General features: G+C 45.5%; 48 protein-coding genes and 8 tRNA genes. 15 read left to right on the plus strand and 41 right to left on the minus strand.

Annotation, left to right across the window (positions count from 1 at the left end; all coding sequences use genetic code 11):
* Positions 1-617: 617 nt before the first annotated feature.
* The 10 genes from ELS82_RS07765 to ELS82_RS07810 form a co-directional block, all read right to left on the minus strand.
* The gene (locus ELS82_RS07765) at positions 618-1,874 is read right to left on the minus strand and encodes a cyclic di-GMP phosphodiesterase (protein WP_134834996.1); all 1,257 of its coding nucleotides are present in this window, start codon (positions 1,872-1,874) and stop codon (positions 618-620) included.
* Positions 1,875-1,976: 102 nt separating this feature from the next.
* Positions 1,977-2,384: a VOC family protein gene (locus tag ELS82_RS07770; RefSeq protein ID WP_134834997.1), complete on the minus strand. Its 408-nt coding sequence runs from the start codon at positions 2,382-2,384 to the stop codon at positions 1,977-1,979.
* Positions 2,385-2,452: 68 nt separating this feature from the next.
* Positions 2,453-3,451, minus strand: a complete 999-nt coding sequence (locus ELS82_RS07775) for a LacI family DNA-binding transcriptional regulator (RefSeq protein ID WP_134834998.1) — start codon at positions 3,449-3,451, stop codon at positions 2,453-2,455.
* Positions 3,452-3,547: 96 nt separating this feature from the next.
* Positions 3,548-4,279, minus strand: coding sequence for a chitin disaccharide deacetylase (chbG, locus tag ELS82_RS07780; RefSeq protein ID WP_134834999.1), 732 nt, complete (start codon positions 4,277-4,279; stop codon positions 3,548-3,550).
* A gap of 15 nt (positions 4,280-4,294) precedes the next feature.
* Positions 4,295-5,617, minus strand: coding sequence for a 6-phospho-beta-glucosidase (locus ELS82_RS07785; protein ID WP_134835000.1), 1,323 nt, complete (start codon positions 5,615-5,617; stop codon positions 4,295-4,297).
* A 2-nt stretch (positions 5,618-5,619) separates the two neighbouring features.
* Positions 5,620-5,934, minus strand: coding sequence for a PTS lactose/cellobiose transporter subunit IIA (locus ELS82_RS07790; RefSeq protein ID WP_134835001.1), 315 nt, complete (start codon positions 5,932-5,934; stop codon positions 5,620-5,622).
* A 49-nt stretch (positions 5,935-5,983) separates the two neighbouring features.
* Positions 5,984-7,318: a PTS sugar transporter subunit IIC gene (locus tag ELS82_RS07795; RefSeq protein WP_167489261.1), complete on the minus strand. Its 1,335-nt coding sequence runs from the start codon at positions 7,316-7,318 to the stop codon at positions 5,984-5,986.
* Between the two features lie 91 nt (positions 7,319-7,409).
* Complete coding sequence (locus tag ELS82_RS07800) at positions 7,410-7,712, minus strand: PTS sugar transporter subunit IIB (RefSeq protein WP_134835003.1); 303 nt, start codon at positions 7,710-7,712, stop codon at positions 7,410-7,412.
* A 245-nt stretch (positions 7,713-7,957) separates the two neighbouring features.
* Positions 7,958-8,653: a VC0807 family protein gene (locus tag ELS82_RS07805; RefSeq protein WP_053441870.1), complete on the minus strand. Its 696-nt coding sequence runs from the start codon at positions 8,651-8,653 to the stop codon at positions 7,958-7,960.
* A gap of 414 nt (positions 8,654-9,067) precedes the next feature.
* A tRNA-Leu gene (locus tag ELS82_RS07810) sits at positions 9,068-9,152 on the minus strand.
* Between the two features lie 195 nt (positions 9,153-9,347).
* Between ELS82_RS07810 and ELS82_RS07815 the strand changes: the two genes are divergently transcribed.
* The gene (locus tag ELS82_RS07815; RefSeq protein ID WP_134835004.1) at positions 9,348-9,824 is read left to right on the plus strand and encodes an RDD family protein; all 477 of its coding nucleotides are present in this window, start codon (positions 9,348-9,350) and stop codon (positions 9,822-9,824) included.
* A 73-nt stretch (positions 9,825-9,897) separates the two neighbouring features.
* On the opposite strand, the gene luxS is transcribed toward ELS82_RS07815, so the two are convergent.
* The 22 genes from luxS to pncC form a co-directional block, all read right to left on the minus strand.
* Positions 9,898-10,416: an S-ribosylhomocysteine lyase gene (gene luxS / locus ELS82_RS07820; protein ID WP_134835005.1), complete on the minus strand. Its 519-nt coding sequence runs from the start codon at positions 10,414-10,416 to the stop codon at positions 9,898-9,900.
* 24 nt (positions 10,417-10,440) lie between these two features.
* Positions 10,441-11,040 carry a transglycosylase SLT domain-containing protein gene (locus ELS82_RS07825; protein WP_134835006.1) on the minus strand — a complete coding sequence of 200 codons (600 nt, stop codon included), beginning with the start codon at positions 11,038-11,040 and terminating at the stop codon, positions 10,441-10,443.
* Between the two features lie 7 nt (positions 11,041-11,047).
* The gene (gene gshA / locus ELS82_RS07830; protein WP_134835007.1) at positions 11,048-12,616 is read right to left on the minus strand and encodes a glutamate--cysteine ligase; all 1,569 of its coding nucleotides are present in this window, start codon (positions 12,614-12,616) and stop codon (positions 11,048-11,050) included.
* Between the two features lie 110 nt (positions 12,617-12,726).
* Positions 12,727-15,585, minus strand: a complete 2,859-nt coding sequence (locus ELS82_RS07835) for a M16 family metallopeptidase (RefSeq protein WP_134835008.1) — start codon at positions 15,583-15,585, stop codon at positions 12,727-12,729.
* Positions 15,586-15,594: 9 nt separating this feature from the next.
* Complete coding sequence (locus tag ELS82_RS07840) at positions 15,595-16,056, minus strand: YqaA family protein (RefSeq protein ID WP_134835009.1); 462 nt, start codon at positions 16,054-16,056, stop codon at positions 15,595-15,597.
* Positions 16,050-17,000 (minus strand): NADP-dependent oxidoreductase, encoded by a 951-nt coding sequence (locus tag ELS82_RS07845; RefSeq protein WP_134835010.1) that lies wholly within the window; start codon positions 16,998-17,000, stop codon positions 16,050-16,052. Before ELS82_RS07845 ends, ELS82_RS07840 begins: the two co-directional genes overlap by 7 nt.
* A gap of 122 nt (positions 17,001-17,122) precedes the next feature.
* Entirely contained in the window at positions 17,123-18,253 is a 1,131-nt protein-coding gene (locus ELS82_RS07850) for a sodium ion-translocating decarboxylase subunit beta (RefSeq protein ID WP_134835011.1), read from the minus strand.
* A gap of 9 nt (positions 18,254-18,262) precedes the next feature.
* Positions 18,263-20,047, minus strand: a complete 1,785-nt coding sequence (oadA, locus tag ELS82_RS07855; protein ID WP_134835012.1) for a sodium-extruding oxaloacetate decarboxylase subunit alpha — start codon at positions 20,045-20,047, stop codon at positions 18,263-18,265.
* Between the two features lie 31 nt (positions 20,048-20,078).
* Positions 20,079-20,336, minus strand: coding sequence for an oxaloacetate decarboxylase subunit gamma (locus ELS82_RS07860; protein WP_134835013.1), 258 nt, complete (start codon positions 20,334-20,336; stop codon positions 20,079-20,081).
* 443 nt (positions 20,337-20,779) lie between these two features.
* A tRNA-Arg gene (locus tag ELS82_RS07865) sits at positions 20,780-20,856 on the minus strand.
* A 66-nt stretch (positions 20,857-20,922) separates the two neighbouring features.
* Positions 20,923-20,999: transfer RNA gene (locus tag ELS82_RS07870), tRNA-Arg, on the minus strand.
* A gap of 66 nt (positions 21,000-21,065) precedes the next feature.
* Positions 21,066-21,142 (minus strand) — tRNA-Arg (locus tag ELS82_RS07875).
* Positions 21,143-21,207: 65 nt separating this feature from the next.
* A tRNA-Arg gene (locus ELS82_RS07880) sits at positions 21,208-21,284 on the minus strand.
* A gap of 102 nt (positions 21,285-21,386) precedes the next feature.
* Positions 21,387-21,479: transfer RNA gene (locus ELS82_RS07885), tRNA-Ser, on the minus strand.
* 25 nt (positions 21,480-21,504) lie between these two features.
* A tRNA-Arg gene (locus ELS82_RS07890) sits at positions 21,505-21,581 on the minus strand.
* Between the two features lie 60 nt (positions 21,582-21,641).
* Positions 21,642-21,734, minus strand: a tRNA-Ser gene (locus tag ELS82_RS07895).
* Positions 21,735-21,917: 183 nt separating this feature from the next.
* The gene (gene csrA, locus ELS82_RS07900) at positions 21,918-22,115 is read right to left on the minus strand and encodes a carbon storage regulator CsrA (RefSeq protein ID WP_004415691.1); all 198 of its coding nucleotides are present in this window, start codon (positions 22,113-22,115) and stop codon (positions 21,918-21,920) included.
* A 92-nt stretch (positions 22,116-22,207) separates the two neighbouring features.
* Positions 22,208-23,395 (minus strand): aspartate kinase, encoded by a 1,188-nt coding sequence (locus ELS82_RS07905; protein ID WP_134835014.1) that lies wholly within the window; start codon positions 23,393-23,395, stop codon positions 22,208-22,210.
* Positions 23,396-23,591: 196 nt separating this feature from the next.
* Complete coding sequence (alaS, locus tag ELS82_RS07910) at positions 23,592-26,174, minus strand: alanine--tRNA ligase (RefSeq protein ID WP_134835015.1); 2,583 nt, start codon at positions 26,172-26,174, stop codon at positions 23,592-23,594.
* 142 nt (positions 26,175-26,316) lie between these two features.
* Positions 26,317-26,781 carry a recombination regulator RecX gene (recX, locus tag ELS82_RS07915; RefSeq protein ID WP_134835016.1) on the minus strand — a complete coding sequence of 155 codons (465 nt, stop codon included), beginning with the start codon at positions 26,779-26,781 and terminating at the stop codon, positions 26,317-26,319.
* Between the two features lie 73 nt (positions 26,782-26,854).
* Positions 26,855-27,901 carry a recombinase RecA gene (gene recA / locus ELS82_RS07920; protein WP_134835017.1) on the minus strand — a complete coding sequence of 349 codons (1,047 nt, stop codon included), beginning with the start codon at positions 27,899-27,901 and terminating at the stop codon, positions 26,855-26,857.
* Positions 27,902-28,093: 192 nt separating this feature from the next.
* Complete coding sequence (pncC, locus tag ELS82_RS07925) at positions 28,094-28,585, minus strand: nicotinamide-nucleotide amidase (RefSeq protein WP_134835018.1); 492 nt, start codon at positions 28,583-28,585, stop codon at positions 28,094-28,096.
* Between the two features lie 126 nt (positions 28,586-28,711).
* Between pncC and mutS the strand changes: the two genes are divergently transcribed.
* Positions 28,712-31,249 (plus strand): DNA mismatch repair protein MutS, encoded by a 2,538-nt coding sequence (gene mutS, locus ELS82_RS07930; protein ID WP_134835097.1) that lies wholly within the window; start codon positions 28,712-28,714, stop codon positions 31,247-31,249.
* Between the two features lie 70 nt (positions 31,250-31,319).
* On the opposite strand, the gene lptG is transcribed toward mutS, so the two are convergent.
* Positions 31,320-32,390 (minus strand): LPS export ABC transporter permease LptG, encoded by a 1,071-nt coding sequence (gene lptG, locus ELS82_RS07935; protein WP_134835019.1) that lies wholly within the window; start codon positions 32,388-32,390, stop codon positions 31,320-31,322.
* Between the two features lie 3 nt (positions 32,391-32,393).
* A complete protein-coding gene (gene lptF / locus ELS82_RS07940; protein WP_134835020.1) occupies positions 32,394-33,500 on the minus strand; it encodes an LPS export ABC transporter permease LptF in 1,107 nt (368 codons plus the stop codon).
* A gap of 191 nt (positions 33,501-33,691) precedes the next feature.
* Between lptF and pepA the strand changes: the two genes are divergently transcribed.
* The 3 genes from pepA to ELS82_RS07955 all read left to right on the plus strand — a co-directional run bounded on the left by pepA (position 33,692) and on the right by ELS82_RS07955 (position 38,831).
* A complete protein-coding gene (gene pepA / locus ELS82_RS07945; RefSeq protein WP_134835021.1) occupies positions 33,692-35,200 on the plus strand; it encodes a leucyl aminopeptidase in 1,509 nt (502 codons plus the stop codon).
* Positions 35,201-35,269: 69 nt separating this feature from the next.
* Complete coding sequence (locus tag ELS82_RS07950) at positions 35,270-35,719, plus strand: DNA polymerase III subunit chi (RefSeq protein ID WP_134835022.1); 450 nt, start codon at positions 35,270-35,272, stop codon at positions 35,717-35,719.
* Positions 35,720-35,957: 238 nt separating this feature from the next.
* The gene (locus tag ELS82_RS07955) at positions 35,958-38,831 is read left to right on the plus strand and encodes a valine--tRNA ligase (RefSeq protein WP_134835023.1); all 2,874 of its coding nucleotides are present in this window, start codon (positions 35,958-35,960) and stop codon (positions 38,829-38,831) included.
* 83 nt (positions 38,832-38,914) lie between these two features.
* On the opposite strand, the gene ELS82_RS07960 is transcribed toward ELS82_RS07955, so the two are convergent.
* The 3 genes from ELS82_RS07960 to rapA form a co-directional block, all read right to left on the minus strand.
* Complete coding sequence (locus ELS82_RS07960; RefSeq protein WP_134835024.1) at positions 38,915-39,877, minus strand: D-2-hydroxyacid dehydrogenase; 963 nt, start codon at positions 39,875-39,877, stop codon at positions 38,915-38,917.
* Positions 39,878-39,914: 37 nt separating this feature from the next.
* Positions 39,915-40,652, minus strand: coding sequence for a bifunctional tRNA pseudouridine(32) synthase/23S rRNA pseudouridine(746) synthase RluA (gene rluA / locus ELS82_RS07965; RefSeq protein WP_134835098.1), 738 nt, complete (start codon positions 40,650-40,652; stop codon positions 39,915-39,917).
* Between the two features lie 232 nt (positions 40,653-40,884).
* Positions 40,885-43,794, minus strand: coding sequence for an RNA polymerase-associated protein RapA (gene rapA / locus ELS82_RS07970; RefSeq protein WP_134835025.1), 2,910 nt, complete (start codon positions 43,792-43,794; stop codon positions 40,885-40,887).
* Between the two features lie 472 nt (positions 43,795-44,266).
* Here rapA and ELS82_RS07975 point away from each other — a divergent pair, with 472 nt between their 5' ends.
* From ELS82_RS07975 to ELS82_RS07995, 5 genes are all read left to right on the plus strand, one after another.
* Positions 44,267-45,643, plus strand: a complete 1,377-nt coding sequence (locus tag ELS82_RS07975; protein WP_134835026.1) for a PhoH family protein — start codon at positions 44,267-44,269, stop codon at positions 45,641-45,643.
* Between the two features lie 118 nt (positions 45,644-45,761).
* Positions 45,762-46,766 carry an ornithine carbamoyltransferase gene (locus tag ELS82_RS07980; protein WP_134835027.1) on the plus strand — a complete coding sequence of 335 codons (1,005 nt, stop codon included), beginning with the start codon at positions 45,762-45,764 and terminating at the stop codon, positions 46,764-46,766.
* Positions 46,767-47,021: 255 nt separating this feature from the next.
* Entirely contained in the window at positions 47,022-47,951 is a 930-nt protein-coding gene (gene pyrB, locus ELS82_RS07985) for an aspartate carbamoyltransferase (RefSeq protein ID WP_134835028.1), read from the plus strand.
* Between the two features lie 17 nt (positions 47,952-47,968).
* Entirely contained in the window at positions 47,969-48,430 is a 462-nt protein-coding gene (pyrI, locus tag ELS82_RS07990) for an aspartate carbamoyltransferase regulatory subunit (protein WP_134835029.1), read from the plus strand.
* A gap of 136 nt (positions 48,431-48,566) precedes the next feature.
* Complete coding sequence (locus ELS82_RS07995; RefSeq protein WP_134835030.1) at positions 48,567-48,956, plus strand: RidA family protein; 390 nt, start codon at positions 48,567-48,569, stop codon at positions 48,954-48,956.
* A gap of 75 nt (positions 48,957-49,031) precedes the next feature.
* Here ELS82_RS07995 and ELS82_RS08000 read toward each other — a convergent pair whose 3' ends face one another.
* Both ELS82_RS08000 and mdh read right to left on the minus strand, forming a co-directional pair.
* Entirely contained in the window at positions 49,032-49,223 is a 192-nt protein-coding gene (locus tag ELS82_RS08000) for a hypothetical protein (RefSeq protein ID WP_134835031.1), read from the minus strand.
* A gap of 97 nt (positions 49,224-49,320) precedes the next feature.
* Complete coding sequence (mdh, locus tag ELS82_RS08005; protein ID WP_004415726.1) at positions 49,321-50,256, minus strand: malate dehydrogenase; 936 nt, start codon at positions 50,254-50,256, stop codon at positions 49,321-49,323.
* A 331-nt stretch (positions 50,257-50,587) separates the two neighbouring features.
* Between mdh and argR the strand changes: the two genes are divergently transcribed.
* The 5 genes from argR (at position 50,588) to ELS82_RS08030 (ending at position 56,264) form a co-directional block, all read left to right on the plus strand.
* Positions 50,588-51,058, plus strand: coding sequence for a transcriptional regulator ArgR (gene argR, locus ELS82_RS08010; RefSeq protein WP_004415727.1), 471 nt, complete (start codon positions 50,588-50,590; stop codon positions 51,056-51,058).
* A gap of 332 nt (positions 51,059-51,390) precedes the next feature.
* Positions 51,391-52,359: a TAXI family TRAP transporter solute-binding subunit gene (locus tag ELS82_RS08015; RefSeq protein ID WP_134835032.1), complete on the plus strand. Its 969-nt coding sequence runs from the start codon at positions 51,391-51,393 to the stop codon at positions 52,357-52,359.
* A 227-nt stretch (positions 52,360-52,586) separates the two neighbouring features.
* The gene (locus ELS82_RS08020) at positions 52,587-55,166 is read left to right on the plus strand and encodes a TRAP transporter permease (RefSeq protein WP_134835033.1); all 2,580 of its coding nucleotides are present in this window, start codon (positions 52,587-52,589) and stop codon (positions 55,164-55,166) included.
* A gap of 100 nt (positions 55,167-55,266) precedes the next feature.
* Positions 55,267-55,704, plus strand: a complete 438-nt coding sequence (locus ELS82_RS08025) for a universal stress protein (RefSeq protein ID WP_053437936.1) — start codon at positions 55,267-55,269, stop codon at positions 55,702-55,704.
* Positions 55,705-55,871: 167 nt separating this feature from the next.
* Positions 55,872-56,264 carry a DUF2061 domain-containing protein gene (locus ELS82_RS08030; RefSeq protein WP_134835034.1) on the plus strand — a complete coding sequence of 131 codons (393 nt, stop codon included), beginning with the start codon at positions 55,872-55,874 and terminating at the stop codon, positions 56,262-56,264.
* Here the strand turns inward: ELS82_RS08030 and ELS82_RS08035 are convergent.
* Both ELS82_RS08035 and rraB read right to left on the minus strand, forming a co-directional pair.
* Entirely contained in the window at positions 56,261-57,061 is an 801-nt protein-coding gene (locus tag ELS82_RS08035) for a glycosyl hydrolase 2 galactose-binding domain-containing protein (RefSeq protein ID WP_134835035.1), read from the minus strand. The genes ELS82_RS08030 and ELS82_RS08035 overlap by 4 nt on opposite strands.
* A 130-nt stretch (positions 57,062-57,191) precedes the next feature.
* Positions 57,192-57,605: a ribonuclease E inhibitor RraB gene (rraB, locus tag ELS82_RS08040; protein ID WP_134835036.1), complete on the minus strand. Its 414-nt coding sequence runs from the start codon at positions 57,603-57,605 to the stop codon at positions 57,192-57,194.
* Positions 57,606-57,671 lie beyond the last annotated feature (66 nt).

The raw sequence follows: 57,671 nt of genomic DNA on the forward strand, positions 1-57,671 counted from the left end.
AGGCCTGCCGCCAGCGTTCAATCTGAGCCATGATCAAACTCTTCAATTTAAGATTTTGTTCGGCTCAATGAATACTGACTTCAAAACTACTGTGTAATTTTAAAGCTATTATCGTTCCAACAGAACGATAATGAATTGACTGTGCCAAGACTAAGTTTTCTTTTACAAAGAAAGCTAATCTCGTTTGGTCACTTCGTTTCATTGAAACCTAATTTGATACCGCTCTTTATTAAGAGAAATATCTAATTGGATTATCATCAACGAGTGCCCACACAGATTGATAGGTTTATATTGTTAAAGAGCGTTCTTCTTTGTGACTCACATCACTTCGGAAGAGGCAGCCATTCTAGCGTTTCATTCTCAAGTGTCAAACACTTTTTTGAATTTTTTATTTCAAACTTTTCAATTCGAAATTTAACTAGTTGGCTTTACTGATTCACCGCTGAAGCCTTGTGGCGTCTGCCGTGTCAGTGGAAGCGCATTATAGGGAGTTCCTTTTCGAAGGCAAGAGAAAAAATGCATTTTTTCAATAAAAAAGGCTTAAGTGAGCAAATGTCACTCAAAGCCTTATTTACACCCAACTTACCCCAACGTTACACACAATTATCTGTGGATAACTAGTCGTCAGAATCGAAGAAGTAAGAGATTCTTGAGCGGGGGTTTAGATATTCGCGCACTTTATCTGGCAATTTGTTAGGTAAGACTGCATTAACTATCTTTATTTCTCTCTCAGCCAAATCAATGATTGGAGCTTGAGTTCTTGGAACGGACGGATCATAGATAAGCACATTAGGGAAAAGAATGTTCTTGGCATTAACAGAGATAACTAAGCCAACCATATCATTCGACAGTTGAACTACGGTTCCCGGTGGGTAGATGCCCATGAACTTAATCAGCAGACTGAGGTTCTCATTATTATAAAGGTGTTTGCAGTTCTTATATAAATGAGAAAGTGCCACATAAGGGATCTTTTGTTCCGCTGGAATATTGCTATGGCAGAGGTTGTCATAGGCATTCGCTACCGCAACAATTTGAGTTAACGGTTCGATGGCGTCTTCTTTTAGCCCTTCCGGGTAACCCGAACCATCATTCAACTCATGGTGCTGAGCAATGACATTTCGCGCACTCTCTGGAAAGCTTTCCATATTAGCCGCAATCTCTAAACCATATTTAGTGTGCAGCTTTAGGTAGTTCTTCTCTGGTTCTGTCAGTACCGTCTGTTTACGTAATATCGCCGTCGGCACTTTGACTTTGCCCATATCATGAAATAATGAAGCAAATGCCACTTCTTTTATCTCTTGAGCATTAAGCTTTTTCGCCTTCGCGATCATCATCGCGACAACAGACACATTAAGTGAATGAAAGTAGATATCTTCAAATTCACTTTTACCATTCATCAAATGAAGGGTGACATTATCGTCACTCAATAACTTATCGACGATATCGTTAACTAATTGGCTCGCCTCATCAACAGCCTGCTCTGGGCGATTGCGAATCTTGTTCATGACCGCACGCATACGCGATAGTGAACGTTCAAACTCTTTTTCACAGTTAATAACTCTGCGACGGTAGGCGCTCAGCTTTTCAATTCGGTCTTGCTTCTCTTTCCAAAGCTTCTTTGCTTCTAACTCAGTGGCGTCTGGCTTCTCACTAACAGGTTCATCACTTTGAGATGAAGGAGGCAGTGGCTCTGTGTCGCTTTGATTTGGATTAATAAAGACATGCTTGATACCAAGGTGGCGGATCAAGCGGATAGTCTCTTCATCTTTAACTTTGAAACTATTAAATAAGAACGGGTGCTCATTCCACTTAACAGGTAGGCGAATGTGCAACCCTGGCTGTAATCTGTCTACGGTAATTTTTATACTTGCCACGATATATACAACTTATCAATCTTCAATCAATTTATAATTTTAGAGTAATGAGAATGCGAATTCACTCCCCATCTACTGTAATGAGAGATCAATAACGTAACACTATTTGACTAAATCACAGTGAAGCATCCAACGAATACCAAACTGATCCTCTACCTTACCAAAGCGCGCTCCCCAAAATGTATCTTCAAGAGGCATCATGATATGACCTCCTTCAAGGAGTTTGTCATATAACCTAGCTTGCTCATCGAGATCGTCCAATACAATGGATAGCGCTACGTTATTACCCGTCAATTCTTTCGCGACCATACCATCGGACAACATCAGCTTCATTCCAAACGCTTCAAACTCCGCATGCATAATCCATTGAGGGTCAGCACCTTCGATCACTTGCGGTGCATCTTTAAAGTATTGCTTAGTCACCACAACGCCACCAAAGCACTTATGGTAGAACTCTAGCGCCTCTTCACATCGACCAGCAAAAAATAGGTATGGGGTTAATTTATACATTATTTATCTCCTTGCTCTATATAAGAAGATAGACAACTTTTTGAAAAGGCGAGAGAAAACAGGAAAATTTATCTAATAACTTTGAGAGATTGGCGAATTTTGAGCTGTGGTTCAAATTGCGCATTTATCTCAATGTCAGATTTTGCAATCAAATGACTCAGCTTCAAAGCAGCAGTACGCGCCATATCGCTAATTGGAAAATGGACCGAGGTTACCGTCGGATAAAGATCAGCACAACGGTCAATACTGTCGAAACTGACGATTGAGATTTGGTTAGGCACTTCAACACCCGCTTCATGAAGGTATTGTAGCGCCCCTACCGTCATTTCCTCACTACAAGAAAAAATAGCAGTAACCTCAGGGGCGGCTTCTAAGATGCGTTGCGCCGCGATATAGCCACTCTGTCGCCCGTAATCTCCTTCTGCGCACCAAGCCTCTTTAACTACAATGTCAGCGTTATGCATCTCATCAAGATAGCCTTGCTTACGCCGTAAACTATTCTCACGATGAGAGGGGCCTGAAATACAAGCGATCTTGTTATGCCCGTTTTCTAATAGGTGTTTAACCGCAAGGCGGGCTGCTTTCGTGTGATCATAAGTTATGCTTCTTGATTCGAGGCCTGGGACATATCTATCAAGTAATACAAAGGGGGTCGGTGCTTGAGATAAAGTCATTAGCTCTTGATCAGAAAGATAACGACTATGAAGTACATAACCATCACAACATAAATCATTAAAACGCTGTATCGCTTCTTTTTCTCCATCCGCTGAGTGATGGCCTTGCGCTGTGATCAAAAACTTTTTATGTTGATCTAACTCGCTTTGAACTTGGTCCATCATAGCGCCAAAGAAACCACCAGTGTAGTAAGTCACAAGTAGACCAACCATATTAGTCGATGATGTTGCCAAAGAGCGAGCAATGGCACTCGGCCGATAGTCCAGTGCTTTCATCGCTTCTTCAACTTTAAGGCGCGTTTCTTCTTTGAACTTGCCTTCTCCGTTAATGATACGTGAGACAGTAGAGCGGTTAACTCCCGCAAGTTCAGCGACATCTTTTATTCTTGCCATAACATCCTGTACTTAGTGACGTAATAAAGAGACTGCCAGAATATAAGGATATGACTAAGGGGGTATTCTGGCAGTCGTAAAACATCATACACTCGGCTAATCAGAGCTAATAGTCAGAGCAGAGTAATCCGTGACTTTGATTGAATGTCTCGCTAGTAATACCGCTAGTTTGTCATCAGTCAGTATGTCGAGTTCTCGTTCTCTTTGCTTCGCGTAACCACTTCCGTTCATCAAAGCAGAATCCACAATTGCGGGGTGACACATCACTTCCACCACATCGTACTCAGATTTTAGTTCAGCTAAATGGTCAACTAACTTATCTAGCTTCACCCCTTGATCATAAAACTCGTCACTAAACTTATACCTTAGCCCTTGCTGGACTTGCCCTCTCAAAGGTATCTGGTATTTTGCAGCCACTTCGGTGACGACAGGTAAAAAGCTCGGATGGGTGTGAACATGATGGTGGCTATCTAAATGACTGAGGCTAAGCCCCGACTTAAGAAACGCTTCAACTTGAGCAATACACTCTTCATAGATGGCTTGCTCAGAATAAGATGTTTGCTTCCAAAACTGCTCATAACTAAAAAACTCACCTTGTTGATTACAAAATGATGAGTGGCCTGTGATGGGACGGCCTAACGTAAACCTTAAATGCAGACCGACTTTCAAAGACGGTACTTCTTTAGCTAGAGCGATGGCATCCTTTTCTGCGGCCATACCCACCAGCATCGTGGTCGACTTCACTACCCCGTTAAGATGGGATTGCACAATACCTTGGTTGACTCCCGGAGTTAGACCAAAGTCATCAGCATTAAAAATTACTTTCATCGCTCTAGCCGTTCCTTATGACAAATCCAGTTTAAACTGAGGTAAATACGGAGCGTTGTGCTCCAGTATTTCGTCCAATATCGATTTAGCGCGGCCAATATCTGGAACCAAAGGGTTATTCGATAGCGCCATTAGCGCATCGTCATAACTGCCATGAACCGCTGCTTCAATCGCCAATTGTTCATACGCTTTCACTTGCTGCAGCAAACCCGAGATTTTAGACGACAAGCGACCAACCGCTAAAGGTTTAGCCCCCCAACTTCCAATGACAGCGGTACATTCAATCACGGCATCGTCTGCTAAATGATGAATGGCGCCGTTGTTTGTTACATTCACCACATGCAGTGAGTTGCGATTATTATAAATCGCATCGACTAAATTTAATGAAGCATCAGAGTAATAAGCTCCCCCTCGCTCTTCCAGCTGTTGAGGTTTATGATCTAACTGCGGCTGTTGATAAAGCTTGAACAGTTCCGCTTCCGTTTGCATCACTTGTTCAGCACGAGTGCCTTGTTGCTCTGCACTCTGCTTTTCTTCCGCTAGCATTGCATCGGTTTGGTAAAAGTAGCGGTGGTATGGACAAGGAATCGCGCCCAGTGCATTGAGGAACGTAGGGTCCCACGGTTCCTCCCAGATATTTTTCATGCTGAAGTTAGCTCCATCACCAACTTTAGTCAGTACTTGCTGTGTAATATCTTGCCCCTTTAGCCAAGCTCTATGAACCCAAACTAAATGATTTAAACCTGCAAATTCAAGTTGCAACTCTTTCGGTTGGCACTCCATCATCTCAGCAATCATCATTTGCATTGAGACTGGAACATTACATAAGCCGATGCTCTTAACCTTGGTGTATTTATTGACAGCCTCAGTGACCAAACCTGCTGGGTTGGTGAAGTTAAGCATCCAAGCATCCGGTGAGAGCTCTTCAATATCCCTACAAATATCCAAAATTACCGGAATAGTCCTCAACGCTTTCGCAAAACCACCTGGCCCAGTGGTCTCTTGACCAATCACATCGTATTTCAGCGGAATTTTTTCATCACTGGCCCTCGCGGCTAATCCCCCGACTCGAAACTGAGTCATAACAAAATCGGCACCTTCGATTGCCGCACGTCGATCAAAATCAGCGATGACTTCAATATCCGCCTCAGCCTTGTTAATCATTCTTTTTGCAAGAGCAGCAATGATCTCCAACTTGTCAAAACCAGCCTCTATATCAACAAAGTGAATCTGTTTAACAGGTAATACATCTAACCTGTTCAAGACCCCTTCGACCAGTTCTGGAGTATAACTGCTACCACCACCAATAATGGCGAGTTTAATTGCATCCCTTGCCATAATTATCCCTGCCCTGAAAGTTGTTTATGTAACAAAACCATCTCTGTTGCCATTTCTTGCGCAAGAATGGTAGTCATCAGATGATCTTGGGCATGCACCATTACTAGCGTCATCGCTACTTTGCCTTCACCCTGATCTTGTTCAATTAACTGTGTCTGGATCAGGTGCGCTTTATTGAGGCACTCCTTCGCTTGTGACAATCGCTCTTCTGCGGCCTTAAAGTTCTTTTCTCTGGAAAGTCGCAGTGCTTCGTAACTTAGACTGCGCGCTTCACCTGCATTGCAGATAATTTCCATTACTACTAGTTCTTGGTCCATTTCCGTATCCTCTAGTTCGGGCTGTAGCAACACAGCCCGTTACTGCTATTTATGCTGCTACGCCTTCACCTGACACTGGTTGAGCTTTTTCATTCGCTTTCTCAGTTGGTTGCTCTTGTTCCATCACCTGCTTTTCAAACATCTTGAAGAATGGCAGGTAGATAAACAGGTCAAGAATGAGTAGTGCGATAACCAATAGCACCGGAGAGAGTGTCCAACCGCTACCCCATGAAGCACCGATAATCGCAGGCGTAGTCCAAGGCGTTGTCGCAACGCCCATTCCAACGAAACCTAGATGAACGGCAAAATACGCAATCGTCGCGTTCAAGATAGGCGCAAAGACAAACGGAATGAACAAGATAGGATTCATCACAATTGGGCTGCCAAAAATGACAGGTTCATTAATTTGGAAGAAGCCAGGCACAGCACTCATTCGGCCAATACTCTTCAAGTGGGCTGAGCGGCTAAATGACATCAGCATAACCAATGCTAGCGTTGCGCCTGAGCCACCAATAAAGATGTAGAAATCCCAGAACGGTTGCGTGAAAACATTCGGAATTGGCTGCCCAGCCACAAAGGCATCGATATTTGCGCCAATGTTGGTTAGGAAAATTGGCGAGAGCAGGCCTACGACAATCGCCGCACCATGAATACCAGCAAACCAAAGTAACTGACAAACCAGTAGTGCACCGATGATAGCTGGCAATGTGTTGGAAGCACTGATCAACGGTTTGAACATCGCCATTACCGCATCAGGGATGAGCATGTCATATTGGGTTTGGACAAATAAGCTAAGCGGATAAAGCGTTACGAAAATGGCCAAAACAGGCAGTAGCACTTCAAACGATCGCGCGATCGCAGGTGGCACTTGCTCAGGCATACGAATAGTGATGTTGTGCTTTTTCATAAAACGATACAGCTCAACAGAGAAGAATGCGCACATGACCGCGGTAAAGATCCCTGTTCCTCCCATATGAGCCATCGAGAGAGCCCCCTCTTTTGCCGGAGATGCCACCAGCAAAAAGCTCATCAATGACAATACCGCACTAGTGATGCCATCCATTTTGTACGCTTTCGCTAAACTGTAAGCAACGCCGAGCGAGACAAAAATCGTCATGATGCCCATCGACATATTGAAAGGCATCATAATGGTATCGAAGTTGGCGGTTGCAAAATCCAACCATGCTCGACCAAATACGTTCGTTGTCTCTTCTGCAAATGGAGGGAAAGCAAAGATCAAAATAAAACTACCAACAATGATAAACGGCATTGCAACAATAAAGCCGTCTCTCATTGCTCTTACATGAGGTTGATTACCCACTTTTGCTGCAAGTGGTGCGATATGCTTTTCGACGATTCCTATAATCGCATCATAAAGCTTCATAGATTCCATCCTTATTTTTTAGACAAAGGAGCCCCTACACCCAATTTCTTGGATGCATACTCTTTTATTTAAAATTGAATTGTTTAGTGAGTTAGATTAATTCGAGCGCTTGTTGAAGCACTTCTTCACCTTTCATCATTCCGTAGGCTTGCGGAGAAATCGCCGCGATATTCTTACCATGCTCACTGGCTGTCTTTTGTAACTCTTCCAATTGAAAACGCACTTGAGGGCCAAGCAAACAAACGTCGTACTCTTTAATCGCTTCATCAAACGCATTTACCGACATTGCATCGATTTTACATTCGAGCCCTTGTTGCTCAGCGGCTTGCTCCATCTTCTTCACTAACATGCTGGTAGACATCCCTGCACTACAACACAAAAGTATTTTCTTCATAACCTTGCTCCATGTGTTCAAATTTCAACCTACAAAAACTGTATCAAAATTAACCAACACAAAAAAGCGCAACCGGTTGCGTTGTGCGTGAACAAAATCTCATTTTATAAAGAAAACTAACTACATTTCATTTGTTGATAATTCTAATAAATACTTATAAGGGAGAAGAGTGCTGAGAACTCAGCAAAAAAAGACAAAGCCCAGCGCAAAATCGCTGGGCTTTGGAAATGAGACTTCACTTGGGGTTATTTGATATTGAATATCTGCTCTGTTTCAAGTGAAGTCATAGTGCGAACCTGACGCCATACGTAGTAGAAGATCCCCATCATCATCAACATGCTTGGAATCGCAATCGCTGGGTAACTATAAAGTGTCAGCTTACCTAGCTCTTCATTAAATGCAGCGGTACCGGCTGGGCTAGTCACAATCCATGTTGCAAGGAAGTAGTTCATCGCCGAAGAGAAAGCAAACGTACATGCGAACAAGTAATTCGACTTCATTAAGCAGCGCTCAAACGCCGCAGGGTTACCTGATTGCTCCAATCGTTCTTCGATCAATGACATATTGAGCAGTGTTGGCGTGAAGATCACCTTCTGCATAAATGGGTAACGAGTAAACGTAGATCCTAAAACCGCTAAGCCAATCAAACCAGGGATGAGCGCCTCTTTAACGGCTAACCACTGAGTGTCTAACTCAAGTAAGCCAATACCACCCGTTAATAACACGCTGACAAAACCCAGCGCGGCAATGAAGTTGAATCTCTTGTTGCGAATAAGCTCCATACCGCCGTAAGCCACAGGGAAGGCTAAAGCAACGATAAGAGCTAATGCGGTACCTAAGTGCTCTTCGCCACTGAACTTCATCAAAATGAAAGACGGTAGAAATACGTTGAAGAGGATCTCGAACAAGGGGTTCGACTTTTTGTTGGCCATATTACTCATAATTTCTCAGTTGAAAGCGTATCTATTAATTATACTCGGAGAGATTGTTCCTTGCTCAGCCTCAGATGTAAAGCCCTACGGTTTCACGCACTGTAAACTTATGTGACACAGCTTTGTTGCTCTGCGCTTAAATCACTCATTTTCACAACCCCTAAAACGACGAAAGGCCGCTAAAAATAGCGACCTTTCTATATGCGGTAGCGATAAGGCAAAACTGCCTATCCCCCAGAAACTACAAAGCCCATACCTCAGATACAACAAAGCCCCGACTTTCGTCGAGGCTTTATCGTTTAAATATGGTACCGGTAGGCGGGCTGATTGGACAGGCATTCCTGCCGTCACCGCGAAGGCAACGCTGCCTACCCCCCAGATACAACAAAGCCCCAACATTCGTTGAGGCTCTGTCTTTAAATATGGTACCGGTAGGCGGACTTGAACCGCCACGCCCGAAGGCAACGGATTTTGAATCCGTCGTGTATACCAATTTCACCATACCGGCATTATCTTGAGGCATTAGCCTGTCGATGTTTGGCATTATACGTATGCCGATGATTCGTGCAAGTGCAAAAGACTGAATTGCTTGCCGTTTGCCGATAAAATCGCCATAAATTGATAAGCTGTGCGCAAGCTCTCTTTTCAGATCTAAACTGAAGCTTTATTCTTTCGCCTTATTTTATTTTGGTAAGTGGGTTTTATGTCAACAACTGACACTTTGCCACCAGCAGGGCTATTTCGCCGTCTGGGAGCACTCTTTTATGATGGGCTAATTATCATCGCAGTCGAGATGATGGCGGCAGGTATCATTATTGCTATTCTGCATGCATTAATGGCAATGGGAATTTTTGATGTTGGCAGCTACGCTGATGTCAGCGACTTTCTAACTAACCACCCAATTTGGAGCCCGGTATACACGGCTTACTTAGCGTTTGTCTGGATCTACTTCTTTGTGTTCTTCTGGACTCGTGCGGGGCAAACACTCGGTATGCGTGCTTGGAAACTGCACCTACGCAGCAATGATGGAACGGCGGTTTCTGTTACTCAAGCACTGATTCGTATCGGCACTTCAGGCTTTGGTTTAGCAAACTTTACTGTACCGCTTGATCCTCACAAGCGTGGCTTCCACGATATTTGGGCTAAGACTCAAGTAGTGGTATTACCTAAAGCAAACTAGATACGTTCTAAAGTGATACAAAAAAGGAAGGCCAGTGCCTTCCTTTTTTTATTTCTATCAAGCTAATGTTCAATTAGTCGACTTTAAGCTCTTTTAGCATTGATTCAGGTAGGGCTAGATCATCGTTTTTATTAACCGAAATACCAGAATCAAGAATCGCTTTAGCAATTTGCTTCGCCTCATCAAGAGAGTGCATTGCCGCTGTACCACATTGGTACTCATTCAGCTCAGGGATCTTGTTTTGGCTTTCAACTTTCAATACGTCTTGCATTGCTGCTAACCAAGCATCGGCTACTTGCTGTTCTTGTGGGGTACCAATCAGGCTCATGTAGAAACCAGTACGACAGCCCATTGGCGAGATATCGATGATCTCAACACTCTCACCATTTAGGTGGTTACGCATAAAGCCAGCGTATAGGTGCTCTAGCGTATGGATGCCTTTCTCAGACAGAATGTCTTTATTTGGTGCAGTAAAACGCAGGTCAAATACCGTAATCGTATCGCCTTTCGGGGTGGTCATTGTTTTCGCTACACGTACAGCAGGTGCATTCATACGTGTGTGATCTACGGTAAAACTATCTAATAACGGCATTGTCCTTCTCCATGTTAACTGCTCTTAAAAGAACCAGCTTCGATTGTCTTCTAATTCTTGTCGGCACTGCTTAAGTTGCCAACCATAATCTTTTGCTTGCTGTTCAACGCGACGTGCGACTTTAATCAACGACGGTTTAGCTTGGTAACTTTTTCTTTTAAAACCACCACGTCCTTCGTGGTAAGCCAAATATTGATTGTAAGAATCCCACTTGGAAACACCGAGTTGCCTTTGCGTCTCATGGGTATACCAACCAATAAACATTAAGGCATCGGCGAAATCAGTTCGTGAGCCGCCATGTCCTGTCGCATCCTGAAAGTCATCCCATGCCGGGTCTTGCGCTTGCGCATATCCATAAGCGCTGCTGACACGCCCCCAAGGAATAAAGCCTAATAGGTAATCCTTGGGCGGCCTGGCATCGTGGCGATAGCTACTTTCCTGTTTGACAAAAGCCATCGCGACTTGAACGGGCGTGCCCCACTCCTCTTGCATATCAAGCGCATCGTCGTACCACCCCGGTTTCTCACGAAAGATTTCACATAGGTTGGACTGATTTTTCGGTGGAGCTGTCGCACAGCCACTCAAAACGATAGCACCAACGATAGGGAGCAAAAGCTTTTTCACGCTAAACCTACGCTTTCAAATATGCAAAGTAGTCAGTAAGAAACTCATCAAAGTTTAACTGGTCAGCATCTTCCACCTGCTGTTGAGCAATACGAGAACGTTCTACTTCCTGTTCCATTTCTTGCTCACTGTAGACTCGATACTGATGGTCTAAATGCTGGTTGCGATACTGCTTACCAAATACGCAACCCACTTTACCTAGACCACCATGCTGTTTGGTATCTGCCAATAGCTGGCCTGAAATAGTCAGCTCTGGATTATCAATCCACGACAGCAATTTAAAACATACTGCTTGGTATTCATCACTGCCATTTGCCGCATCCATTAGCTCTGCAATCTGCACCAGTTCGACGAAGACACGCTTAGCCCAGTCTTGTAGTGATAGCACTTCACCGCGGCAGCCAATTTGTAGCTCTAAACCAGGCTTGCGGCCTTCTGCAATGACTTTATTCCAGTTCTCACGCCAACATGCCTGTTCACAATAATCCATAGGTTCTGAATCAGTCAGTGCAGCCCAAGCTAAAAATAGGTCTAAGAAACGTACTTGGTCTTCATCAATACCAACCGAGCTGTATGGGTTGACGTCAAGTGAGCGAACTTCGATGTACTCCACACCACCGCGTGCTAACGCTTCTGATGGTTTTTCACCTGATTTAGCCACACGTTTAGGGCGAATAGGCGCGTACAATTCATTTTCAATCTGCAGTACATTGCTGTTTAGCTGACGATACTCACCATCAACTTTTACGCCGATCTCGGCAAATTCTTCAGATGGCGTACGGATAGCTGTGTTTAGGCCATCTAGATACTCATCTAAACTATTGAAACCAATCTTCAATGAGCTTTGTGCGCTGTTGGTATAGCCTAAATCACTCATACGTAATGAGGTCGCATTTGGTAAGAATAGAGTCCCACCAATTTTTTCAAACGGTAGCGTTGTCTCTCGCCCTTGAATGAACGACGAACACAGCGCAGGTGATGCACCAAAGAAGTACGGGATTAACCAGCCAAAACGGTAATAGTTTCGGATCAAGCCAAAGTAAGCTTCTGACTTACTGTCCTGACGCTGTTGTTCTGATTGCTCACCAAACAATTGGTCCCAAAACGTTTCTGGGAATGAGAAATTAAAATGAACGCCAGAAATAATCTGCATCAAACTACCGTAACGTCTTTTTAGACCTTCGCGGTATAGGGTTTTCATCTTGCCTGAATTTGACGAGCCATATTGCGCTAAGTTGATGTCATCTTCATCACCAACAAAACACGGCATCGAAAGCGGCCACATTTTCTCTTCACCTAACTTAGTCTGAGTGAAGTGATGAATATCTTCTAGCTGCGCTGTAAGCGTCGAGATGTCCGTCGAAACTGGCGTGATGAACTCCAATAGTGATTCAGAGAAGTCTGTCGTTATCCAGTTATTGGCATAAGCTGAACCCAGCTCACTTGGATGAGGGGTTGTAGCGAGGTGACCATCTTGTTGGTAGCGTAGCGTCTCGCGCTCGACACCACGTCCAAAACTCTTAAATACTTCTGGGTTTTGTGCAACTCGCTCAAGTCGCGCAGCAAATTCAGTCAAAATGAGGTTCGCTTATATCAATGGTTTGGTAGTGATACCAAACTGGCTATACAAAATTTTATAAAGGGTGAGCGTTGTCACCCTTTCGCATGCACTATGTTATGTGTACTCTAACGGATGATTTCAAGCTCTTCTATCGGAATATGCAAACTTTCTAGTTGTGGTTTCAGCGTTTTCTTATCCCCTACTACGATAATTTGGTACTCGTCAGGGTTAAACCACTTGTTTGCTAACTCATCAAGAGTCTGCTTTTTGACTGATTCAACGATCTCATTACGTTGCTTCAAGTAATCTTCATCCAAGCTATAAGCTAAAATACTATTAAGTAGGCCAGCTTTCTGTGAAGGCGTTTCATATTTTAGTGCATCTTGTTGACCGACTGCTAAGCGTAAAAATTTCATTTCATCGTCAGTCATGCCTTGTTCACTGTATTGAGCTAGCTCTTTTTTCATCTCCAAAATTGATGGAATCGTTGAGTCTGCGCGTACTTGAGCTGAGTAAACAATCGCTCCCACTTCTCTATTTGACGCTAAGTAACCACTCGCACCATAAGTGTAGCCTTTGTCCTCTCTGAGGTTTTGGTTGATACGGCTATTGAAGTTACCCGCAAGATTAAAGTTAGCTAACTGAGTTAGGTAAACTTCACCAGTGGCATCAAACGGCAGACCTTGACGAACCATACGCACAACGCTCTGCGGTGCTCCCGGTTTATCAACTAAGAAAACCTTCTGCTGAGCAAGTGGTTTGACTAATTGTGGTCTTAGTAGCGGCGCAACTTCACCTTGCCAACTATCGATAAAAGCCAGCTCTTGCTTAACTTGACGTTTAGATATGTCACCGACGACAACAATTTGTGCGCCTTGTGGTGTGTAATGCTGTTTGTAGAAAGCTTTAACATCATCAAGCGTCAGCTTAGCAACTGAGGCTTCAGTACCATCCGTTGGACGCTGATAAACAGAGCCTGAGAATAGGACTTGGCGCGTCGCTTGAGAGGCCAACCAACTAGGCTTTTGATGCTGATAGACCAAGCCTTCCAGCATCTGCTTTTGGATTCGCTCAAAATCTTGTTCGCGGAAGGCTGGCTTGAAGAGTATTTCTTCCACCAGCGTTAGAGTCTCGGTAAGATTTTTCTCTAAGCTTGATACTGAAATACTGGTGGTGTAGTTACCTGCATTGATCGAAATACTGCTACCAAGTTTATTTAACTTAGCTTCAAGTTCTTCTAGCGATGAGTCCAGCGTCGCCTCTTGCATCATCGCCGCAGTCAGATTCGCTAAACCTTCTTTGCCACGCTGTACGTAACGCTCACCCGCAGGGAAACTGATCTCTAACTGTACGGTTGGTGTTTCTGAACTGACGGTTCCAAGTAGTTCTGCACCATTATCGAAATATAAGCGATAGAGGTCTGGCATCTGCGCTTTCACCCCTTCCGCTACTTCCGGCATCACTGAGCGGTCAAAATCATCGTCTGCTTTACGATAGGCCAATTGATCATCGGTAATTTTTTGGTATTCCGGCAGCGTTCTTGGTGGCGTAACAAAATTGGCTGGCGCAGCGGCTAGATCAGTTTTGCCTCGAGGAACCACACTTAGCGCAACCTTATGATGGCCATTGACGTAAGTCTTATAGGCATCCATGACAGATTCAGGGGTAACTGAGCGAATCTGCTCTAGCTGAGATTGAATTCGATCTGGCGTATTAAAGAAGGTTTCATTAGACGCCAACTGAGACACTTTACCGCGCACACTTTGCAAGGCGAAAACCGCATTGGCTTCCGCCATACCTGTGATCTGCTCAAGACGCTTATCATCGACACCTTTCGCTTCAAATTCAGCTAAGGTCTGCATCAACTCTTGATAAAGTGGCTTTAATGCGCCTTTTTCGCCAGACGGCGCCATAGCGTAAACGTAGAAGGTACATGACAGCTCAGCACAATCTTGGAATGCGCCCGCATCGACTGCTTTCTGAGTCTTAACTAGTTTTTGATAGAGCAAGCTGTTGGCACCACTGCCTAATACATTGGCTAAAGCATTTAGTGACGCTTGCTCTTCTGCACCGTTATATTTCGTTGGCCAGCCAATCATCAACATTGGCTGTTGAATACGGTCTTCAAGTGTTACGTAGCGATCTTCGGATAAACTCGCTGGTTGTTTTGGCGCTTGCTCAACCTCAGGCCCCGCTGGAATAGAACCAAAGTACTTGTTCACCCATTCCAAAGTTTGTTTGGTGTCGATATCACCACCAATGGTCAAGACCGCATTATTTGGTCCGTACCAACGTAAGAAGAAGGCTTTAAGATCGTTCACATCAACACGATCAAGATCCTCGACGTAACCAATCGTCTGCCACGAGTAAGGATGACCTTCTAGGTACATCGCTTCACCCATTTTCTCCCACATCAAACCGTAAGGGCGATTGTCGTAGTTCTGAGCACGTTCGTTTTTGACCGTATCGCGCTGAATCTCAAACTTACGCTGTGAAACCGCATCGAGTAAAAAGCCCATACGATCCGACTCTAGCCACAACATTTTCTCTAGTTGGTTCGACGGTACAGTTTCGAAGTAATTGGTACGGTCACGATTCGTGGTGCCATTTAACGTACCGCCCGCCTCAGTAATAATCTTGAAGTGTTGCTGATCACCGACATTTTCACTGCCTTGAAACATCATATGCTCGAAGAAGTGAGCAAAACCTGATTTACCGACTTGCTCACGAGCAGAACCGACGTGATAAGTCACATCCACATGAACCAAAGGATCAGAGTGATCGGGAGATAAGATAACGGTTAGGCCATTGTCTAACTCATACTTAGAGTATGGAATCATTGCCTTACCCGGCTGGGCATCCACTTCTTCAACAAGTGTCACGCCGTCCGGTAGAGAGGAAAAAAATGGAACTGAAGGTAGGTTATTCGAAGCACAACCATAAAGTGCGACAAGAGAAAATGCACCAAGCCAAATCTTTCTCATGACATCCCCTTAAAAGAATCCGTAAAAAATTGCTGCTAACGCGGTATAACGCAGCGCTTTACCAATTAAGATCAACCAAAAACATGGCCAAAAGCGCATACGTAGCCAACCTGCGGCTAAACATAATGGGTCACCAATCACGGGCAACCAACTAAAAATTAAAGACCAATAGCCGTATTTATTCAGCCACTGTAGAGCTTTATGACCATGTTTTTCATTTTGAGTTCGGTTTGGTAACCACAAGCCAAGCCAATAGTTGGTCAAGCCACCTAAGGTATTACCTAAGGTGGCGACTAAAATGATCATAAAAGTGGAGTATTGGTTTAAGCTGAGAGTCGCGATTAAACTGGCCTCGGAACCACCGGGCAACAAGGTGGCACTCAGGAAACCGCTAAAAAACAGTACCCAAAGTGCAGAATCAGAAAACCATAAAGCGAAGGATTCAAATGCGCTGTTAAACGCTTCTAGCATTGCATATCAAGCAAGATCTTGCCTCTCGTATGTCCCGTTTCAATTTGTCGATGAGCTTCGCCCACCTCACTCATGGCAAATACCTGTTGGATTTCAGTTTTCACTAATCCAACACTGACCATGTACAGCAGCGCATCCAGCTGTTCTGGGTTCGGATCAACCAACATTCCCGAAGCTTCAAAGCCAAGCATTTTTGCCTTTTCACAAATTAGCTCAGCACTTAAGGTCGGTACTGTGACAACTTTACCACCATCTTTCAAGCACTTGAGTGCATCAAGTGCAGCATCACCGCCGACTAAATCAATAAGTACATCGGCTTCTTCAACTCGTTCTGAAACTGGCGCAAATTGGTAGTTCACGGCATGAGCACCTAACGTCGCCATATAATCTAGGTTCGCTTCACTGCATGTAGTGAAGACTTCCGCTTTAGCAGTCACAGCAACTTGAATTGCGATATGACCTACGCCGCCAGCACCTGCCAAGATAAGCACGCGGTCCCCTTCATTAACGCCCGCTTTGTCTAACGCTTGCAGTGCCGTCTGCCCGGCAAGAGGGAGAGCAGCGGCTGCTTCAAGAGTAATCGAGCTAGGTACCAAGCTGAGTGCGCTTTCTGGTACCGATATGTACTGACTATAGCCACCGCCAGCTAATGGGAAACCGATAAAGCCTGCGACGTTATCACCTATACCGAATCGTTCAGCGCCTTGGCCAAGAGTTATGACCTCGCCTGAAATGTCATACCCTGGCACCCAAGGGAGGTTGTCTTTGTTTTCCGAAGCAGCCCAGCCAAGACCAGCCCGCGTTTTGACATCGATAGGGTTCACACCAGCAAAGTGGACTTTGACTAAGACTTCCCCTGCTTTAGGCTCTGGCATTGAAGAAGTTTGAACAACGAGAACTTCTGGGTCTCCGAACTTAGAGATAGCGATTTGTTTGTTTTCCATTTCTTTTATTCCCTACCGATACAAAAAAGGGATGCGAAAGCATCCCTTTGAATATATACCATTTATTGATGGCAAGTTAACCACTTGCTCTCAATTTGACCATTAATTAACGCCAACTTTCATTAACCTACAAGTGCTAACAAAATACCCGCGGCTACCGCAGACCCAAGTACACCCGCTACGTTAGGGCCCATTGCGTGCATAAGCAGGAAGTTTTGCGGGTTAGCATCAAGACCAACCTTGTTTACCACACGCGCCGCCATCGGTACTGCAGAAACCCCTGCCGCACCAATAAGTGGGTTAATGTCTTCTTTCGAAAACTTATTAAGCACCTTAGCCATTAATACACCACCGGCAGTACCGATACTGAAGGCAACCGCACCTAAGGCCAAAATACCAAGTGTTTCTACGTTTAAGAACTCTTCCGCTTGTAGCTTAGAGCCAACACCAAGACCGAGGAAAATGGTCACAATGTTGATCAACTCATTTTGTGCCGTTTTCGACAAGCGATCCACGACGCCAGCTTCACGCATCAGGTTACCCAAACAGAACATACCGACGAGTGGCGTTGCTGATGGTAGGAATAAGATCGTCATCAGCAATACTGCTAGTGGGAAGAGGATCTTTTCACCTTTACCAACATGACGTAGCTGAGCCATTTTGATCTTACGCTCTTCCGGTGTTGTCAGTGCGTTCATGATCGGTGGCTGAATGATCGGCACTAACGCCATGTAGCTGTATGCCGCAACCGCAATCGCACCAAGAAGATCCGGTGATAACTGACTTGCTAAGAAGATAGCCGTTGGCCCATCAGCCCCCCCGATAATCGCAATCGATGCTGCGTCCGGCATGCTAAATTCCATACCCGGCACATAGTTAAGTAAGATTGCACCAAACAGTGTGGCGAAAATACCAAACTGAGCCGCCGCTCCTAGCCATAAGGTTTTCGGGTTAGCGATCAGAGCACCGAAGTCAGTCATCGCCCCGACACCTAAGAAGATCAGCAGTGGGAAAATCCCAGACTCAATTCCTATGTAGTATACGTAGTAGAGTAAACCACCCTCATCAGTGAAGCCTGCATTAGGTATGTTCGCTAAAATCGCGCCAAAACCAATCGGCAATAACAGTAACGGCTCAAAACCCTTTCTGATCGCCAAAAATAGCAAGGTACAACCAACTAAGATCATGCAGATCTGGCCAAACTCGAAGTTAGCGATCCCTGTTTCTGACCATAAGGTCATTAATCCTTCCATGATTGCCCCTTACGCCAAGCTAAGCAGTGGAGCACCAACCGTCACAGAATCACCTTCTTTGACGTGAAGATCTTGAACAATACCACCTCGGGCTGCTCGTACTTCGGTTTCCATCTTCATCGCTTCAAGGATAAGCAGGACATCCCCTTCCGCGACTTCAGCGCCACTTTGCACATTCACTTTGAATATGTTGCCAGCTAAAGGTGCCGGAACCGTCTCTGAATTACCTGCAGGTGCAACTGGAGCAGCCGCTTGTTGAGGCGCAGCAGTTGACGGGGCTACCGAGGTTAGTTGACCTTGAGGGCCCACTTCGACGTCGTAAACCTGACCATCGACTTTGACGCTGTATGTCTCAATTCCACCTTGCGCTTGCTGAGCTTGAGGTGCAGCTGGTGCCACTTCCTCTTTGCCCGGAGCAGGCTCAAAGGCATCAGGGTTATGACGATTCTTAAGGAATTTAAGACCAACTTGTGGGAATAAAGCGTAGGTCAGAACATCATCAACTGTATCTTCTGCCAAAGAGATACCTTGTTCTTTGGCTTTTGCTAGTAAATCATCAGTCAACGAATCAAGCTCAGATTCCAATAGATCGGCTGGGCGACAAGTGATCGCCTCTGCGCCATCGAGTACTTTCGCTTGCAGTGCTTCGTTCACTTGTGCAGGTGCTGCGCCATACTCGCCTTTAAGAACACCAGCAGTTTCTTTAGTGATGCTCTTATAACGCTCACCCGTTAGCACGTTGATAACCGCTTGAGTACCGACAATCTGTGACGTTGGAGTCACGAGAGGAATGAAGCCTAGATCTTCACGTACGCGAGGGATCTCTTCGAGTACTTCGTCAATTCGATCCGCTGCGCCTTGCTCTTTAAGCTGACCTTCCATATTGGTTAGCATTCCGCCTGGAACTTGAGCGATTAAGATACGTGAATCGACACCTTTTAATTGACCTTCAAACTTAGCGTACTTCTTACGTACTTCACGGAAGTAAGCGGCAATAGGCTCAATTTGATCAAGTTTAAGCTTGGTATCACGCTCAGTCCCTTGCAGCATAGCGACAACCGTTTCCGTTGGCGTGTGACCGTAAGTACAACTCATTGATGAGATAGCGGTATCAAGAATATCGACACCCGCTTCAACCGCTTTTACTGCGGTAGCCGTAGAAAGGCCTGTTGTTGCGTGGCAGTGCAGCGCAAGTGGAACATCACACGACGCTTTGATGCGCGAGATAAGATCTTCCGCTTCATAAGGCTTGAGCAAACCTGACATATCTTTAATACACAATGAGTGACAGCCTAAGTCTTCAAGACGCTTCGCTAAATCAACCCATGTATCAGTGTTATGTACCGGACTAGTTGTGTAAGACAACGTACCTTGAGCATGCGCACCGACATCAACCGTCGCTTTAACCGCTTTCTCAAAGTTACGTACATCGTTCATCGCATCAAAAATACGGAAAACATCCATACCGTTGGCGTGAGCACGCTCAACGAACTTTTCAACCACATCATCTGCATAGTGGCGGTAACCTAATAGGTTCTGGCCACGAAGTAGCATTTGCATTGGTGTGTTTGGCATTGCTTTCTTTAATGCACGTAGACGTTCCCATGGGTCCTCACCCAAGAATCGAATACACGCATCAAATGTTGCTCCGCCCCATGTTTCTAGAGACCAGTAACCGACCTTATCCAGTTCCTCTGCGATAGGTAACATATCCTCAAGACGCATACGAGTCGCAAATAGCGATTGATGGGCGTCACGAAGGACCACGTCCGTTAAAGCTAGTGGTTTAGACATGCTCATTAACTCCTTTTAATCCTTACAAGTACTACTTAGCTGTCGAGGTACGGTACTGATGTACCGCGGCAGTGATTGCCGCCACGACGTTTGGGCTAACAGCAGATGAAGGTGATTGAACTTTATTATTTTGATTTGGTGTAGCGATCGGCGCAGGTACTTCTTCAGGTACCAGTTTTGACATGAGCCGAACGAGATAGACAAGAATAGTGAGGAATATAAACACTACAACCATCCCTGTTAGCATCAGGGTTGCAGCGTCTACTAGCAGGCTTCCAATATTATCCATTTTTGCATCCTTTCTTTGTCATCCTGACAACGACATTAGGTGTTTTGCTAAAAACTTCATGTTTTATCAAGGCAAAGCACTAACGTTACCCACAAGCAGTGGGCATTTTTGTTGCCAGAACATTCAATATAATCCTGACAATAGGCTTAGGATTATCTCGATTGGTTAAACTTTGTCAATTTTGTTTAAGGGGCTATTGAGGATAAAGCACAAATCTAGGGAATTATTCGACACGGAAATCACATAAATCTGCAATATTTGATCTATCAAGCATAAATAACTGCGAGTTTTAATGCATTACTACGGTCTATAGGTGCTAAGTGCAGGAAGGGGGAATGATAAGTGAAATTACTTTAGTAAACAGTAACTTGAAATCAAGATGTTTAAATTATGTTACTAGAATGTAAAAAGCCCTGCTATTTCTGGCAGGGCTTTTTAATAAGTGGCGCGTCCTGGAGGATTCGAACCTCCGACCGCCTGGTTCGTAGCCAGGTACTCTATCCAGCTGAGCTAAGGACGCACGGTTTTCGATATCAACTTGAGTCAATACCAGGATTGCCATTTATGTAAATGAAACCCTAAAGAGTGGCGCGTCCTGGAGGATTCGAACCTCCGACCGCCTGGTTCGTAGCCAGGTACTCTATCCAGCTGAGCTAAGGACGCGCAGTTTTCGATATCGACTTAGGCCAATATCAGGATTGCCATTTATGTAAATGAAACCCTAAAGAGTGGCGCGTCCTGGAGGATTCGAACCTCCGACCGCCTGGTTCGTAGCCAGGTACTCTATCCAGCTGAGCTAAGGACGCGCAGRTTTTGATATCGAAGTTCATCAATATCAGGATTTCAATTTATACAAAGAAAACCTAAAGAGTGGCGCGTCCTGGAGGATTCGAACCTCCGACCGCCTGGTTCGTAGCCAGGTACTCTATCCAGCTGAGCTAAGGACGCGCAATGTTCTCGAAAACGAGAAGTGCGAAGCATATCACACTTTTTATTCTTCTTAAAATTAAATAGCCTTAAAAACAAAAAAATTGACCATTGGCCAATTAATGGCGGTGAGGGAGGGATTCGAACCCTCGATACGGTATCAAGCCGTATACTCCCTTAGCAGGGGAGCGCCTTCAGCCTCTCGGCCACCTCACCGTTTTATTCCCTGGTAAGGAAATTATGGCGCGTCCTGGAGGATTCGAACCTCCGACCGCCTGGTTCGTAGCCAGGTACTCTATCCAGCTGAGCTAAGGACGCGCTATGCTTTCTTGCTAAAGAAAGTTGTTTTAAAGCTCTTCAAAAGAAGAAGTGCAAGAATGGCGGTGAAGGAGGGATTCGAACCCTCGATACGGTATCAAGCCGTATACTCCCTTAGCAGGGGAGCGCCTTCAGCCTCTCGGCCACCTCACCGTCTTGCGGAGGCACATATTACGATTTACCAAAAATATGTCAAACATTTTCTTGGCAAAAATAGCAAAAAGTCTTTCAACCGTTGGCTATTTAATCAAAGCGGTGCTAATTCGCTCTTTTTCCTATAAATAGATGCCGTTCACATACAAAAAAGGCTGACAAACTGTCAGCCTCTCTTTGTAATTAGTAGTTGCCAGATGCAACGTTACCATTACCTTTTTCTGCCTGAATGCGCATGTAAATTTCTTCACGGTGAACAGACACTTCTTTCGGTGCATTTACACCGATACGTACTTGGTTACCTTTAACACCTAGTACAGTTACTGTTACTTCATCACCGATCATTAGAGTTTCGCCAACGCGGCGAGTTAAAATTAGCATTCTGTGCTCCTTGAGTAATCTCTGATTTATCTTGCTACGAGGCTATTATCCAACAAAAGTTATATTTTCGTAAACTCAATTGTGGCTCGAATCTAGCCTAAAAAGGCATGTTTTTGCAGGCAATCGACTGCCTCTGCAGAAGTTATGTAAGCATCATGCAGTATGTTAGCCGCTTTGTCGACACATTCTGGTAACAGGATCAACATAAGTGACTGACTACTCACCGCATAATGTTTGACGTGAATACCTTGCTCAGTGAGCAGAGCAAACGACCTTTCAACCAGTCCTTCGACTTTTAGGCCCACAGCGGTCAGCAAACTTACCGTCTCACTATTACGGATTTTGTCTTTGAAAACCAGTTCCAGTTTTGAATAAGCATCACCTTTTACAACAACACCTATCCATTCTGGATGCTCGATCACATTCCAGATAGTCACACCCAACATCTGACACTGCTTTTTCAATCCACATAGCATGTCTGGCTCGATTTGAATCAAGCACATATCACGCTGAATCGCGACACCGCACACTGAGGCTAAACACTCCTGCCCTTTCACCAAGCTACCGCCATCAGTATCAAAGGTGGAAAGAACACGCAGAGGGACATTATGCTGCCATGCGTACTGAACCGATGGCAGGTGCAAAACTTTGGCACCTTTACGTGCCATCTCTTCCATCGACGGGAAGTCAATCACGTCGAGCTTCTGAGCATTAGGAACAACACGTGGGTCACAGGTATAGATACCATCGACATCGGTAAAGATTTGACACTCTGCCGCGTTGAGCGCGCCAGCAAGTGTGACAGCACTGGTATCAGAACCACCTCTGCCTAACGTAGTGATATCCCCATTTTCATTGATACCTTGAAAGCCAGCCACAATAACAATTTGGTCTTGCGCTAATAGCTGGTTTATCACGGTAGTATCAATGTGTTTAATCGTCGCATCATTGTGATTGTTATCCGTCACAATGCTTGCTTGAGCTCCGGTAAGTGAGCGAGCTGAATAGCCCATTTTATTCAGTGCCATTGCTAACAATGCCATAGACACTTGCTCACCAGCAGAGAGCAAAACATCAAGTTCACGTGCGGTAGGAACACTATCTACCTGTTTAGCTAAATCCATCAATCTGTTGGTTTCACCAGACATTGCAGATACAACTACGACAACTTGATTACCATCATCTTTCGCCTTAATGATGTGTTTAGCAACCGTATGGATCCTTTCAATAGAACCCACCGATGTTCCGCCAAACTTTTGCACGATAAGGGGCTTGTTCACCAGTCTTCACCTTCCCGAGAGCAAAGTCTCATTCGAACCACATTCAATATGTTGAATATTGCCTGTAGTAGTAATAACAAAAACCAAGTTATTTAATCAGCACTTGGTATATGAGCCAATTAAACCACTTGGTTAGGACAAAAAAATTACGCTCAATCAAACAAGTGATTGAGCGCAAATATTTATAAAGTTTGATTTATAGGCGTTCTTCTAGCCATGGTTGCACAGACTGAATAGCATCAGGCAGTGCAGCAACATCAGTACCACCTGCTTGAGCCATGTCTGGACGACCACCACCTTTACCGCCAACTTGCTCAGCAACCATCTTAACTAGGTCGCCCGCTTTCACTTTGCCAATAAGATCTTTAGTTACGCCAGCAATTAGGCCAATCTTATCGTCGTTGATGTTAGCCAGTAGAATCACACCACTACCTACTTGGTTTTTGATGTCATCAACCATAGTACGTAGGTTCTTGTTATCCGCACCTTCTAGAGCAGCAACTAACACTTTAGTACCGTTGATATCCTGAACTTTACCCATGATGTTTGCGCTTTCCGCAGCAGCCATCTTGTCTTTAAGCTTCTGGATCTCTTTCTCTAGAGATTTCGCCTTTTGCGCCGACTCAACAAGCTTCTCTTCGTATTTAGCTTGTTGTTCTTCGATCGCATCTAGTGCTGCTTCGCCAGTCACCGCTTCGATACGACGGATACCTGCTGCGATACCACCTTCAGAGGTAATCTTAAACAGACCAATATCGCCCGTGTTAGAAGCGTGGATACCACCACAAAGCTCCGTTGAGAACTCGCCCATAGACAGTACGCGAACTTCGTCATCGTACTTCTCACCGAACAGGGCCATTGCACCTTTCTGCTTAGCCGATTCGATGTCCATGATGTTAGTTTCAATCACGTGGTTGCGACGAACTTGAGCATTCACAAGACGCTCAACTTCTTTCAGTTCCGCTGGCGTTACTGCTTCTAGGTTCGAGAAGTCGAAACGTAGGTTTTCAGGTTTAACAAGCGAACCTTTCTGCGCAACGTGCTCACCAAGTACTTGGCGTAGAGCTGCGTGAAGTAAGTGTGTTGCTGAGTGGTTTAGAGAGATAGCAGCGCGACGCTCTGCATCTACAACCGCTTCAACTTCATCACCTTTCGCGAGTACACCTTCCGCTAGGACGCCGTGGTGCGCAATTGCATTACCTAATTTCTGAGTGTCTTCTACCTTGAATAGACCTGACTCAGTTTTAAGAACACCAGCATCACCACACTGACCGCCTGATTCTGCGTAGAATGGTGTTTCACTAAGGATGATGATCGCTTTGTCGCCTGCCGATAGAGATTCAGCCGCTTCACCTTCAACGAAGATTTCAGCTACGTTGCTGTTACCTTGAGTGCCTGTGTAACCACAGAATTCAGTTTCAGCTTCAGTTTTGATCGTTGCGTTGTAATCAGTACCAAATTGGCCTGCTTCACGAGCGCGTTGACGCTGCTCTTCCATCGCTTTCTCAAAACCCGCTTCGTCGATAGTGAAGTCACGCTCACGAGCAACGTCGTTAGTTAAATCAGCAGGGAAACCGTAAGTGTCGTAAAGCTTGAATACTGTTTCACCGTCAAGCTCTTTGCCTTCAAGTGCATCCAGTGCTTCATTAAGGATAACCATGCCGCGCTCTAGTGTGCGACCAAAGTTCTCTTCTTCAATGCGAAGTACTTTTTCCACAACGACTTGTTGCTTTTTAAGCTCGTCAGCAGCGCTGCCCATCACTTCAGCCAATACGCCCACAAGTTTGTGGAAGAATACGCCTTGTGCCCCTAGCTTGTTACCGTGACGAACTGCACGACGAATGATACGACGTAGAACGTAACCGCGACCTTCGTTTGAAGGCATCACGCCATCAGCGATTAGGAATGAACAAGAGCGGATATGGTCAGCAATAACGCGAAGTGATTGGTTCGATAGATCTTCATGACCAACAATTTCTGCAGTCGCTTTGATTAGCTTTTGGAATACATCGATTTCGTAGTTTGAGTGAACGCCCTGCATGATTGCAGAAATACGCTCAATACCCATGCCTGTATCAACTGCAGGCTTAGGTAATGGTTCCATCGTGCCATCAGCATGACGGTTGAACTGCATGAATACGTTGTTCCAGATCTCGATGAAACGGTCACCGTCTTCTTCAGGCGTGCCTGGACGACCACCCCAGATGTGTTCACCGTGATCGTAGAAGATTTCAGTACATGGACCACAAGGACCTGTGTCACCCATTGTCCAGAAGTTATCTGATTCGAACTGCTTACCGCCTTCTTTGTCACCGATACGAACGATACGATCAGCAGGAACACCTACTTTTTTGTTCCAGATATCGAATGCTTCGTCATCTGTCTCGTATACCGTTACCAATAGACGATCTTTTGGCAGTTGTAGCGTTTCAGTTAGGAATTCCCAAGCAAAAGCAATCGCATCTTCTTTGAAGTAATCACCAAAGCTGAAGTTACCTAGCATTTCGAAGAAAGTATGGTGACGAGCTGTAAAACCAACGTTCTCAAGGTCGTTATGTTTACCACCCGCACGTACACAACGCTGAGCCGTAGTTGCTCTTGTGTAGGCACGCTTTTCGGCGCCTAAGAAGCAATCTTTAAATTGGTTCATACCTGCGTTTGTGAATAGCAGGGTTGGATCGTTATGTGGAACCAACGATGAACTGTCTACGATTTGGTGTCCTTTGCTTTCAAAGAACTTAAGGAACGCGTTACGAACCTCATCAGTGCTCATGTACATGCAGCTCTTCCTGAAAATAGTCGAGTTAGAATTTTGCGCTATTGTAGATCATGGTTAACGCTACGACTAGTTTTCTTGCATAAAAGAGCTTTTTGCTGGGGGATTTGAAACTAAATAGTCAAATTGAAGGGAATTTTTACTCTCAATCCTCGCTTTCTGAACTGAGTGCATAGCTGATTTGCTCAAAGCTATAACCGCGATATTGGAGAAAACGCACCTGTTTTGCGTACTCTTTTTGGTCTTTTGCCTTAATTCCTTTAAATTTCTTCTCTGCAGCACTTTTGGCCAGTTCAAACCAATCCTGCGGTTCTTCTTCCATCGCTTTTTCTATCACTGATTCAGAAACACGCTTTTGATTTAGCTCTTGGCGAATGCGGCGCTCACCATGCCCTTTATAGACATGCTGTCTCACCTGGCTCTTAGCGTAGCGAAGATCATCTAAGTAATTATGATCTAAGCAAAAATTAATCGCTTCTTGAATCGCATCATCTTCGTAACCTTTCAAACTAAGTTTCTGATACATCTCATACTCACCATGATCGCGGCGGCTAAGCAGTTGAATTGCGGCTTCTTTACTCGACAGTGTTGGTGGTTTTCTTTGGAACATGTCGGATTAAATTCTCATATTCTAAATACGACAAAGCCCCGCATAAGCAGGGCTTTAAATTGATAGGGCTGAGTTATAGCTCTTCTTGCTCAGGCATTTGGCCTAGTTCAGCGTCATCTGGCTGAACTTCTGCTGGTGACAGCAGCATTTCACGCAGTTTAGAATCGATAGTCTTAGCCGCTTCAGTATTCTCACGTAGGAACTTACCTGCGTTCGCTTTACCTTGACCGATCTTATCGCCATTGTAGCTGTACCATGCACCCGCTTTTTCAATTAGCTTGTGCTTAACACCTAGGTCAATTAGCTCACCTTCACGGTTGAAGCCTTGGCCATATAGAATTTGGGTTTCTGCTTGCTTAAATGGTGCAGCGATCTTGTTCTTCACAACCTTGATGCGAGTTTCGTTACCGACAACTTCATCACCTTCTTTGATTGAACCAGTACGGCGAATATCAAGACGAACCGATGCGTAGAACTTAAGTGCGTTACCACCCGTTGTTGTTTCTGGGTTACCAAACATCACACCAATCTTCATGCGGATTTGGTTGATGAAGATACACATACAGTTAGACTGCTTCAGGTTACCTGTTAGCTTACGCATAGCTTGAGAAAGCATACGCGCTTGAAGACCCATGTGGCTGTCGCCCATTTCGCCTTCGATTTCCGCTTTAGGCGTTAGAGCTGCAACCGAGTCAACAACCATTACGTCGATAGCACCTGAACGAGCTAGCGCGTCACAGATTTCCAGTGCTTGCTCACCAGTGTCTGGCTGAGAAACAAGAAGTGCATCAATATCAACACCAAGCTTCTTCGCGTAAACAGGATCAAGTGCGTGCTCAGCATCGATAAACGCACAAGTTTTACCTTGTTTTTGCGCCGCAGCGATACACTCAAGAGTTAGCGTCGTTTTACCCGATGATTCAGGACCGTAGATTTCTACGATACGACCCATCGGAAGGCCACCAGCACCTAGGGCGATATCAAGAGAAAGTGAACCTGTAGAGATTGTTTCTACGTCCATTGCGCGGTTGTCACCAAGGCGCATGATTGAACCTTTACCGAATTGCTTTTCAATCTGACCTAGCGCAGCGGCGAGCGCTTTCTGTTTGTTCTCGTCCATCACTTTCTCCAAATGATTCATCTTGTACTGATGATTATCGATCTAAATTCTTCCGTTCAGTCGTATACTCTGAACAATCAATGAAAGTCATTATACTGTTGATTCATACAGTGTCTATAGCTGTATGGATTTTTTTTGTTTTTTAGTGATATCTAACTGATTTTTAATAACTTAAAATTCACCAATCAGTATTTAGCCTCGGCTAATCAGTTCTTCATACAGTACTGTCAGTGCGCACTCTACTGCCTTGCTTCGTACCTCTGCCCTATCGCCCGAAAAACAATGCGTTGCTACTTTCTGCCAGCCTTGTTTATCTGCCCAAGCAAAGCAAACTGTACCTACAGGCTTGGCTTCGGTTCCACCTCCAGGCCCGGCAATACCACTAATGGAAACACCAATATTGGCATGCGAATGCTTCAAAGCGCCTTGCACCATTTCAACCACAGTGGCTTCACTCACGGCTCCATGCTGTTCAAGGGTATTTTCCCCAACACCAAGCATCTCCATCTTGGCTTCATTGCTGTAAGTAATAAACGCACGGTCAAACCAAGCGGAGCTGCCAGCGATGTCTGTAATCGCCGCGGCAACACCTCCACCAGTGCAAGACTCAGCCGTCGTCATCACCAATTGGTGTTGCTCTAGTAAGTTTCCGAGTTGCTTTGCCTGATTTTGCTGTGATTCCATGTCCAAATCCCCTTTTGCATCTTTTCGCTCACTGGCTATTCACGTATCCTAAGCCGCAATAGAAATAAACGAAAGATTTTGCCTGTGAAAGCGTTACCTGAGAAAGAAAAGCAAAAACATACTCCCATGATGCAGCAGTACCTCAAGCTAAAAGCTGAGAACCCCGACATCATGTTGTTCTATCGCATGGGCGATTTCTACGAGCTTTTCTATGATGATGCCAAACGCGCCTCTCAACTACTCGATATTTCACTGACCAAGCGCGGCGCTTCTGCGGGTGAGCCGATCCCGATGGCTGGTGTACCTTTCCACGCTGTGGAAGGCTATTTAGCAAAGCTAGTTCAGCTTGGTGAGTCAGTAGCGATCTGTGAACAAATTGGCGACCCAGCAACTAGCAAAGGGCCAGTTGAGCGCGCTGTGGTAAGGATCGTTACGCCAGGTACCGTAACCGATGAAGCATTACTGTCTGAGCGTTTAGATAACCTGATCGCGGCGATTTATTACCATAACGGTAAATTTGGCTACGCAACACTTGATGTCACTTCTGGTCGCTTCCAACTTATGGAGCCAGAAACAGAGGAGGCGATGGCGGCAGAGCTACAACGCACCTCTCCACGCGAACTGCTGTTCCCAGAAGACTTTGAACCAGTGCACCTGATGTCTGCGCGCAACGGTAATCGTCGTCGCCCTGTGTGGGAGTTTGAACTCGATACTGCTAAGCAGCAGCTCAACCAACAGTTTGGTACTCGTGACCTGGTTGGTTTCGGCGTTGAAAATGCCAAACTGGGTTTATGTGCCGCTGGCTGTTTGATCCAGTACGTTAAAGATACTCAACGTACTGCCCTGCCTCATATTCGTTCGTTAACATTTGATCGCCAAGATCATTCGGTGATTCTTGATGCTGCAACTCGCCGCAACCTTGAACTGACTCAAAATCTAGCCGGTGGCACTGATAACACCTTAGCGGAAGTGCTCGATCATACCGCAACCGCTATGGGCAGCCGAATGCTAAAGCGTTGGCTACATCAGCCGATGCGCGACATCGATACGCTTAATCACCGCCTTGACGCCATTTCAGAGCTGAAAGATGAAGCACTGTTTGGCGACTTACACCCAGTACTTAAGCAGATTGGTGATATTGAACGTATTCTGGCACGTTTGGCGCTGCGTAGTGCTCGCCCACGCGATATGGCTCGCCTACGCTTTGCGATGCAGCAGTTACCAGAACTGTCTGAACTGATGCGCTCGCTCAACCACTCTTACTTAATCAAGTTAGCGCAATATGCCGCACCAATGGACGAAGTTTGTGAGCTGTTAGAACGCGCAATCAAAGAAAACCCACCAGTCGTTATTCGTGATGGTGGCGTCATTGCTGAAGGCTACAATGCAGAGTTGGACGAGTGGCGTAAACTGGCTGATGGCGCTACTGAATACTTAGAGCAGATGGAGCAAGATGAACGTGAACGCCACGGCATCGATTCGCTCAAGGTTGGCTACAACAATGTCCATGGTTTCTTTATTCAGGTAAGCCGCGGTCAAAGCCATTTAGTGCCACCACACTATGTACGTCGTCAGACGCTAAAGAATGCTGAGCGTTACATCATCCCTGAGCTCAAAGAGCACGAAGATAAAGTACTTAATTCTAAGTCAAAAGCACTGGCGCTAGAAAAACAGCTGTGGGAAGAGCTGTTTGACTTGCTTCTACCGCATCTTGAGCAGTTGCAAAACTTAGCCTCTGCGGTTTCGCAAATTGATGTTCTTCAGAACCTAGCCGAACGCGCAGACAGCCTTGATTACTGTCGCCCTAACTTGACTAAAGAGCCTGGCATTCATATTCAAGCGGGTCGCCACCCTGTGGTTGAACAAGTAATGAATGAACCATTTATTGCTAACCCAATTGACTTAAACCCACAACGTAAGATGTTGATTATTACCGGTCCAAACATGGGTGGTAAGTCGACCTATATGCGTCAAACAGCACTGATCGCACTGATGGCTCATATTGGTTCATACGTGCCAGCTGAGTCGGCTCAGATTGGCTCTGTAGATCGTATCTTCACTCGAATTGGCGCATCAGATGACTTAGCTTCAGGTCGTTCAACCTTTATGGTCGAGATGACAGAAACGGCTAACATTCTGCACAACGCAACCGCCAACAGCTTAGTGCTAATGGATGAGATCGGCCGTGGTACCAGTACTTATGATGGTCTGTCGCTGGCTTGGGCAAGTGCCGAGTGGCTCGCTAAAGAGTTAGGTTCAATGACCTTATTTGCCACTCACTACTTTGAGCTAACTGAGCTGCCAAATCAGATCCCACACTTAGCTAATGTTCACTTAGATGCGGTTGAACACGGTGATAGCATTGCCTTTATGCATGCGGTCCAAGAAGGTGCAGCGAGCAAATCTTACGGTCTTGCGGTAGCTGGTTTAGCTGGCGTACCAAAGAGCGTGATTAAGAATGCACGAGCTAAGTTGACTCAGCTTGAACAACTAGGTCAAAACGAAGCGTCGTCTGCACTAAGCAGCGCAGTAGATATTGCTAACCAATTAAGTCTGATTCCAGAGCCAAGTGAAGTAGAAGAAGCACTGGCCAATATCGACCCAGATGATTTGACTCCACGTCAAGCGCTGGAAGAATTGTATCGTTTGAAGAAACTGCTTTAAGCGCCCAGACGCAAGAAACCAAACAAAAACGGCAGCCTAGTTAGGCTGCCGTTTTTTATTGGGTCTGTTGCTACAGTTTTCGTCTCAACAACATTAAGGCAATGGTTAAGAACACAATACTTGGCATCACCGCACCAAACACAGGTGGAATGTTATATACCAAGCTGAGCGGGCCGAAGAACTCACTGGAGATATAGAAGGTAAAGCCTGCTATCACACCAGAAAGAATACGCGCGCCCATGGTTACGCTACGTAGTGGGCCAAAGATAAACGACAGCGCCATCAGCATCATTACCGCGATAGAGAATGGCTGAGTCACTTTACGCCAAAACGCCAATTCATAACGAGAAGGATCTTGCTCTGACGCTTTTAGGTAACTGACGTAATCGTATAAGCCACCTAATGAAAGCTCTTCTGGTTTCACCGTCACAACCGCAAGCTTGTCCGGTGCCAGCGAGGTCGTCCAGCTATACTCAGGAAGGGTATGCTTGGAAATCTCAATTTCATCGACCATTTCCGTCAACTGAACATCTTTCATCATCCAAGTGTTGTCAGAGACATAATCGACTCGCTTAGCATGCACCACGCTCTCTAGATGCTTGTTCTCATCAAAGCGCCACATGTTCATACCATAGATGGTGTCATCTTCCACTTTACCGATAAAGATAAAGTCGTTGGCGTCGCGCGCCCATACCCCGGTTCTCACTGATAACAGCGCGCCACCTGAGGTAGACATTGCACGTAGATCGCGGGCGGCTTTCTGTGCTTGCGGCGCACCCCACTGACCCAGTAACGTCACCATGATCATTAGCGGGACTGCGGTTTTCAATACCGAAAGGCCGATATCTAGCTTAGAGAAACCTGCCGCCTGCATAACCACAAGCTCAGAGCTTGATGCCAACATGCCTAAACCAATCAAAGCGCCTAACAGAGCCGCCATTGGGAAGAACATTTCGATATCACGCGGAATACTCAGTAGCACGTAAAGCAGCGCTTGCAGCAAATCATAAGTGCCTTGGCCCACTTTACGTAGCTGCTCAACGTATTTGATAATCGCAGACAGGCCAACAAAGGTCGCCAGAACTAAAGAAGTAGTGGCAATGATGGTCTTGCCGATATACAGATCGAGAATTTTAAACACGACTTACGCTGCCTTATTCTTTCTTTGTCTTAGTTTATCTTTAAAGCGGCGAACAGGAATACTGTCCATCGAGTTAATACCGATTGCGGTCAACAGCAGTGCTGCGTTAATTGGCCACATACCCACCATGGTAGGGATTGAGCCATCTTCCAACGCTGACTTAGTCGCACTGATCGATAAGAAATACGCTAAGTAAATCAAAATCGCTGGCCCCATCTTGGCAAAACGTCCCTGACGAGGGTTAACTGCAGATAATGGCACCACCAACATCGTTAGTAGTGGGATACAAACCACCAGAGAGATTCGCCACTGCAGCTCAGCTTGAGCGCGTGGATCAGGATTTTTCATCAGCTCCAGAGTCGGCAGCGCTTCCCAGTCTCGACCTTTACGTTTCACATCTCGTTGGCCGATAAGACCTTCATACTGGTCAAACTCTGTCACCATGTAGTCAACACGAGTGGGGACACCCTCATAGCGAGTACCGTCGTACATACGAATAACTTGGCGACCGTCACTGAGCTCTTTCACTTCACCTGACTGTGAAAAAGAAACACTCGGTAAAATTGAATCGCGTGGTCGCATCTGAGCAACGAACACATGTTTAAGTTGCTTGCCGTCGATATCATCAATAAACACTACCGAGGAACCATCCGGGGTACCTTGGAATTGGCCCTTCTTCAGTAAATCAACACTATTTTCAGCTTCCACTTCTTCCTGAAGCTGTACTAGCTTATCTTGGCTATACGGCGCAAAGTAGAACGAGTTGAAGCCAGCAATTAGGCCAGTAATCACCGCTAGGTATAGCGCAGCACGGATCAGGAATTTGTTACCAATCCCTGTCGCGTTCATCACAGTAATTTCACTTTCCGCATACAGGCGACCAAATGTCAGCAAAATACCTAAGAATAAACTCAGCGGCAGCATCAATAATCCCATTGATGGCATGCTCAATGCGACATAGTGCATGACCAAACTTGCCGGGATATCACCATCTGAGGCATCAGCCAGTACTTTGATCAATTTTTGGCTGAGGAACACTAAAAACAGGATAAAAAATATCGCTAATTGACTCTTCAGTGTCTCGCGGATCAAATATCTAACAATAATCACGCTGAAATTACCTATACAAAACTTGTTTTTTTAATTGAATCACTATAATTTCCCGTTGAACCTTTTATTTTTAAATTTTTTGGCTAACTGTTAATACGCTTATTTAAAGATAGTTCCGAGTAAGGAATCAACAAGTAAGATGGCATTATCTAACATTTAGTTCTATTTGTCTTCAGGATGTAGGAGTACGCATGGAGTTCAGTGTAAAAAGTGGCAGTCCAGAGAAACAGCGCAGCGCGTGTATCGTTGTAGGCGTGTTCGAGCCACGTCGCCTTTCTCCAGTTGCTGAGCAGCTAGATAAAATCAGTGACGGCTATATCAGCTCATTGCTTCGCCGCGGTGACCTGGAAGGTAAACCGGGGCAAATGCTCCTGCTTCATCAAGTACCAGGAGTGCTATCTGAGCGCGTTCTACTCGTCGGTTGCGGCAAAGAACGTGAGCTAGGCGAGCGCCAGTACAAAGAAATTATTCAAAAGACCATCAACACACTTAACGAAACAGGTTCGATGGAAGCAGTATGTTTCCTAACTGAACTGCACGTTAAAGGCCGTGACACCTACTGGAAAGTACGTCAGGCAGTTGAAGCAACTAAAGACGGTCTTTACACTTTTGATCAATTCAAGAGCCAAAAGCCAGAAACGCGTCGCCCACTACGTAAGCTAGTATTCAACGTACCAACACGTCGTGAGCTAAACCTTGGCGAGAAAGCGATCGCACACGGTCTAGCAATCTCTTCTGGTGTGAAAGCATCGAAAGACCTTGGCAACATGCCGCCAAACATCGCTAACCCTGCTTACCTAGCTTCTCAAGCACGTCGCCTAGCGGATGACTACGAGACAGTGACAACTAAGATCATTGGTGAGCAAGAGATGGAAAAACTGGGTATGACTTCATACCTAGCAGTAGGTCGCGGTTCTAAAAACGAATCTATGATGTCTATCATGGAGTACAAGGGCAACCCAGATTCAGATGCGAAACCAATCGTTCTTGTTGGTAAAGGTCTAACCTTCGATTCAGGCGGTATTTCACTTAAGCCAGGCGAAGGCATGGATGAGATGAAGTACGACATGTGTGGTGCAGCATCGGTATTCGGTACCATGAAAGCGCTAGCTAAGCTGAACCTACCAATCAATGTTATTGGTGTTCTAGCAGGCTGTGAAAACATGCCAGGCAGCAACGCTTACCGTCCAGGTGACATCCTAACAACTATGTCAGGTCAAACAGTTGAAGTGCTAAACACTGATGCTGAAGGCCGTCTAGTACTGTGTGATGCGCTGACTTACGTTGAGCGCTTTGAACCTGAGTGTGTGGTTGATGTAGCAACGCTAACGGGTGCATGTGTTATCGCACTAGGCCACCACATCAGCGGCGTTATCTCAAACCATAACCCTCTATCTCACGAACTGGTTAACGCTTCTGAGCAAGCAAGCGACCGTGCATGGCGTCTACCAATGGCAGACGAGTACCACGAGCAGCTGAAGAGCCCATTTGCGGATATGGCAAACATCGGCGGCCGCCCTGGCGGTACTATTACTGCGGGTTGTTTCCTATCTAAGTTCGCGAAGAAATACCACTGGGCGCACATCGACATCGCAGGTACTGCGTGGAAGTCTGGTGCTGCGAAAGGCTCAACGGGCCGTCCAGTCTCAATGCTTGTCCAATTCTTGCTTAACCGCAGTGGCCAAGACGCAGAGGAATAATCCTCACATTGTTTAAAAGGGCCGCAAGGCCCTTTTTTGTATCTCTCGATTAAGTAGACTGAGACAAGCATGGCAAACGCGACGTTTTACATCATCACTCCCGACTCTCCTCAAGCGAAAGCTAAAGGGTTTGGTGAGTATGTACTGTTTCTTGCTAAGCATTTTGCCAAACAAAACGCTAAGGTTTATCTCAACTGCCATGACAAAGCTCATGCCGAACAGATTGCTGAATTGTTCTGGCAAGTCGATGCCAAAGAGTTTATCGCCCATAATCTCGTTGGCGAAGGGCCGAAATATGCCACCAACATTGAAATCGGCTACCAAGGAGTGAGACCTTCTTGGAATAGACAATTAGTAATAAATTTGGCGGAAAATGATACAACCTTTGCGAACAAGTTTGCTGAGGTGGTAGACTTCGTCCCTTGCGAAGAAAAAGCCAAGCAACTGGCGCGAGAAAGATATAAAATCTACCGCCAAGCGGGCTATCAGCTACAAACGATCGAGATCGCGCACAGCTAGCAGCAACAAAATATGCAACCGGTCAATCTTTATAGTTAAGCTCTCCACTTAGAGAGTTCACTTATAATGATTGACTCAGATTTACCATCAACCAGATAAGATTTTCTCTAAATAGTTGGGCTTAGAGCAAGGCAACAAATGAGCAAATCCCTATGAATATACCTTGAGTATTTGATTAGGGTTTGTGAATGCTGTTAACGCCGCTATCAGCCCAAATATGACGAGAAAAAAGGCGACTATGGAAAAGACATATAACCCAACTTCAATCGAACAAGCTTTATACCAAGCTTGGGAAGAGAAAGGCTACTTCAAGCCACACGGTGACACGACTAAAGAAGCTTACAGCATCATGATCCCGCCACCGAACGTCACTGGTAGCTTGCACATGGGCCACGCGTTCCAAGATACGATCATGGATACTCTAATCCGTGCTGAACGTATGAAGGGTAAAAACACTCTTTGGCAAGTAGGTACTGACCACGCTGGTATCGCAACTCAGATGGTTGTTGAGCGTAAGATCGCTGCAGAAGAAGGCAAAACTAAACACGATTACGGTCGTGATGCTTTCATCGACAAAATCTGGGAATGGAAGAACGAGTCTGGTGGCACTATCACTAAACAGCTTCGTCGCCTTGGCGCATCTGTTGACTGGGATCGTGAGCGCTTCACAATGGATGACGGCCTGTCTAACGCTGTTCAAGAAGTATTTGTTCGCCTATACGAAGATGACCTAATCTACCGTGGTAAGCGTCTAGTAAACTGGGATCCTAAACTGCACACTGCAATTTCTGATCTTGAAGTTGAAAACAAAGACAAAAAAGGCCACATGTGGCACTTCCGCTACCCGCTAGCAAACGGCGTGAAAACAGCTGAAGGTAAAGACTACATTGTTGTTGCGACCACTCGTCCTGAAACAATGCTTGGTGATACTGGCGTTGCTGTGAACCCAGAAGATCCACGTTACAAAGATCTTATCGGTAAAGAAATCCTACTTCCTATCGTTAACCGTCTGATCCCTATCGTAGGCGATGAGCATGCAGATATGGAAAAAGGCACGGGCTGTGTGAAGATCACGCCTGCGCACGATTTCAATGACTACGAAGTTGGTAAGCGTCACCAACTGCCAATGATCAACATCCTAACCTTCAACGCTGATATCCGTGATGCGGCTGAAGTATTCACCACTAACGGTGAAGCAAGCGATGTTTACTCTACTGAGCTACCAGCTAAATACCACGGTATGGAGCGTTTCGCTGCTCGTAAAGCTATCGTTGCTGAATTCGAAGAGCTTGGTCTTCTTGATGAGATCAAAGATCACGACCTAACGGTACCTTACGGTGACCGTGGTGGCGTGGTTATCGAACCAATGCTAACAGACCAATGGTACGTACGCGCTGCACCTCTTGCAGAACCAGCAGTTAAAGCAGTTGAAGATGGCGACATCCAGTTCGTACCTAAGCAATACGAAAACATGTACTTCTCTTGGATGCGTGACATTCAAGACTGGTGTATCTCTCGTCAGCTTTGGTGGGGTCACCGTATCCCAGCATGGTACGACAACGACGGCAACGTATATGTAGGTCGTACTGAAGAAGAAGTACGTGCCAACAACAACCTTGCACCTGTCGTTGTTCTTCGCCAAGACGACGATGTACTCGATACATGGTTCTCTTCTGCGTTATGGACGTTCGGTACTCAAGGCTGGCCTGAGCAAACTGAAGACCTGAAGACATTCCACCCTTCAGACGTGCTAGTAACCGGTTTCGACATCATCTTCTTCTGGGTTGCACGTATGATCATGATGACCATGCACTTCAACAAAGATGAAAATGGTAAAGCGCAAGTACCATTTAAGACAGTTTACGTAACGGGTCTAATCCGTGACGAAAACGGCGACAAAATGTCTAAGTCTAAAGGTAACGTACTTGACCCTATCGACATGATCGATGGTATCGACCTTGAGTCTCTAGTAGAGAAGCGCTGTGGCAACATGATGCAGCCTCAGCTAGCGAAGAAGATCGAGAAGAACACACGTAAGACTTTCGAAAACGGTATCGAACCATACGGTACTGACGCACTGCGTTTCACCCTTGCTGCTATGGCTTCAACTGGCCGTGACATCAACTGGGACATGAAGCGTCTTGAAGGTTACCGTAACTTCTGTAACAAGCTATGGAACGCAAGCCGTTACGTACTGATGAACACAGAAGAGCACGATTGTGGCATGTCACTATCTGCAGAAGACCGTGCAAGCATGGAATTCTCTCTAGCAGATAAGTGGATTGAATCTCAGTTTGAACTAGCAGCGAAAGAGTTTAACGCTCACCTAGACAACTACCGTCTAGACATGGCAGCAAACACGCTTTACGAATTCATCTGGAACCAATTCTGTGACTGGTACCTAGAGCTAACTAAACCGGTTCTATGGAAAGGTACAGAAGCTCAGCAACAAGCAACTCGCTACATGCTGATCACAGTTCTAGAGAAGACCCTTCGCCTTGCTCACCCAGTGCTTCCTTACATCACTGAATCTATCTGGCAGAGCGTTAAGCCGCTAGTAGATGGTGTTGAAGGCGACACTATCATGACTCAAGCGCTTCCTCAGTTTAACGAAGAGAACTTCAACGCTGAGATCGTAGAAGACATCGAATGGGTTAAGACTTTCATTACTGCTATCCGTAACCTACGTGCAGAGTACGACATTGCACCTAGCAAAGGTCTAGAAGTAATGATCAAGGTTGCTAACGAGAAAGACGCGGCGCGTATCGAAGCGAGCAAGGTGGTTCTGAACTCTCTTGCGAAACTAGATAGCCTAACTGTTCTTGCAGGCGACGCTGAGACTCCAGCATGTGCGACTAAGCTAGTGGGTCAATCTGAGCTGATGATCCCAATGGCAGGTCTGATCGATAAAGACGCTGAACTTGCTCGTCTTGATAAAGAAGTGCAAAAAACGCACGGCGAAATCAAGCGTATCGAAGGCAAGCTAGGTAACGAAGGTTTCGTTGCTAAAGCACCAGAAGCGGTTATCGCGAAAGAGCGTGAGAAGCTAGTTGGCTACCAAGAGACACTAGCGAAGCTTGAAGAACAGAAAGCAACAATTGCTGCGCTGTAATCTTCGCTTCAAGTAGTAAAAACAAAAAAGCTGGTCACTCGACCAGCTTTTTTTATTTCCATATTTCAATTAGTTGCTCAGTTCTACGCCACACGATTTTGTTCGCGACCTTCAACAAACGCAACAATATTATCGATGAGGATATTCGCCAGATTCTGAATCGACGAATCACTTCCCCAAGCAATATGAGGGGTAAGTAACAAATTGGGTAGATGCATGTTGGCAATGAGAGAGTTACTTTCATCGGCTGGCTCATCAGTGAAGACATCAAATCCTGCGCCTCGAATAACTCCGTCTTTTAGAGCGTCAATCAAAGCTTCTTCATCAACTAAACCACCACGGCCTGTATTGATAATGATACTGCTTGGTTTCATCGAACAAAGCTCTTGGCGTCCAATCAAGTGACGAGTTTGTTCGTTAAGAGGACAGTGTAATGTCACCACATCACTAGAAGCCAGAACTTGCTCAAATGGCACATAGCCCTCTCGGCACTGCTCTGCCCCTTTGCGCTCAGCAAACACTACCTGCATGCCCAATGCTTTTGCTAAAGCCGCGGTTGCTTGGCCGAGTGCGCCACTACCAATCACACCCAGTGTTGAACCCGCGGTATCGCTGATCGGGTGAGTAAAGAAACAAAACTGCTTGTTGCGCTGCCATTCTCCGGCAGCAATATCATTGTGATAGCCTTTTAAGTTGCGTTTGAGCGCAAACATCATCGCAATCACATGCTCAGGTACCGACTGAGTGGCGTAACCTTGAACGTTCGCAACAGCAATGCCCAGATCCTTACAGCATTGAACATCGACGTTATTAAACCCCGTTGCAGCAATGGCGATCATTTTTAGCTTAGGTAACTGACTTAAGACATCGCGATCCAAAACCACTTTATTGGTGATGACGATCTGCGCGTCTTGCAAGCGTTCAACAATTTGATCGGAAGATGTCAGATCGTATTCGAGCCATTGATGATCAAATGGCAATTGAGGTAATTCGATCTGTAGAGGGATCGTGGCTCGATCGAGAAAAACAACCTTTGGCAGCGACATAGCTTCTCCTTGTGCTGCCAGCAGTTATCCGTATCTGTTATGGGCGAGGCAGCTTTTTATAGTCAGGTAATTCTTTTACTGGATTGAAATAGTTAAAGATTACGCTGTCTGCTTCAAGATAAAAGTCACATGGGACGAAGATAGTTTGCAGTAGTTCACTATCAGGGTGGTAAAAGCTCAATTCGGCAGCATGTAGCTCAAGTCGCTCAGAAAACTCAAACGCTTCCCCTTCAGAGTAGAACTCATCGCCAACGATAGGGTGACCTAGTGCTTGCATATGAACTCTTAATTGATGAGAGCGCCCAGTAATCGGCAATAGACGCACAATCGCAGTTTTCTCTTCCTGCTTAACCACCTGATACAAAGTCTGCGATGGCTTGCCATCTTGATAGCACACTTTCTGTTTCGGGCGATTTGGCCAATCACCAATCAAAGGTAAATCAACTTGTCCACTTTGCTGCTCAGGGTGTCCCCATACTCGCGCATAGTAGACTTTGTGGGTGAGACGATATTGAAACTGCTTTTTAAGCGAACGCTCTGCCTCTTTATGCTTGGCAAATAGCATCAAGCCCGAGGTATCCATATCCAGTCGATGTACCACTTGAATGTCTGGATAGGTTTCGACCAAACGTGACCAAATACTGTCATAGTGCTCCGCCAAACGACCTGGAACAGAAAGTAGTCCAGAAGGCTTGTTCGCCACTAAGATGTGCTGATCTTCAAATACGATATCAACCCAAGGTTCACGCGGCGGGTTGTATTCGGTCATTGCCATGAAAGAATCTCTATCCGATAAAAACAAAAACGCCACTTCGATAGTGACGAAGGAGCGTAGTTGGGAATCTCTAACCATTTAAGAGATTCCTGACATTTCGTTCCTCAATTCAGGAATGACGCATTTTGGTCATTCCCGATAACGACGAAGGAGTGTAGTCGGGAATCTCTAACCTATTGAGAGATTCCTGACATCTCGTACCTCGATTCAGGAATGACGTGTGAAGCGAAAATTAGTTATGCGATACAACAATCATACGTAGAGAATCCAATTGATACTGAGCTTGGCTGATGTAGCCCGTTAGCTCTTTGATTTGCGCATCAATCGCTTCAATCTCTTCATCACGAATGTTCGGGTTAACCGCTTTCAACGCTTGCAGACGTTCTAGCTCAGAGTTCAAACTTGCTTGCATCTCTTGTTGAGCTTGATTACGAATTGCCTCAACTTTCTCGACAATCAGCTTCTCGCCCGCTTCAATCAGTTGATGCACTTGCGCTTGAACTGACGCCACGAGCTTAGTCGCAATATGACGACCAACAGGGCTCAGCTGACGGTTAAAGCTCTCAAACTCGACTTGAGCAGAAAGGTCATTGCCTTTACCGTCCAACATCATACGAATAGGTGTAGTCGGTAGGAAGCGGCTAATACCACTGCGCTTCGGCGCTTGCGCATCTACCTTGTACACCAGCTCAAGTAGTATGGTGCCAACAGGTAGCGCCTTGTTCTTCAGCAGTGATACCGCAGTAGCACCCACTCCTTCGCTCATCAGCAAGTCGATACCACCTTGAATCATCGGGTGTTCCCAACTGATAAAGTTCATATCTTCACGTGACAGCGCTGTTTCGCGATCAAAGGTAATGGTCGCACCTTCGTACGGTAGGCCTGGGTAGCTTGGTACTAACATGTGCTCAGATGGCGTTACAACTAGGGCATTTTCGCCTTTGTCATCTTGATCGAGGCCAATGGTATCAAACAGGCTTAGCGCAAAAGTGACTAGGTTTGTATCACCATCGGTTGCAGAAATTTTCTCAACGATCGCTTGCGCTTTATCGCCGCCGTTTGAGTGCATCTCTAGCAGTCGGTCACGACCTTGCTCTAGCTGCGCTTTAAGCTCTTTGTTCATTGCTGCAGATTCAGCAATCACTTCATCCAAATCACTGGTGTCACCAGACGCAAGCATCTCGATAAGGCGATCTGAGTATTGGTCATACACAGTGCGGCCCGTTGGACACGTTTCAGCAAAGGCATTAAGACCTTCATCGAACCAACGCGCAAGAATCGCCTGCGAAGTACCTTCAAGGTACGGCACATGAATATCGATATCGCGATTTTGACCGATGCGGTCCAAACGACCAATACGCTGCTCAAGCAGGTCTGGGTTGAACGGCAAGTCGAACATCACTAGCTGGTTAGCAAACTGGAAGTTACGACCTTCCGAGCCAATCTCACTACAGATCAGAACCTGTGCGCCGCCCTCTTCTTGAGCAAAGTAAGCTGCTGCTTTATCACGCTCAAGAATCGACATGCCTTCGTGGAATACCGTCGCACGAATACCTTCACGTTCACGCAGTGCTTGCTCTAGCTGTAGCGCAGTACTTGCACGAGAAGCAATAACTAAAATCTTTTCGCTGCGCTTATCGGTAATCTTTTCAAGCAACCAGTTCACACGGCTATCAAATTGCCACCAGCTTGAATCTTCACCTTCAAACTCTTGGAAGATCTCTTCCGGGTACAGGTTTTTCACGGCACGAGCTTCTGGTGAGATCTTACCGCCAATCATGCCTGATACACGCATTGAAGTAGTGTACTGCTGAGGAATCGCCATTGGTAGCAAATTAACGTTACGAACTGGGAAGCCTTTGATTGCTGCACGAGTGTTACGGAACAACACTCGCCCAGTACCGTGACGGTCCATTAGGTTATCAATCAGCTCTTGGCGCGCTGCCGCTTTGGCTTCTTCATCACTGTCGCTTTCAATGATGCGGAACAGTGGCTCGACATCTTGCTCTGAAAGTAGCTCAGTAATTTGGTTCTTGGCTTCGTTTTCTAGCTTTTGGCCTGAGAACAAGGCACTGACTGAGTCAGCAACTGGCGCATATTGCTCTTCTTCTTTGACGAACTCTTCGTAATCAAAGAAGCGGTCTGAATCGAGCAGACGTAGACGCGCAAAGTGACTTTCGCGACCAAGCTGTTCTGGCGTTGCCGTTAGCAGTAATACGCCAAGTGTACGCTCAGCTAAACCTTCAATCACTTGGTATTCACGGCTTGGCTTCTCAGGGCTCCACTCAAGATGGTGCGCTTCATCGACAACCAGTAGATCCCACTCACCTTCTAAAGCTTGTTCAAAGCGTTTACGGCTCTTACGTAAGAAATCGAGCGAACACAGTACATATTGCTGTGTATCAAATGGGTTGTCTGAGTCAGCAAACGCTTCGATGCAGCGCTCTTCGTCAAAGATAGAGAAGTGCAGGTTGAAACGACGCATCATCTCCACCAACCACTGGTGTTGCAGTGTTTCTGGTACCACGATTAGGATACGCTCAGCACGACCCGCCAACACTTGTTGGTGAATGATCATACCCGCTTCGATGGTTTTACCTAGACCTACTTCATCGGCTAGTAGAACGCGAGGCGCATGACGGCGACCCACTTCATGAGCAATATAAAGCTGATGTGGGATCAGACCGGCACGCATACCACATAGGCCACGCATTGGGCTCTTATGCTGCTCATACTGATTCATCAGAGCGCGGTAACGCAGTACAAAGTTATCCATACGATCGATTTGACCGGCGTATAACTTATCTTGCGGCTTGTTAAAGCGGATTTGGTTACTGAGCATGATTTCACGTAAAACCACACCTTCTTCACCACTGTCTTCACGTTGACCCACATAGCTAAATAGGCCTTGGTCTTCGACCACTTGCTCAACTTTTAGAGACCACCCTTCTTGGCTTTCGATCACATCGCCAGCGTTAAAGGTTACTCGGGTTACAGGCGCATCATTTCGAGCGTAAACTCGGTTTTCTTCAGAAGCTGCAAACATTAGTGTCACAGTACGAGCATCCAATGCTACAACGGTTCCTAAACCTAAATCGCTTTCCGTATCGCTGATCCAGCGCTGGCCCAAAGCAAATGTCATGAATCGACTACCTCATCTATTTAATTCGAAAATGGGTCTATAAATATTAGTTGTTCTTACGCAACTTGAAAGGCAACTGACGAGGAAAAAAGTGTGTCAGCCGCTGCGCAGAAAAAGGTCGCTAATCTTACTCGAAGCTGTGACATTGGTCACGTACAAAGGCCTCAAAAACCAACAATTTTTTCCTCAAGCTGAGCTTGACATCAAAGTGTAAGAAATCAGTGGCACTTCTAACTAAGAGTGTTGAGAAAGACGATTATACTTATTAATGAGTGTGCATCTTTAGTGTCAGAAAAACGTAGGTACGAAAGATGCATTGATAAGATGACGATCAACACGGGTTTGCAGTATTTGTAGTCAAACCATCAGCGATCTCTGATTACCGGGCTACATCTCTGCAAGCAATGCAGGTAGACCACTTCATGCAAAAGTATGAGGGGTAAGCAAGCCGCAAGTCGGCAAGGAGACGCTTATGGGCGATACAGACCGGAAGCTATTTGTCCTCGATACCAATATTCTTCTTCATGAACCACTAGCCATCTACTCATTTAAAGAACACGATGTCGTCGTACCGATGACAGTCCTTGAAGAGCTCGACCGCATCAAAGACAGCAAGCGGGACGTTGCCAGAGATGCTCGCGTTTCTATTCGAGCACTTGAAGCGATGTTTAAAGACGCCACCCCTGACGAAATTTCAGAAGGGATTCCGATCAACAAAGAGCAAGAATCCACCGGCCATATTTCGATATTGGCAGATTTCGAATTGCAAGAAACCGTCAAAGCCTTTGCAGACAAAGCCGGCGACAACCGTATACTCAACGGTGTGCTTTACCTACAAAACAAGCGCGCTCCTCGTGAAGTCATCCTCGTCACCAAAGATATCAACATGCGATTACGCGCCAAAGGTGCTGGGGTGCGCTTTGTTGAAGATTACCGCACCGACCAATTAATCGATGACGTTCAATACCTGACTAAAGGTTTCCAACAAATCGAAGGGGATTTCTGGAGCGGTGTCAGCCAAGTGGAAAGTAAGAATTACGCAGGCAGAACTTACCACACCTTAGACCGAGCACCTTTCGAGCCAACCTACATCAATCAATATGTGATTGATGAAGAGAGTGACTTCGCAGGGCGAGTTGAAGATATTGAGCAAGACACAGTAACGATAAAAGACCTCAGTCGTGAGCGCATGATGCATCGCCGCGCGTGGGACATTACGCCGAAAAACATCTACCAAGGTATGGCGCTCGATGCCCTACTCGACCCTGACATCGATCTAGTAATCTTAACCGGGGCCGCTGGTAGTGGTAAGACTCTGCTTGCTTTAGCCTCGGCACTTGAACAAACCATAGAAAGAGGCGTATTTGATAAGATCATCGTCACTCGTAATACACCAGATATCGGTGAAGCGATCGGTTTCTTACCGGGAAGTGAAGAGGAGAAGATGTTGCCTTGGCTTGCCGCGGTAACGGACACCTTGGAGGCATTACATAAAAATGATCACTGCACTGAAGGATCACTCAAGTACATCTGTGATAAAGCCAATATTCAGTTCAAGTCGATCAACTTTATGCGTGGCCGCTCGATCCAAAATGCCTTTGTCCTGCTCGATGAGTGTCAAAACCTCACCGCTTCGCAGATTAAGACCATTATCACCCGCTGTGGTGAAGGCACCAAGATCGTCTGCTCTGGTAACTTAGCGCAGATAGATTCGCACTACCTTACCCCTGTGACGTCTGGTTTAACCTATATGGTTGAACGATTCAAAAACTTCGAAGGCAGCGCCAATATCCACCTCAACGGTGTGGTTCGCAGCCGCCTTGCGGAATATGCCGAAGAGAATTTATAGTCACTTCTGCCGAGATATAATTCATATCTCGGCATTTATTTAAAATAATTATTCACAAACATTGGCTAGGTATGTTTAACTAACTCCATTAAACGAATAAACATTCAAGGACTGGAGCATGGCCTTTAATCTACGTAATAGAAACTTTGTTAAGCTACTCGATTTCACCCCGAAAGAAATTCAGTTTTTATTGGATCTTTCTGCTGACCTGAAAAAAGCTAAGTACGCTGGTACGGAGCAGAAAAAGCTGGTTGGTAAGAACATTGCTCTGATCTTTGAAAAAGCCTCAACTCGTACTCGCTGCGCATTTGAAGTCGCAGCCTTTGATCAAGGTGCGCAAGTCTCTTACATCGGCCCTTCTGGCTCGCAGATCGGCCAAAAAGAATCGATGAAAGATACCGCTCGCGTACTCGGCAGAATGTACGATGGCATTGAGTACCGTGGTTTTGGTCAAGAGATTGTCGAAGAACTTGGCGCGCATGCTGGCGTACCAGTTTGGAACGGTCTGACCGACGAATTCCACCCAACGCAAATTTTGGCAGACTTCCTCACTATGCTGGAGCATGGTCGTGGTAAACAGCTACACCAAATTAAGTTCGCTTACCTCGGTGATGCGCGTAATAACATGGGCAATTCACTCATGGTTGGCGCGGCAAAAATGGGCATGGATATCCGCCTAGTTGCGCCAAAAGCCTACTGGCCAGAGGCCGAGCTCGTTGAAGAGTGCCAGGCAATCGCACAACACACTGGGGCGAAAATCACCCTGACAGAAAATGTTGAAGAAGGCGTCAAAGGCTGTGATTACCTCTATACCGACGTTTGGGTGTCAATGGGTGAAGCATCTGAAGCTTGGGATGAACGTGTCGCTATAATGACCCCATATCAAGTCAATATGGATGTGATTGAAAAAACAGGTAATCCACAAGTGAAATTCATGCACTGCCTACCCGCTTTCCACAATGATGAAACCACCATTGGTAAACAGGTCGCCGAAAAGTATGGCATGAACGGACTGGAAGTCACCGATGAAGTGTTTGAGTCTGAATATTCGATTGTGTTTGACGAAGCAGAGAACCGCATGCACACCATTAAAGCCGTGATGGTGGCCACACTCGGACAGTAACAACCAGCGAAAGTCGACACAAAAAGCCTCGATGTAATCGCTTGCGTTCACCAATCTTCAGCGTATAATGCTCGGCAATTTGTCTGGAGGTAGTAAAACAATGCCACGTAATTCGTGCTCTAAAAAGCGTATTACACTGGGTAAGCTAACATGCTTACCGGCGTTAGGTTTTTCTATTTCCGCCGATTTTTAAAGCCTCCCATAATGGGGGGCTTTTTTATTGCCTAAATTTAGTACTCAGATGGGAAGATGATTATGACCAACACGCTTTATAACAAGCACATTATCTCAATTCCTGAGCTTTCACGTGAAGAGCTTGAATTGATTGTCAAAACAGCGGGTGAGCTTAAGGCCGATCAAAAACCTGAGTTGATCAAAAACAAAGTGATTGCGAGCTGTTTCTTTGAACCTTCGACTCGTACTCGCCTTTCTTTTGAAACGGCAATCCAGCGCATTGGCGGCAGCGTGATTGGGTTTGATAATGGTGGTAACACTTCACTGGCGAAAAAAGGTGAAACACTGGCTGACTCAGTTCAAGTTATCTCTTCTTACGTTGATGCTTTTGTTATGCGCCACCCACAAGAAGGCGCCGCACGTCTTGCTTCTGAGTTCTCTAACGGGGTACCTGTGATTAACGCAGGTGACGGCGCTAACCAGCACCCGACCCAAACACTTCTCGACCTATTCTCTATTGCGGAAACGCAAGGCCGCCTAGACAACCTTAATGTTGCCTTTGTTGGTGACCTTAAATACGGTCGCACGGTCCATTCACTGACTCAAGCTCTGGCGAAGTTCACTAACGTACGTTTCTTCTTTATCGCGCCTGAAGCGCTAGCAATGCCAGATTACATCTGCGAAGAGTTAGATGAAGCGGAAATCGAGTACAGCCTACATACAGATATGGAAAGCGTCGTACCTGAATTGGATGTGCTGTACATGACTCGCGTACAGAAAGAGCGTTTCGACGAATCAGAGTACGCCCACATCAAATCGGCTTACATCTTAACCGCTGCCTTGCTTGAAGGTGCACGCGAAAACTTGAAAGTGCTGCACCCACTACCACGCGTTGATGAAATCACTGTCGATGTCGATAAAACGCCACATGCGTACTACTTCCAACAAGCTGAAAATGGCGTATACGCCCGTGAAGCTCTGCTGGCACTCGTTCTAAACGATACCCTGTAATCGAGAGGAGAAATACTATGTCTAAAGAAACTCAATTGCAGGTTGAAGCAATTAAAAACGGTACCGTTATCGACCATATCCCAGCTCAAATTGGTATTAAGGTGCTAAAGCTGTTCTCAATGCACAAATCAGAGCAACGCGTCACTGTAGGTCTTAACTTACCTTCTTCAGCTCTAGGCCATAAAGATCTGCTTAAGATTGAAAACGTCTTCATCAGTGAAGAGCAAGCGAGCAAACTGGCGCTCTACGCACCGCATGCAACGGTAAACCAGATTGAAAACTATGAAGTAGTGAAGAAGCTACCACTAGAACTACCTGAGCAAGTCAATAACGTGTTTGAGTGCCCAAATACCAACTGTATTACTCACGATGAGCCAGTAGAAAGCAGCTTTACAGTGTTTGAAAAGAAAGAAGACATTCGCTTGAAATGTAAATACTGCGAAAAAGTGTTCTCACGCGAAATCGTTACTGAGCGCTAGTTCATAAGTTGCCGTTATAGCTGATATTTCAATCTATCCCCACTGCACGTTTAGCGGGGATTTTTTCTTTACGCAGCACGCGATTCGCGGCACACTGAGTTTTCATACTTCCCCCTTAAACAGATGGAACATAATAATGACTAAAGTACTTCACACAGAATCAGCTCCAGCAGCAATCGGCCCATACGTACAAGGCGTTGATCTAGGCAACATGGTTCTGACTTCTGGCCAAATCCCAGTAAACCCAGCAACTGGTGAAGTATCAGCAGATATCGCAGAGCAAGCACGTCAGTCACTAGACAACGTTAAAGCTGTGGTTGAAGCATCTGGCCTAACCGTTACAGATATCGTAAAAATGACAGTATTCGTTAAAGACCTAAACGACTTCGGTACTGTTAACGAGGTTTACGGTAAGTTCTTTGATGAGCACGATGTAGCAAACTACCCTGCACGTTCATGTGTAGAAGTTGCTCGTCTACCTAAAGATGTGGGTATCGAGATTGAAGCAATCGCAGTTCGTAAATAATCGACGCGATTGAGATTAAAAAAGCGAGCTATTTGGGCTCGCTTTTTTATTGCCGCGACTTTTTTACTGCAACTACTAATAGTAACGATCGCAGCCAAGATGCAGTTGTGGATCATCCATTAAATCCTCAACGTCGACCTCAAACTTTTGATGCGAGATACGCTCTTCTATCACCACGGCATGTGCACTCTCATCCACTTCAAGTACGGTTCCAATCCCTTGGCGACATTCAACCAACATCCCTTTTTCAAGTTCACTGATATCCATCTTCCCTCTCCTCTGTTACTTAATAAGTGTACAGCCGAAAAAGAAAAAGGATCAAAAAAGCCGACTCGAAAGTCGGCTTTTACAATTCTGCTTCGTATTAGTTGTTTACGAAATCAACACCTGTTTGGATATCACCATTCAGTGTTTCTAGCATGCCGTCTAGTGCAGACTTCTCGAAGTCACTTAGCTTACCGTAGCTTAGTACTTCTTCCACGCCATCTTTACCCAATTTCACAGGTTGTGCAAAGAATGGTGCGTGCTCGCCATCGCCTTCAACGTAAGCGTACTCAACCACTTCTTCACCTTGTGCTGCTTTCACTAGCGCTAGACCAAAGCGACATGCCGCTTGACCCATAGATAGAGTTGCAGAGCCGCCGCCCGCTTTCGCTTCAACAACTTCAGTACCTGCGTTTTGGATACGCTTAGTTAGCGCTTCTACTTCTTCAGCCGTAAACTCAACACCTTCAACTTGAGAAAGTAGCGGAAGAATAGTTACGCCTGAGTGACCACCGATAACTGGTACACGAACATCACCTGGATCTTTGTCTTTTAGATCCGCAACAAATGTTTCAGAGCGGATAACGTCTAGTGTCGTTACACCAAATAGACGACGCTTATCATAAACACCTGCTTTCTTAAGAACTTCAGCTGCAATTGGCACAGTCGTGTTAACTGGGTTTGTGATGATACCCACTAGTGCTTTTGGACAAACATCAGCGATTTTCTGAGCAAGAGACTTCACAATACCTGCGTTAACGTTGAATAGGTCAGCGCGGTCCATACCTGGCTTACGAGCTACACCTGCAGAAATTAGAACCACGTCCGCACCTTCTAGTGCAGGAGATGGATCTTCACCAGCGTAACCTTTGATCGATACTGGCGTTGGGATGTGGCTTAGATCTGCCGCAACACCCGGAGTAACCGGAGCGATATCATAAAGGGCTAGATCTGAACCTGCAGGAAGGCGGTTTTTCAGTAGTAGGGCTAGGGCTTGACCGATGCCACCAGCGGCACCAATAACGGCTACTTTCATCGTAGTTCTCCTTGAGATGACTCTCTTATATATGTTTTGTAAGTCGATTTGAAATCGGTGTGTTCAACCTATAGTAATCACAAGATGATTACAAATGATTAACGTCAGCTTTGCGACCTTGCGCAAGCCATCAAAATCAGGCTTCACACCTTTACGCCATTATGTTCTTAATCCTTTTGGATAACAAAGAATTAAACGGTTTTCTGTCAATAAATCCTGCCAGTTTTACAGTGATTTGCTAGACAGAATTTAGGTTTAGCATTGGCACATATTGCATACCTATGCGAGAATATTCACTTGCTTTTTATAAAACAAACATAGAAAGAGAACCATGCGCCATTCAGAAAAACAAGATAACCTCGTTCGCGCTTTTAAAGCCCTACTTAAAGAAGAACGTTTCGGCTCCCAAGGCGATATTGTGGAAGCTCTTAAAAACGAAGGGTTCGATAATATCAACCAGTCAAAAGTGTCTCGTATGCTGACCAAGTTTGGTGCGGTACGTACACGTAATGCCAAAATGGAGATGGTTTACTGTCTTCCTGCTGAACTGGGGGTACCAACGGTATCAAGTTCACTGCGTGAGTTAGTGCTCGATATCGATCATAACAACGCGCTTGTTGTGATTCACACCGGACCAGGTGCTGCCCAACTTATCGCTCGCCTACTTGATTCACTAGGTAAAGCGGAAGGCATCTTAGGCGTCGTTGCCGGTGATGACACTATCTTTATTACTCCAACACTATCAATTACCACAGAGCAGCTGTTTAACTCGGTGTGTGACTTGTTTGAGTACACAGGCTAGTTTCATATAAAACAACCAAATACAAATTGCGCCGCCAAATTTGCGGCGTGATTGAGATCACATCTTAAAAAAATCATACCTTAGTTAACCCCATCACGTAACACGATGATTTTAAAGAACTTTAACCTTGAAATAATCCTAATACATTAGGTTAATATTCAGGCTTTTTGCCTATATTCTTTAACATCCGTGTAATTATGTGCCAATTTTTTGCTATTATTCAGCCACTTTTTCAACATACGGATTGAAAAAGATGCCGTTTCCAGCAAGAGGAAACGCCCAAAGCAACTACACTTGCTAAGGGTTAATAATGAATAAAGGAAGGGAAATTCATGGCATTGAACAAACTTATTAAAGTTGGCGCTATTGCTGCAGCAGTAATGGGCGCAGGCGCAGTTAACGCTCAAGAGTTCATCACAATCGGTACAGGTTCAGTAACAGGTGTTTACTACCCAACTGGTGGTGCAATTTGTAAGCTAGTTAACAAAGGCCGTAAAGACCACAACATTCGTTGTTCTGTAGAATCAACTGGTGGTTCAATTTACAACGTGAATACTATCCGTGCAGGCGAACTAGACTTCGGTATCGTTCAGTCTGACTGGCAGTACCACGGTTACAACGGTACAAGTAAGTTTGCTGAGCAAGGCCCATACAAAGAGCTACGCGCAGTGTTCTCTCTACACACAGAACCGTTCAACATCATCGCTCGTAGCGATGCTGGTATCGAAAACGTTTCTGACCTAAAGGGTAAACGTGTAAACATTGGTAACCCTGGTTCTGGTGACCGTGCAACAATGGGTGTTGTAATGGAAGCTATGGGCTGGACTAACGATGACTTCAAACTGGCTTCTGAGCTAAAAGGTTCTGAGCGTTCACAAGCACTTTGTGATAACAAGATTGACGCATTTGTTTACGTTGTTGGTCACCCGAATGGTTCTATCAAAGAAGCAACAACTTCATGTGATGCGAAACTAGTTTCTGCAACTGGTGCGAAAATCGATGAAATCGTTGCAAACAACCCTTACTACGCATTCAGCACAGTTCCTGCGGGCATGTACCGTGGTACTGATAAAGACGTAAACAGCTTCGGTGTTGCCGCAACTATGGTAACAACAACGAATGTTTCTGATGATGTAGCGTACAACGTAGCAAAAGCTGTATTCGAAAACTTCGATACATTTAAGCGTCTACACCCAGCGTTCGCTAACCTGAAGAAAGAAGACATGGTTCAAGCTGGTCTTTCTATCCCTCTACACCCAGGTGCAGAGAAATACTACAAAGAGATCGGCCTACTTAAGTAAGCACTCTTTGATGACTAAGGAGGCATAGCGCCTCCTTAGTTAATATCACTGTAGTCAAAGCACTACACTCTATTTTGGGTTTCACATTCTTGAAACTCTTTCTCGTTTTATACCTAAGAAAAACACACAACTGAGCAATATTTCATCTTTTCACTACACTAAAAGATGCTAAATAAAGGTTCTCATAACCATAATTATACGGACCATTTATAATAAGGATTAAGTACATGTCGAAGACAAACACTCCGTCTCAAGATGTGCAAGAAATGGTGGCTCAATCCGATACTGGTGCACGCGCTCCTTCTGGGCTGTCTGGTCGCATCTTATGGTTTGTGCCGCTATGTTGGTCACTGTTCCAACTTTGGTACGCTTCCCCTCTTCCATTTATTTTTAATTTTGGCGTACTCAACGATACTGAAGCGCGTTCTATACATTTAATGTTTGCTGTATTCCTTGCCTTTACGGCTTACCCAGCAATGAAGAGCTCGCCAAGGGATAGCATTCCTGTTATCGACTGGTTGCTGGCATTAGCTGGTGCCTTCTCTGCCGCATATATTTATATTTTTTACACTGAACTCGCGGGGCGCTCTGGAGCACCAACCTCATTTGATATTGTCATTGCTGTAACAGGCATGGTGCTATTACTTGAGGCAACACGCCGCGCTTTAGGTCCACCACTGATGGTGGTTGCGGCAGTATTCTTGCTCTACACATTTGGCGGCCCTCATATGCCAGATGTGATTGCACACAAAGGTGCAAGCTTAAACAAGGCGATGTCTCACCTGTGGCTAACTACTGAAGGTGTATTTGGTGTCGCACTAGGCGTATCAACGTCATTTGTATTCTTGTTTGTACTGTTTGGCGCCATGCTTGAACGTGCGGGTGCAGGTGCTTACTTCATCAAGGTGGCATTCTCGCTATTAGGCCATATGAAAGGCGGTCCAGCGAAAGCAGCAGTTGTTGCTTCTGGCTTGTCAGGCCTAGTGTCAGGCTCATCGATTGCTAACGTAGTAACCACAGGTACTTTCACCATTCCACTGATGAAGCGTGTTGGCTTCCCAGGGACTAAAGCGGGTGCGGTAGAAGTCGCGGCTTCAACGAACGGTCAGCTAACTCCACCAATCATGGGTGCTGCAGCATTCTTGATGGTTGAGTACGTGGGTATCTCTTACGTTGAAGTCATCAAAGCGGCGATCCTGCCTGCTCTGATTTCTTACATCGCACTTATCTACATTGTTCACCTTGAAGCCTGTAAAGCCGGCATGACTGGTTTACCTCGTCGTCACACACCGAAGTTCATTCATAGCCTACTGTCGTTTACTGGCACTATCCTAGGCCTATGTATTCTAAGCGGTGCGGTCTACTACGGTGTTGGCTGGACGAAAGATGTCTTTGGTGAAGCAGCAACACCTATCGTTACTGTTGCTTTACTGGTTGCTTATGTCGCACTGGTAAACATCTCAGCCAAGTACGCTAAAGAAGGCGCGATTGAGATTGATGCTGAGCTCACTGAAGTACCTGATCCAGGTCCGACGATTAAATCGGGTCTGCACTTCTTGCTACCAATCGTTGTTTTGGTTTGGTGTTTGACGGTTGAACGTTTCTCGCCGGGTCTATCCGCATTCTGGGCAACCGTGTTCATGATCTTTATCTTGATCACGCAGCGTCCATTGATTGCGATTCTTTCTAAGGAAGGCAGTCTTGCTGAGCAAACTAAAGCAGGTTTTGTTGATCTCGCTGAAAGTTTAGTTTCAGGTGCTCGTAATATGATTGGTATCGGTGTTGCGACAGCAGCAGCGGGTACCGTTGTTGGTGTGGTAACGCTTACGGGTATCGGTCTGGTTATGACGGACTTTGTTGAGTTTATCTCTGGCGGTAACATCATCTTGATGTTGCTATTTACCGCTGTGATCAGCTTGATCTTAGGTATGGGTCTACCAACAACCGCTAACTACATCGTTGTATCAACACTGATGGCACCGGTAATTGTGACTCTTGGTGCGCAAAGTGGCTTGATCATTCCATTGATCGCAGTCCACCTATTTGTGTTCTACTTCGGTATTTTGGCTGATGATACTCCGCCTGTTGGCCTGGCTGCTTTTGCGGCCGCAGCGATTGCCAAATCGGATCCGATCAGAACCGGTATTCAAGGTTTTACTTACGATATCCGAACGGCAATCTTGCCATTTATGTTTATCTTCAACACCCAGCTACTGCTGATGGGTATTGATAGTATTTGGCACTTGTTGCTGACGATCTTCTCTTCGATTGTGGCGATGCTGATCTTCTCTGCTGCAACGCAGGGCTGGTGGTTTACTAAGAACAAATGGTGGGAAACTGTCCTACTGCTTGTGTTGACCTTTACCTTCTTCCGCCCAGGTTTCTGGTGGGATGAGATCTACCCAGCGAAGATCATGCACCCAGGTACTGAGATCGCGCAGATTACTGAAAAGATGAAAGTCGGTGAAGAGATCGAGCTATTGGTAGCAGGTGAAAACCTAGAAGGCGACTACATTTCTAAAACGGTACGTTTGCCTTTTGAAGACCGTGCGACAACAGCCGAAGAACGCATTGCCTCAATGGGTCTAATGCTAAATGATGCCAATGGTCGTATGTTGGTTGATATGGTCGAGTTCGGTAGTCCTGCGGAAGCAGCAGGCGTCGATTTTGACTGGGAAATTCGTTCTGTGGTTGTCGATGCAGACCGTCCAATGAAGGAGTGGGTATTTGTCCCAGCGTTACTTCTTCTAATTGGTCTGGCAATGAACCAGAGAAGACGAGCTCGAAAGGAACAGCTGAGCGCGTAACTTAATCAGCCCTACTCGATGAGTGGGGCTACAATTAAGCTAAGGATGCATTAACTCCCCCTTAAAGAGTTCTTTAAGGTGCACAATAAGAGAAATAATGATGTATAAGCAGATTCTTGTTCCTGTTGATTTAAACGACAAAGGCTTTTCAGATAAAGCGGTCGAGTTAGCCGTTTGGCACGCGAAACACTCTAACGCTGAAGTGCACATTCTCAATGTGTTACCTGGCATCCACATGTCAATGGTCGCAACTTACTTCCCGAAAGATGCGGCGCTAAAAATGAAAGCGGATGTGGAAAAGCAGCTTAAAGAGTTTGCGGCAAACCATATTGCTGATGACGTGGTGTACAAGGTACATGTGACTGAAGGCAAACCTTACTCAACCATCTTAGAGTTTGCCGAAAAGTTAGGTGCGGATCTGATTGTTATGCCAAGCCACAAACGCTCTAAAATTGATAAAGTTGTACTTGGCTCGGTTGCAAGCAAAGTGGTTCAGAACTCCCCTATCAATGTGCTGGTGGTTAAGCCTCAAGGCTAATTGACGACTACCAACTCCAAATAATAAAGGCGCGTAATGCGCCTTTTTTTCGTCAGTTAGAAAATCAATAGGTATCACCTATTAAAACTATTGCTACAACCCAATTCAATTAATGCGAATAATTATCAATAATAGCAACATCAAGTTTACTCGACTAGGTTATTGTTATGAAAAAGACACTCACATTCGCTGCTATTCACTTCACTATCGCGTTCACAGTCGCGTATGTATTAACAGGTGATATTCTGATTGGTAGTCTGATTGCAATGATCGAGCCGACCGTAAACTCAGTGGCTTTCTACTTCCATGAGCGCATTTGGCAACAAAGCACAGCACTTCAGAAATTGGCTCGTTCTGCCAAGGTGAAAACCGCTAGCTTTGCCGTTGTACACTTTAGTGTTGCTTTTGGTGTGGTGTATCTATTGACGGGTGATGCATTTGTTGGCGGTATCATGGCGGCAATTGAGCCAACCATCAATACCTTTGCATACTACTTTCATGAAAAGGTGTGGCTACGTAAGCAAGAAGCCACACTACACTGGGGATGTGCTCACGCTTAAAGTGGGTAGTGGGATACACACATATCTTTACTTAACCCGATGTGTAAACGTCGGGTTTGCCCATCTAAAGTCACTTCCAACAGATATAAATCATCAAGGTTCGGCTTTTCAGCATCGGCATAAATTGGCGCTTCAATTTGGAAAAGTGCGCTGGTGTGATTATCACGCACATCAATTGGCAGGTGGTAAGTCATACCATTGAACTTGACGGCCGCCGACACAAGCCCTGGAGAATAGGTCTGATAGTGCAAATCGACCAGAAACTCACAGCCACCACCGTGGTGCCAAATTTGCTCCGTAGTGATGTGCTCTAAACGTATGTTGCGGATAAATTGCAGGTAAGGCTCTTTCCAAATCCCAATTCGGCTATCAAGCTTTTGGTATTGCTGCTCGCCGAGTGGGCACACTTCTGGCTGATCTTCTTCAAACAACAGTTCCTCTTCTTCTTCAAGAAACAGAACCTCAAAGCGGTTTCGACCTAACTGCATATAAGGGCGAATATCTTTCTTATATTCAGCTTGGCTGCCATCGCAATCAAATACAGCGACACCGTTCAAACGCACTTCAGCATGATAGTCGACCCCACCGATCACAAGATCGATCGCAGGAAACGCCATCATCGCTTCGTCCACTTCAATATCATGCATCAAGTGCCACTCTTGCGCAGCAATCTCTGCCTCAGATAATGAGTCAGGAAGCTTAGCGCTTAAAGGAGCAGGAAAAGTGATGTCATTTTGTGGAATAGATAGGTCCGTAAGCGGTGAAATCTGCCAAAGACCAGCAAGTGAAAGCTGCATAAACCCTTTTATTAATTGAGCTAGATCAAGTTTGTGAGATTATAAAGCAGCCCATGTGATAAAGATACAAAAATGCCAGTCACTGGGACTGGCATTCTCAATTCTAATTTAACGAGCAAAAAGCTGTTAATTACTCTTCGTCATCTTCTTCTTCAGGGTAAAGCGCATCTTCGCCTTCGTAGTAAGTACCCCAACCATCGTAGATGATGTCGTATTTCTCTGCTAGATGGATAAGCTTTTCAACCTGTGCATCAATGGAATCTGCATTTAACGCAGATTCCATTGTCGCATCACAACAAAGCAGTTTTTTGCCGTCTTCGTCTTCCGTTTCTTCAGCTTCAAGAACTTCAAAACCCATCTTAAATGCTTCAACTACCGCTTTTTCTAGGGTATTGAAATCTTCAGCGAAAAGGTGGTGTTCGATCTCATATAAAGCATCTGGCTCACTGCCATCTTCTAACAAAGCTTGGATAATATCGCGAGTCTCTTCCTTTTGAATCTCAATTAATTCTTCAACAGATAGATATTCATCTTCGTGAGACATAAGTCGTGCTCCAGATAGTGACAAAATAGATCGTAATTTACAGCGACGAAATATCGCATGGATCCA

It is taken from the genome of Vibrio ouci (assembly GCF_004551525.1).
In the GTDB taxonomy this organism is placed as follows: domain Bacteria; phylum Pseudomonadota; class Gammaproteobacteria; order Enterobacterales; family Vibrionaceae; genus Vibrio; species Vibrio ouci.

Excerpts from the sequence above, each read along its gene's own strand:
- ELS82_RS07770 (WP_134834997.1), bottom strand. The coding sequence starts at position 2,384 with ATGTATAAATTAACCCCATACCTATTTTTTGCTGGTCGATGTGAAGAG.
- ELS82_RS07775 (WP_134834998.1), bottom strand. The coding sequence starts at position 3,451 with ATGGCAAGAATAAAAGATGTCGCTGAACTTGCGGGAGTTAACCGCTCT.
- chbG (WP_134834999.1), bottom strand. The coding sequence starts at position 4,279 with ATGAAAGTAATTTTTAATGCTGATGACTTTGGTCTAACTCCGGGAGTC.
- ELS82_RS07785 (WP_134835000.1), bottom strand. The coding sequence starts at position 5,617 with ATGGCAAGGGATGCAATTAAACTCGCCATTATTGGTGGTGGTAGCAGT.
- ELS82_RS07790 (WP_134835001.1), bottom strand. The coding sequence starts at position 5,934 with ATGGACCAAGAACTAGTAGTAATGGAAATTATCTGCAATGCAGGTGAA.
- ELS82_RS07795 (WP_167489261.1), bottom strand. The coding sequence starts at position 7,318 with ATGAAGCTTTATGATGCGATTATAGGAATCGTCGAAAAGCATATCGCA.
- ELS82_RS07800 (WP_134835003.1), bottom strand. The coding sequence starts at position 7,712 with ATGAAGAAAATACTTTTGTGTTGTAGTGCAGGGATGTCTACCAGCATG.
- ELS82_RS07805 (WP_053441870.1), bottom strand. The coding sequence starts at position 8,653 with ATGAGTAATATGGCCAACAAAAAGTCGAACCCCTTGTTCGAGATCCTC.
- ELS82_RS07815 (WP_134835004.1), top strand. The coding sequence starts at position 9,348 with ATGTCAACAACTGACACTTTGCCACCAGCAGGGCTATTTCGCCGTCTG.
- luxS (WP_134835005.1), bottom strand. The coding sequence starts at position 10,416 with ATGCCGTTATTAGATAGTTTTACCGTAGATCACACACGTATGAATGCA.
- ELS82_RS07835 (WP_134835008.1), bottom strand. The coding sequence starts at position 15,585 with ATGAGAAAGATTTGGCTTGGTGCATTTTCTCTTGTCGCACTTTATGGT.
- ELS82_RS07840 (WP_134835009.1), bottom strand. The coding sequence starts at position 16,056 with ATGCTAGAAGCGTTTAACAGCGCATTTGAATCCTTCGCTTTATGGTTT.
- ELS82_RS07845 (WP_134835010.1), bottom strand. The coding sequence starts at position 17,000 with ATGGAAAACAAACAAATCGCTATCTCTAAGTTCGGAGACCCAGAAGTT.
- ELS82_RS07850 (WP_134835011.1), bottom strand. The coding sequence starts at position 18,253 with ATGGAAGGATTAATGACCTTATGGTCAGAAACAGGGATCGCTAACTTC.
- oadA (WP_134835012.1), bottom strand. The coding sequence starts at position 20,047 with ATGTCTAAACCACTAGCTTTAACGGACGTGGTCCTTCGTGACGCCCAT.
- ELS82_RS07860 (WP_134835013.1), bottom strand. The coding sequence starts at position 20,336 with ATGGATAATATTGGAAGCCTGCTAGTAGACGCTGCAACCCTGATGCTA.
- csrA (WP_004415691.1), bottom strand. The coding sequence starts at position 22,115 with ATGCTAATTTTAACTCGCCGCGTTGGCGAAACTCTAATGATCGGTGAT.
- alaS (WP_134835015.1), bottom strand. The coding sequence starts at position 26,174 with ATGTACATGAGCACTGATGAGGTTCGTAACGCGTTCCTTAAGTTCTTT.
- recX (WP_134835016.1), bottom strand. The coding sequence starts at position 26,781 with ATGTTCCAAAGAAAACCACCAACACTGTCGAGTAAAGAAGCCGCAATT.
- recA (WP_134835017.1), bottom strand. The coding sequence starts at position 27,901 with ATGGACGAGAACAAACAGAAAGCGCTCGCCGCTGCGCTAGGTCAGATT.
- pncC (WP_134835018.1), bottom strand. The coding sequence starts at position 28,585 with ATGGAATCACAGCAAAATCAGGCAAAGCAACTCGGAAACTTACTAGAG.
- mutS (WP_134835097.1), top strand. The coding sequence starts at position 28,712 with ATGATGCAGCAGTACCTCAAGCTAAAAGCTGAGAACCCCGACATCATG.
- pepA (WP_134835021.1), top strand. The coding sequence starts at position 33,692 with ATGGAGTTCAGTGTAAAAAGTGGCAGTCCAGAGAAACAGCGCAGCGCG.
- ELS82_RS07950 (WP_134835022.1), top strand. The coding sequence starts at position 35,270 with ATGGCAAACGCGACGTTTTACATCATCACTCCCGACTCTCCTCAAGCG.
- ELS82_RS07955 (WP_134835023.1), top strand. The coding sequence starts at position 35,958 with ATGGAAAAGACATATAACCCAACTTCAATCGAACAAGCTTTATACCAA.
- ELS82_RS07960 (WP_134835024.1), bottom strand. The coding sequence starts at position 39,877 with ATGTCGCTGCCAAAGGTTGTTTTTCTCGATCGAGCCACGATCCCTCTA.
- rluA (WP_134835098.1), bottom strand. The coding sequence starts at position 40,652 with ATGGCAATGACCGAATACAACCCGCCGCGTGAACCTTGGGTTGATATC.
- rapA (WP_134835025.1), bottom strand. The coding sequence starts at position 43,794 with ATGACATTTGCTTTGGGCCAGCGCTGGATCAGCGATACGGAAAGCGAT.
- ELS82_RS07975 (WP_134835026.1), top strand. The coding sequence starts at position 44,267 with ATGGGCGATACAGACCGGAAGCTATTTGTCCTCGATACCAATATTCTT.
- ELS82_RS07980 (WP_134835027.1), top strand. The coding sequence starts at position 45,762 with ATGGCCTTTAATCTACGTAATAGAAACTTTGTTAAGCTACTCGATTTC.
- pyrB (WP_134835028.1), top strand. The coding sequence starts at position 47,022 with ATGACCAACACGCTTTATAACAAGCACATTATCTCAATTCCTGAGCTT.
- pyrI (WP_134835029.1), top strand. The coding sequence starts at position 47,969 with ATGTCTAAAGAAACTCAATTGCAGGTTGAAGCAATTAAAAACGGTACC.
- ELS82_RS07995 (WP_134835030.1), top strand. The coding sequence starts at position 48,567 with ATGACTAAAGTACTTCACACAGAATCAGCTCCAGCAGCAATCGGCCCA.
- ELS82_RS08000 (WP_134835031.1), bottom strand. The coding sequence starts at position 49,223 with ATGGATATCAGTGAACTTGAAAAAGGGATGTTGGTTGAATGTCGCCAA.
- mdh (WP_004415726.1), bottom strand. The coding sequence starts at position 50,256 with ATGAAAGTAGCCGTTATTGGTGCCGCTGGTGGCATCGGTCAAGCCCTA.
- argR (WP_004415727.1), top strand. The coding sequence starts at position 50,588 with ATGCGCCATTCAGAAAAACAAGATAACCTCGTTCGCGCTTTTAAAGCC.
- ELS82_RS08015 (WP_134835032.1), top strand. The coding sequence starts at position 51,391 with ATGGCATTGAACAAACTTATTAAAGTTGGCGCTATTGCTGCAGCAGTA.
- ELS82_RS08020 (WP_134835033.1), top strand. The coding sequence starts at position 52,587 with ATGTCGAAGACAAACACTCCGTCTCAAGATGTGCAAGAAATGGTGGCT.
- ELS82_RS08025 (WP_053437936.1), top strand. The coding sequence starts at position 55,267 with ATGTATAAGCAGATTCTTGTTCCTGTTGATTTAAACGACAAAGGCTTT.
- ELS82_RS08030 (WP_134835034.1), top strand. The coding sequence starts at position 55,872 with ATGAAAAAGACACTCACATTCGCTGCTATTCACTTCACTATCGCGTTC.
- ELS82_RS08035 (WP_134835035.1), bottom strand. The coding sequence starts at position 57,061 with ATGCAGCTTTCACTTGCTGGTCTTTGGCAGATTTCACCGCTTACGGAC.
- rraB (WP_134835036.1), bottom strand. The coding sequence starts at position 57,605 with ATGTCTCACGAAGATGAATATCTATCTGTTGAAGAATTAATTGAGATT.